Source organism: Streptomyces sp. NPDC029151 (genome assembly GCF_055564315.1).
Map to the genome: position 1 here is coordinate 227377 of NZ_JBVHWQ010000010.1, position 44041 is coordinate 271417.

The following is a 44041-nucleotide window of genomic DNA, read 5'->3' on the forward strand; positions in this document are numbered from 1 at the left end:
AAGCGGGCGGTCAGCTCGGCGTAGTGCTCCGACGGGGTCTTGTCGGTGACGGCGGTGATCTCGGAGGCGAGCAGGGCGAGGAGGATGCCGTCCTTGTCGGTGGTCCACACCGAGCCGTCGCGGCGCAGGAAGGACGCGCCGGCCGACTCCTCGCCGCCGAACCCCAGCTCGCCGCCGGCCAGTCCGTCCACGAACCACTTGAAACCGACCGGCACCTCGACCAGCCGGCGGCCGAGGTCGCCGGCGACCCGGTCGATCATGGTGGAGGAGACGAGGGTCTTGCCGATGCCGGCGTCGGCCGGCCACTGCTCGCGGTGGCGGTAGAGGTAGGAGATGGCGACGGCGAGGTAGTGGTTGGGGTTCATCAGGCCCGCGTCCGGGGTGACGATGCCGTGCCGGTCGGCGTCGGCGTCGTTGCCGGTGGCGATGCGGAAGCGGTCGCGCTGCTCGATGAGGGAGGCCATCGCGTACGGCGAGGAGCAGTCCATGCGGATCTGGCCGTCCCAGTCCAGCGTCATGAACCGCCAGGTGGGGTCGGTGTGCGGGTTGACCACGGTCAGGTCGATGCCGTGCTCTTCGGCGATCCGGCCCCAGTAGGCGACGGAGGCGCCGCCGAGCGGGTCGGCGCCGATCCGCACGCCGGACGCGCGGACGGCGTCCAGGTCCAGCACGGCGGGCAGGTCGCCGACGTACGTGCCGAGGAAGTCGTACCGCCGGGTGGTGTCCGCGGCGAGCGCGCGGGCGAACGGCAGCCGGCGGACGTCCTTCAGGCCGCCCGTGATGATCTGGTTGGCGCGGTCCTGGATCCAGGAGGTGGCGTCGGAGGCCGCCGGGCCGCCGCTCGGCGGGTTGTACTTGAAGCCGCCGTCGGCGGGCGGGTTGTGCGAGGGGGTGACGACCACGCCGTCGGCGAGGCCGGCGGTGCGGCCCCGGTTGTGGGTCAGGATCGCGTGGGAGACGGCGGGGGTGGGGGTGTAGCCGTCCGCGCTGTCGATGAGCACGGTCACCTCGTTGGCCGCGAACACCTCCAGCGCGGTGGCCCTGGCGGGCTCGGAGAGGGCGTGGGTGTCCGCGCCGAGGAAGAGCGGGCCGTCGGTGCCCTGGGCGGCGCGGTACTCGCAGATGGCCTGGCTGGTGGCGGCGATGTGGTCCTCGTTGAAGGCGCTCGCGAGGGACGAACCGCGGTGCCCCGAGGTGCCGAACGCCACCCGCTGCCCCGGGTCGGCGGGGTCGGGGTGCAGCGTGTAGTACGCCGTGACCAGCCGGGCCACGTCGACAAGGTCCTGGGGCCCGGCCGGCCGGCCGGCGCGCTCGTGCGCCATGAGTCCGTTCCTCCGCTTCGGTGGGTCGTATCGCTCACCACCCATCTTTCCCCGTCAGGGGCGCACCGTGCGAGTGCGCCCCCTGCTCAGGTCAGCCGATGTGGTAGCCGTCCCCGTACACCTTCCAGTCGAGCGGTGTGTTCAGGTCGAGGTTGCCCTTGCGCAGGAAGACCCGCTGCGCGGTGTCGACGCGGCTGGTGTCGCTGTGCGCCTCCTCCTGCTTCATGGCCCAGACCCGGGCGTCCAGGAAGGCGTCGAGGTAGGCCGTCTCGTTGCCGCCCTGGGCCGGCGGCTTGGCGGCTCGCAGGGCGCGCGCCCGGATGTTGCGGAAGCTGGTGGGGTCGTCGCCGTCGCCGTGCATGACGAGGGCGTCGTAGTAGGCGAACTGACCCAGAGCGCGCAGCCCGTCGGCCTTGCCCCGGGTGACGGCGGGGTCGAAGTAGACGCGGTCGCGTTCGTCGTTCTGGGCCTGCTGGAAGGCGGTGTCCTGGGCGGCCCTGCGCCAGTCCCCGGGGTAGCGGGGGTCGAGGCCGTCGTGCGAGTCGGTGCCGTTGACCCTGCGCAGGGCGGGCAGGTACGGGGCGAGGACGTTGCCGGGCCTGCGGTCGGTGTAGAGCCGGACGAGGTCGAGCATGTCGCCGGTGCCGGAGCAGAAGCCGATGATGCCGGCGGTGTAGCCGCGGCCGTCGCCTATGTCCTCGATGTACTTGTACTGGGCCTTCCAGTCGAGCGAGGAGTTCTCCGCGCTCGACACCAGCTTCATGGCGATCTCCTTCTTCGCCGGGTCGTCCAGACCGGGCGCGGCGGCCGAGGCCGTGCGGTCCCGGGCGACACCGACCAGGACGGCGGAGGCGGCGGCACCGAGCCCGGCGACGACGGTCCGGCGGGAGAGGCGGTTTCTGTTCGGCACGGGGGCTCCAAGGCGAGGTGGGGGGTGGGGAGTTGCCCATTGGTAGGAAAGTTTCCTGTCAAACACCCGGGCCGGTAACCGGTCGGCAAGAAGTTCGTACGATCGAACAACCCCCACGCGACCGGTCCCCACGCTCCCCCGACGTCTCCCCGAAGCCCCCGGAAGCCGGCGGCTCAGCCCTGCCGCGCCCCCTCCTGCTGCCGCGCGACAGCGTACAGCTCCTGCGAGGTGGTGATGAGGTCGCGCTGCTCCTCGCGCGAACCGACCATCGGCTGCGACCCCTTGAGGGGGACCTGGGCGCTCTCGGGCAGGAAGCGCACGGTGATCAGGCCGATGGCACCGGCCAGCATCAGGTAGTAGGCGGGCATGAGGTCGTCGCCGGTCACGCCGACCAGCGCGGCGGTGACCAGCGGGGTGGTGCCCCCGAAGGCGGCGACGGCGAAGTTGAACCCGATGCCCATGGCCGCGTAGCGGACGGCGGTCGGGAACAGGGCGGGCAGGGTCGCCGCACTGGGCGCGGCGAAGCAGGCCAGCAGCGTGGCCAGGAGCAGCACCCCGAGGATCGGGGGCCAGGTGCCGTCGGCCTTGATCAGCAGGAAGGCGGGCACGGCGAGCACGATCATCGCGGCGGCGGCGACGGCGTAGAGCGGTCGCCGGCCCACCCGGTCGCTGAGCCGGCCGAGGAAGGTGATCAGGACGACGATCCACACCATGCCGACGAGGACCAGCAGGTCCGCCGAGCCGCTGGAGCGGTGCAGGGTCTCGGTCTGATAGGTCGGCAGATAGCCGGTGACCATGTAGTTGGTGACGTTGTAGAGCAGCACCAGGCCCATGCAGAGGAGCAGGGGCCGCCAGTGGTTCCTGACGATGTCCTTGAACTCTCCGCCCGCCGACTCCTGCGCCAGCGCCTTCTCGTGGTCGTCCAGTTGCTGCTGGAAGGCCGGGGACTCCTCCAGCTTCATCCGCATGTACAGGCCGATCACGCCGAGCGGTCCGGCGATCAGGAACGGCACGCGCCAGCCCCAGGACAGCATCTGGTCGTCCGTCAGGGCCAGGTTCAGCGCGGTGACCAGTGCCGAGCCGAGGGCGTAGCCGACGAAGGTGCCGAAGTCGAGCCAGCTGGAGAGGAAGCCGCGCCGGCGGTCCGGGGAGTACTCGGCGACGAAGGTGGTGGCGCCACCGTACTCGCCGCCGGTGGAGAAGCCCTGGACCATGCGGGCCAGCAGGAGCAGCACGGGCGCGGCGATGCCGATGGTGGAGTAACCGGGGATGACACCGATGGCGAAGGTGCCCAGCGCCATCATGATCATGGTGGTGGCGAGCACCTTCTGCCGGCCGACCCGGTCGCCGAGCGGCCCGAAGACCAGTCCGCCCAGCGGCCGTACCACGAAGGCGGCGGCGAAGGTCGCGAACGAGGAGATGACCTGCGCGGCCGGGGAGGCGCCGGGGAAGAACACCTTGCCGATGGTGGCGGCGAGGTAGCTGTAGACGCCGAAGTCGAACCACTCCATGCAGTTGCCGAGCGCGGAGGCGCCGACGGCGCGCCGGAGCAGCGGAGGCTCGACGACCTGGACGTCGTCGGCACGGAAGGCCCGTCGGTTGCGGCGCAGCCTGCGGGTCAGTTCTTCCCGGACCTGGCGCGGCAGCCGGGCCACGGCCGCCGGTACCCGCTGCCTGCCGCGGGTCTGCTCTCCCCCACCGGACGTCACACCACTCACGGACGCCTCCTTACTCTCGCTGCTGATCACCGCCTGCCCCTGTGGCCGATTAAGAAACGGAACCGCTCAATCCCATCCGGGACGGCGGTTGGACTTGCGTCGCTCCAGGAAGCAGGGTGGACGGGCCCGTGCGCACACGCAGGGGCGATCCCTACCGCACCACCCGGAGAAGACCCGATGACGTACGTCGCGGACCCCGCTCGCTACGACGGCACCATGCGCTACCGGCGCACCGGCCGTTCCGGACTGGACCTCCCGCTCCTGTCCCTGGGCTACTGGCACAACTTCGGCGACGACCGCCCGTTCGAGACCCAGCGCGAGATCGCGCTGCGCGCCTTCGACCTCGGGATCACCCACCACGACCTCGCCAACAACTACGGCCCGCCCTACGGCGCGGCGGAGCTGAACTTCGGACGGCTGCTGAAGCGGGACCTCGCGCCCTACCGGGACGAGCTGGTGGTCTCCACCAAGGCCGGCTGGGACATGTGGCCCGGCCCCTACGGCCAGGGCGGCGGCTCCCGCAAGTACCTGCTGGCCTCGCTGGACCAGTCGCTGAGCCGGATGGGCGTGGACTACGTCGACATCTTCTACTCCCACCGGCTGGACGCGAGCACGCCGCTGGAGGAGACCATGGGCGCGCTCGACACCGCCGTCCGCCAGGGCAAGGCGCTGTACGTCGGCATCTCCTCCTACGACGCCGAGCGCACCCGTCAGGCCGCCGCGATCCTGCGCGACCTCGGCACCCCGCTGCTGATCCACCAGCCGTCGTACAGCATGCTCAACCGCTGGATCGAGACGGACGGCCTGCTGGACGCCGCCCAGGAGGAGGGCGTCGGGGTCATCGGCTTCACGGCGCTGGCCCAGGGCCTGCTCACCGGCCGCTACCTGGACGGCGTCCCGCAGGACTCGCGGGCGGCGCGCGGGACGTCCCTGGACGCCTCCTGGCTGACGGACGACCTGCGGGACCGGCTGCGCGCCCTGAACGGCATCGCGGCCCGGCGCGGGCAGACCCTCGCCCAGCTGGCGCTGGCCTGGGCGCTCCGGGACGAGCGGGTGACCTCGCTGGTCATCGGCGCCTCCCGCGTCGAGCAGCTGGAGCAGAACGTCGCCGCGCTGGAGAACCTGGACTTCAGCGAGGAGGAGCTGGCCGAGATCGACCGGTACGCGACCGAGGGCGGCGTCGACCTGTGGCGGGACGCCCGACTCGGGAACCTCTAGAGAGATGTGACCCAGGTCACAGACATCAGGGAAAAATAGGACATAATGGGAGTCACTCGGACACCGTTGTCATCCCTTTCCCTGTGACCCTCCAGCACCTCAAGGAGCCGTTCACCGCATGGCGTACGGAGCCCACGGCAGCCCCCTGCTGCCTCCCCACCCCGACCTGGCCCTCGCCCGCGACTGCGAGCAGTGCCTCGGCTGGGGAACGGTCGTGACCCGCGACGGGAACCACGAACTGTGCGACCTGTGCCAGCCGGACCCCGCCGCCGGCGAGGACACCGCCCCCTCCGGCTCATAGCGCTCCACCCCCCTGTCCGCCCGAACGCCCTGCCTCCGGCGATCGCCACCAAGGTAGGGTTCGGCTAAAGGTTTCACCAAGAAACGTTCAAGCCGGACAGGGGGGCAGCCATGAGCGCCGCACGCACCAGCAGGACGCCGTTGCCGGGAATCGGCGTCCGGTACGACCTCACGACACGCGAGCACCGCCATCTGTCGGTGGTGGCCCACCGGGACGGCTCCCGCACCGTGAGCGCCTACCGGCGCGACGATCCGGACGCCTGCGCGCTCTCGGTCCACCTCACGGGCTCCGAGGCGGAGGCCCTGGTGGACGCCCTGAAGCCGACCCACCACAGCCCCACCCTGCTGTCCACGACGGAGCTGGGCCTGGTGGCGGAGCGGATCGAGCTGTCCGGCGCCTCGCACTGGAACGGACGGCTGCTGGGCGAGACCCGGATGCGCACCGAGACCGGCGTGTCGATCGTGGCGGTCCTGCGTCGCGCGGAGGCGACCCCCTCCCCCGGCCCCGGGTTCCGGCTGGCCGGCGGGGACACGCTGATCGTCATCGGCACCCGGGAGGGCGTCGAGGCGGCCGCCGCGATCCTCGGGCGGGAGTGAGCCGGATGCACTCCTCCGCGGTCTTCCTCATCGAGTTCGGCGCGATCATCCTGTGCCTCGGACTGCTGGGCCGGCTCGCCGCCCGGCTGAGCTTCTCCCCCATACCGCTCTACCTGCTGGCCGGGCTGGCCTTCGGCGAGGGCGGTCTGTTGCCGCTCGGCACCAGCGAGGAGTTCGTGGCGATCGGCGCCGAGATCGGTGTCGTCCTGCTGCTGCTCATGCTGGGTCTCGAATACACGGCCGGCGACCTGGTCTCCAACCTGAAGACGCAGTACCCGGCCGGGATCGTCGACGCCACCCTGAACGCCCTGCCCGGCGCGGCCATGGCCCTGCTGCTCGGCTGGGGCCCGATCGCCGCCGTCGTCCTGGCCGGCATCACCTGGATCTCCTCCTCCGGCGTCATCGCCAAGGTCCTCGGCGACCTGGGCCGGATCGGCAACCGGGAGACACCGGTGATCCTCAGCATCCTGGTGCTGGAGGACCTCTCCATGGCGGTCTACCTGCCCGTCGTCACGGCCCTGCTGGCCGGGACCGGCCTCGCCGCGGGCAGCGCCACGCTGGCCGTCGCGCTGGGGGTGGCGGGCCTGGTCCTGCTGGTGGCGGTGCGCTGGGGCCGGCACATCTCCCGGTTCGTCTCCACCGACGACCCCGAGAAGCTGCTGCTGGTCGTGCTCGGTCTGACCCTGGTGGTCGCCGGGGTCGCCCAGCAGCTCCAGGTGTCGGCGGCGGTCGGCGCGTTCCTGGTGGGCATCGCCCTGTCCGGGGAGGTCGCCGAGGGCGCCCACCACCTCCTGGCACCCCTGCGGGACCTGTTCGCCGCCGTGTTCTTCGTCTTCTTCGGCCTGCACACCGACCCGGCGAGCATCCCCCCGGTCCTGCTGCCCGCGCTGGCCCTGGCCGTCGTCACCGCCCTCACGAAGATCGCCACCGGTTACTGGGCGGCCCGTCGCGCGGGCATCTCGGCCCGCGGCCGGTGGCGGGCCGGCGGCACCCTCGTCGCCCGTGGGGAATTCTCGATCGTCATCGCGGGGCTGGCCGTCACCTCCGGCATCGACTCCGACCTCGGCCCGCTGGCCACCGCGTACGTCCTGCTGCTGGTGGTCCTCGGCCCTCTGACCGCCCGGTACACCGAGCCGCTCGCCCTCCGCCTGACCGGCCGCCGGGACCGGCCCACCGCACCGGAGGCTGCGCCCCGGGACCAGGAGGACGCGGCGGTCACCCGCTCCTGACGGCCGCACGGCCGGGCCGTCGTACCGTGGAGGAATGTCGCCACCCCTGCCCGGACCGCTGGCGGCGCTGGAGCCGCTGCTCGGCCACTACGGCTACTGGGCCGTGGGGGCCGTGGTCTTCGTGGAGGACTTCGGCGTCCCCGCGCCCGGCGAGACGATCCTGCTGGCCGCGGGGGTCTACGCGGGCGCGGGGCGGCTGGACGTGGTGGCCGTGGCCGTCATCGCGTTCGTCGCGGCCGTCGCCGGGGACAACATCGGCTATCTGATCGGCCGGGCCGGCGGGCGGGCCTTCGTGCACCGCTGGGGGCGGTACGTCTTCCTGACGCCGAAGCGGTTCGAGGCCGCCGAGGCGTTCTTCGACCGGCACGGCGGCAAGATCGTCACGGTGGCCCGGTTCGTCGAGGGGCTGCGCCAGGCCAACGGCATCATCGCGGGCACGACCGGCATGCGCTGGCGCCGCTTCCTGGCCTTCAACGCCCTCGGCGCGGCCCTGTGGGTCGGCCTGTGGACCACCCTGGCCTACCTGGCGGGCGACCACATCACCGCGGTCTACGACGAGATCCGGCGCTACCAGCTGTACGTCCTGCTCGCCGCCGCCGCCGTCGTGGCGGGCCTCGTCGTACGGCACGTGGTCCGCCGGCGCCGCGAACGCTGATCTCCGGCACCTGGTGCACGCCTGGGTGTTACCTGTCAGTAATTCCGGGTGGTTTGATGTGCGGCGCCACTCAGCCCCTTCCTCGACAGGGAGATCCAGTGACGCCCTCCACCCCGCGCCGCGCCCTCGCCGCGGCCGTGCTCGCCCTCGCCCTGCCCGCCGCCGCGCTCGCCGCTCCGGCGCCGGCCGCCGCCGCCTCACCGGCACCGGCGCTGCGCGTCCTGACGTACAACGTCTTCCTCATGAGCCGGAACCTGTACCCCAACTGGGGGCAGGACCACCGGGCCGCGGAGATACCGAAGGCGTCCTTCTTCCAGGGCAACGACGTGGTGGTGCTGCAGGAGGCGTTCGACAACACCGCGTCGGACGCCCTCAAGCGCGCGGCGGCGGACCGGTACCCCTACCAGACGCCGGTGGTGGGGCGCGGCCGGGACGGCTGGGACGCGACCGGCGGGGCCTACTCTGCCACCACGCCCGAGGACGGCGGGGTCACCGTCCTCAGCAAGTGGCCGGTCCTGCACAGGGAGCAGTACGTCTACCGGGACGCCTGTGGCTCCGACTGGTGGTCGAACAAGGGGTTCGCGTACGTGGTGCTGGACGTCGACGGCACGAGGGTGCACGTCGTCGGCACCCACACGCAGTCCACGGACCCGGGGTGCGGCGCGGGCGAGGCGGCCCTGACCCGAGCTCGCCAGTTCCGGGCGATCGACTCCTTCCTGGACGCCAAGAACATCCCCGCGGACGAGGAGGTTCTGGTCGCCGGTGACCTGAACGTCGACTCCCGCGGCTCCGAGTACGCGAGCATGCTCGCCGACGCGGACCTGGCGGGGGCCGACGCGCGCACCGGGCACCCTTACTCCTTCGACACCCGGGAGAACTCCATCGCCCACGACCGCTACCCGGACGACCCGCGCGAGGACCTGGACCACGTCCTCGCCCGCGCCGGCCACGCCCGGCCCGCCGGGTGGACCAACGAGGTCGTCAAGGAACGGTCGGCGCCCTGGACGGTGACGAGCTGGGGGACCTCGTACACGTACACGAACCTCTCGGACCACTACCCGCTGCGGGCCTCGGCCCGGTAGGCGGGCCCGGTTCCGGGGTTTGGACACCGGCGGAGCGGCAATCCGGATGGCGACCGAAGACCACCTCGATGTGGGGATGTGACACACGATGGCCGGCAACCAGAAGGCGAAGGCCAAGGCGGAGCAGGCCAAGGGCAAGGCCAAGGAGGCCGCCGCCCGCGCCGTCGGGAACGAGAGCAAAGAGGCCGAGGGCCGCATGGAAGGCGCCCGCGGGGACGCCCGGCAGGCCAAGGAGAAGGTCAAGGACGTCTTCAAGCACTGAACGTGCACCCATCCGGCCGTGACACGGGTCCGGAGATCCGCGCAAGCGGATCTCCGGACCCGTTCTCCATGTGTTCCCGCGGTTGTGTCCGGGGTTCTTGTGTGGGGCTCCCGTGCATCCGGAGGAATCCTCACGCACCGCCCCTTGACCCGCTCGGCATGGGGTAACCGAGCAGGGACGGCAGCGACCCCCTGTGCACAGGAAGGGCCCCCGACCCCAAAGGACAAGGGCGACGAGGTATGGACATCCCGCTCAGGACCCACGCGACGACGCAGGAGCGTCCTAACGCTCTGCGCTACAGCCGCACCTGGGACACCGGCGTCTCCAGCATCGGCGAGGCCAGAGACGCCGTCGCCGCCCTGCTGGCCCGGGCCCGGCCGGAGCCCGGGCGGCGGCCGATACAGGACGCACAGCTGGTCGTCAGCGAACTGATCACCAACGCGACCAAGCACGCGCCCGGCCCGTGCGCGCTCGGCCTGGAGCTGCTTCCCGAGGCCGACGCGCTGCGCATCACCGTCACGGACACCTCCCCGGAGCCGCCGCGGCGGCGTCCTCCTGACCCCCGGCGGGTCGGCGGCCACGGCCTGCACCTCGTGGCGATGCTCGCCCGCAAGCTGGAGGTGACCTGGCTGTCCCACGGCAAGCGGGTCACCGCGACCGTGCCGCTCGTCGCCGCGGTGGCCGGCTGAACCAGCCTTCCGCGGCGGCCGGCCAGGTACTGCGGCCGCCCGCCGGGGAGTGTGCGCGGCGGCACCGCGAGCTGACGTGACCCTGCCGGGGCGGCGAGGACGCGGCGGGGCACGACGAGGCTCGCCACTCCCCCGGTCGGCCCGCGCGGCCCGTACCGCCCGGTGCAGGACGTCGGCCGTCGCACCGGCCCGGACACCTCCTCGCCGCACGCGGAGACCGCCACCGGATGGCACCCGCCCCGGGCGGGGCGACAGCCACCAGTGAGCCGGCGTACGCACAGGCCGGCAGCGCGCCGCTCAGCACCGATCGACGGGTTCACCCCGAGTCCCGGCGTCCCGACACCCACCGTTTCGGCCGCGCGGGGCGAGGGCACCCGTGCCAGGCTCGGGAGGGAGCACCCCGAGTGAGGGTCCCGGCACGGGGCGGAGGGTGAGCACGAGGTGGCGGTCCCGGCGGCGGGGGCGCGTCGAACGCCGGGTGACCGGGCTGGACCGGCACCTTCCTTCCGATGTCCTCCCTCCACCGCGACGCGCCCGGCATGACGGACCGGCCGTACACCGGCTCGTACCCGCCGGGCGGCCTCGCCCGGGGCTGCAGGCGGCCGACGGGAGGCGGATCCTGGACGGTGGGGCCGCGCCGGCGGGGCGACCCGACACGGGGACGCGTGACGAGCGAGGAGGCACCGCATGAGCGACGGCGCTGAGGGCCAGGGACACCTCCTGTACGGTCCGCAGCCGGACGTGGCCGGGGCGGCCGGGTATCCGGACGCCCCGCCACGGATGGGCTTCTTCACCGACACCTCGGTGTGCATCGGCTGCAAGGCCTGCGAGGTCGCGTGCAAGGAGTGGAACGCCGTCCCGGAGGACGGACTCCTGCTGACCGGCATGTCGTACGACAACACCCAGGGTCTCGGCGCCGACACCTGGCGGCATGTGGCCTTCATCGAGCAGCGCAAGCCGCTCGCCGGGCAGGAACCGGGGGTGGCGCACGACGGCCACGACGACGTCGACGTCTTCGCCGCCGCGTCCCGGCTGGGCACCGACGCCGCGTCCCCGGGCCCGGGCGCCACCGCTCCCCCGCCGGACCAGGCCCCCGTGGGCGCGCCCGCCGGGGAGATCTCACCCCTCGCCCCCGACGGGCGCACGGAGTTGCGCTGGCTGATGGCGTCCGACGTGTGCAAGCACTGCACGCACGCCGCCTGCCTCGACGTGTGCCCGACGGGTTCGCTGTTCCGCACCGAGTTCGGCACGGTCGTCGTCCAGGAGGACATCTGCAACGGCTGCGGCTACTGCGTGCCCGCCTGCCCGTACGGCGTGATCGACCAGCGCGAGGACGACGGCCGGGTGTGGAAGTGCACGCTGTGCTACGACCGGCTCGGCGTCGGCATGGAACCGGCGTGCGCGAAGTCCTGTCCCACGGACTCGATCCAGTTCGGTCCGCTGGACGAGCTGCGGGAGCGCGCGCAGGCCCGGGTGGCGCAGCTGCACGCGGCCGGCGTGGCCGACGCGCGCCTGTACGGCGAGAGCCCGGACGACGGGGTAGGCGGCGACGGCGCGTTCTTCCTACTGCTGGACGAGCCGGAGGTGTACGGCCTGCCACCGGACCCGGTGGTCACCACCCGGGACCTGCCCGACATGTGGCGGCACGCGGCACTGGCCGCCGTGTCGCTGGTCGCGCTCGCCGCCGGCAGTTTCGTGCGGAGGCGGCGATGAGCGAGTCCGACGTGACACGGGACGGTGTGCGCGGTGCCCGGCCCGACCGGGAGGCGCCGACGGGGGTGCACGCGGGGCGCCGCCGGCGCCGGCGCGGCCGGGGCGAGCAGCCGGTGGTGCCGGACGCCGCGTTCTCGTCGTACTACGGCAAGCCCGTCCTGAACAAGCCGACCTGGAAGCCGCTGGACATCGCCGGGTACCTGTACCTGGGCGGGCTGGCGGGCGCCTCCTCGCTGCTGGCGGCGGGGGCCGGGGCGACCGGGCTGCCGGACCTGGGCAGGGCGGCCAAGGTGGGCGCGGCCGGCGCCATCACGCTGTCGCTGGCGGCACTGGTGCACGACCTGGGGCGCCCGGCCCGGTTCATGAACATGCTGCGGGTGTTCAAGCCGACCTCACCGATGAGCGTCGGCTCCTGGATCCTGAGCGGGTACGCGCCGCTGACGCTGGCGGCCGCGGCGACCGACGTGGCGGGCCGGTACCGGCTGGTCGGCTCGGCCGCCACGGCGGGCGCCGCCGTTCTCGGGCCGGCCGTGGCGACGTACACCGCGGTGCTGCTGTCGGACACGGCGGTGCCGTCCTGGCACGAGGGCTACCGGCAGCTCCCGTTCGTGTTCGCGGGTTCCGCCGCCGCATCGGCCGCAGGCCTCGCCCTCCTCGCGGTGCCCACCGCCCAGTCGGGACCGGCACGGCGGATGGCGGCGCTGGGAGCCGGGCTGGAGCTGGGCTCCTTCCAGCTGATGAAGCGGCGGATGGGGCTGGCGGCGGAGCCTTTCGAGCAGGGCAGGCCGCACCGGCTGCTGCGCGCGGCGGAGGCCCTGACGGCGGGCGGGGCCGCTCTGGCCCTGCTCTCGGCCCGGATCAGGCCCCGGTGGCCGGCCGCGGCGGCGGGAGCGGCCCTCCTCACCGGTTCGGCGGCGCTGCGCTTCGGCGTCTTCCACGCCGGGGTGGCCTCCGCCGAGGACCCCCGGTACACGGTCGTCCCGCAGCGGGAGAGGCTCCGGGCGGAGGGCCGCTGACGAGGTGCCGGGCGCGCGGCCCGGTCTTCGCCGTCGCGGGCCGGGCCGGGCGTGAGCTTCTGGTCGTCGTCGCACACGAGCACGCCGGGACGTCCGTCACCGGACGGCAGGACAGGCCGCCCACCCGGCAGGCGTCGGGCCTCGCGTTCGTCGCGGTCCGCCCGTGACCGGGTGACCGCCGCGGCCGCGACGCCGACCGGCGGCAGGCCCGCGCTCATGACGGACCCGGCCACGGCGTGGCTGCCTCTCCCGCGCCGTCGCCCCCTGCACCGCCAGGGCCGCCGACGGCGTCGGCAGCGGTACGGCACGACGAACAGCCTGCGGCCGCAGGCCGGGTGGGGTCCGGCCGGCCTGCGGCCGATCGCGGCGGGCAGCACACGCCGTCCGCTCCCCGGCCGGGCCCCCGGCAGCGGACGTGCCGGCCGGTGCCCGCGCGGGAGGGCGCCAGGACGGCACGGGCGGCCCCGTTCCACGACGAGGACGACGCCGCCCCGCGGCCGGTCCGTCGTCGAGTTCTCGCGGTGGACCGCGTGCCACGGGGAGCGGGCCCTTCAGCGCACCCCGGCCGGCGACGCGTACGGCGACGGGTGCCGCCTCACACGGTGGACCGGCGCACCGCCACGGACCGGCACACCGCCACGGCGGAGCCCCGGGACGGCGTCCTCACTCCTGCCGGATCCGTTTGGCCGGGCCCGGCGGGGGTACCTCGACGCGACTGCGGCCGGAGATGCCGCGACCAGCGGGACGCGGGACAATCGTGGCACCGAGCGGGAGGAGGAGTCGTGGGCGTACGCACCTGGATCGACTCCTGGCCTGTCTACCGCCAGCTCACCGGCACCGATCCGCTCGGGCGCGGCGCCGCCGCCAAGAGCGGGCACAGCGAACGGCTCACGCCCCGGGTCGCCACGGCCGACCGGGTGGTGAAGTCCGTCTGCCCGTACTGCGCCGTCGGCTGCGGCCAGAACGTGTACGTGGAGAACGGGAAGGTCACCCAGATCGAGGGCGACCCCGACTCCCCGATCTCGCGCGGCCGGCTGTGCCCCAAGGGCGCGGCGAGCCTGCAGCTGACCACCGGGGACTCCCGGGAGCACCAGGTCCTGTACCGGCGCCCGCACGGCACCGACTGGGAGCTGCTCGACCTGGACACGGCGATGGACATGATCGCCGACCGGGTCGTCGCGGCCCGCCGGGCCGGCTGGCAGTGGGAGGTCGACGAGACCCGCACCCGCCGCACGCTGGGCATCGCGAGCCTGGGCGGAGCCACGCTCGACAACGAGGAGAACTACCTCCTCAAGAAGCTGTTCACCGCGCTCGGCGCCATCCAGATCGAGAACCAGGCGCGCGTTTGACACTCCTCCACGGTTCCCGGTCTGGGAACCTCGTTCGGCCGCGGCGGCGCGACCACCTTCCAGCAGGACCTGCAGAACGCGGACTGCATCGTCATCCAGGGCTCGAACATGGCCGAGTGCCATCCCGTCGGGTTCCAGTGGGTGATGGAGGCCAAGGCCCGCGGCGCGAAGGTGATCCACGTCGACCCCCGGTTCACCCGCACCAGCGCGCTCGCCGACCTGCACGTGCCGCTGCGCGCGGGCACGGACATCGCCTTCCTCGGCGGGATCGTCAACCACGTGCTCCAGCACGAGAAGTACTTCCGCGAGTACATCGTGGCGTACAGCAACGCGCCGGTGATCCTGCTTGAGGACTTCCAGGACACGGAGGACCTGGGCGGCGTCTTCTCCGGCCTGGACGCCGACAGCCGCAGCTACGACAACGCCAGCTGGCAGTACGAGGGTACGGAGGTGCAGGCCGCCTCCGGCGAGCGCGACCAGGAGTACGACGACCGCACCGGCGGCCGATCCTCGGTGACCGAGGCGGCGCGCGGCGAGGCGCACGGCTCCGGCGGCGCGGTGATCGGCGAGGGCGAGCCGGAGCGTGACGAGACGCTCACCCACCCCCGGTGTGTGTTCCAGGTGCTCAAGCGGCACTACGCCCGCTACACGCCCGAACTGGTGGAGCAGGTCTGCGGGGTGCCGCGGGACGTCTTCCGCCAGGTGTGCGAGCTGGTCACGGAGAACTCCGGACGCGACCGGACGACGGCCTTCGCCTACGCCGTGGGCTGGACGCAGCACACGGTCGGAGTGCAGAACATCCGGGCCGCCTCCGTCCTGCAGACCCTGCTCGGCAACATCGGCCGGCCCGGCGGCGGCATCCTCGCGCTGCGCGGGCACGCCTCCATCCAGGGCTCCACGGACATCCCCACCCTGTTCAACCTGCTGCCCGGCTACATCCCGATGCCCCACGCCCACCAGAACCAGGACCTGGAGTCCTTCGTCAGGGCCGAGGCCGCGCACAAGGGCTACTGGGGCAACATGCGCGCGTACCTGGTGAGCCTGCTCAAGGCGTACTGGGGCGAGGCGGCGAGCGCCGAGAACGACTTCTGCTTCGACTACCTGCCCCGGCTGACCGGCTCCCACTCGACGTACGAGACGACGATGGCCCAGCTGGAGGGTACCTGCAAGGGCTACTTCCTCATCGGCGAGAACCCGGCCGTGGGCAACGCCAACTCCAAGCTGATGCGGCTCGGCATGGCCGCCCTCGACTGGCTGGTGGTCCGCGACTTCTCCCTGATCGAGTCCGCGACCTGGTGGAAGGACGGCCCGGAGATCGAGACCGGGGAGCTGCGCACGGAGGACATCGGCACCGAGGTGTTCTTCCTGCCGGCCGCCGCACACACCGAGAAGGACGGCAGCTTCACCAACACCCAGCGGCTGCTCCAGTGGCACCACCAGGCGGTGGAACCGCCCGGCGAGGCGCGCAGCGACCTCTGGTTCGCCTACCACCTGGGCCGGATCGTCCGGGAGAAGCTCGCCGGGTCGGCCGACGAGATGGACCGGCCGCTGCTCGACCTGGTCTGGGACTACCCGGTGAAGGGCCGGTACGCCGAGCCGGACGCGGAGGCGGTCCTCGCCGAGATCAACGGCCGGGACGCCGAGGGCCACCCGCTCTCCTCGTACGAGCAGCTGAAGCCCGACGGTTCGACGGCCTGCGGCTGCTGGATCTACTGCGGGGTGTACGCCGACGGCGTCAACCAGGCGGCCCGCCGCACACCGGGCCGGGAGCAGGACTGGGTGGCGGCCGAGTGGGCGTGGGCCTGGCCGGCCAACCGGCGGATCCTGTACAACCGGGCCTCCGCCGACCCCGAGGGCAGGCCGTGGAGCGAGCGCAAGGCGCTGGTGTGGTGGGACCCGGACCGGGGTGAGCAGGGCGAGTGGACCGGGCACGACGTTCCCGACTTCAAGAAGGACAAGGCGCCGGACCACGAGCCGCCCGAGGACGCGACCGGTCCGGAGGCCCTGTCCGGCACGGATCCGTTCATCATGCAGGCGGACGGCAAGGCCTGGCTGTACGTGCCGTCCGGACTCACCGACGGCCCGCTGCCGACGCACTACGAACCGCAGGACTCCCCCTTCCCGAACCTGCTCCACGACCAGCAGCGCAATCCGGTACGGCAGTTGCTGCCGCCGCACCCGGACAACCGCTACCAGCCGAGCGGCGACGAGCCCGGCTCCCGCGTGTTCCCGTACGTGGCCACCACCTACCGGCTCACCGAGCACCACACGGCGGGCGGCATGTCCCGCTGGCAGCCGTACCTGGCGGAACTCCAGCCGGAGTTCTTCTGCGAGGTCTCCCCTGAGCTGGCCGCCGAGCGGGGCCTGGCGCACACCGGGTGGGCGACGATCGTCAGCGCCCGGGGTGTGGTGGAGGCGCGGGTGCTGGTCACCGACCGGATGACCCCGCTGACCGTGCACGGCCGCCGGCTGCACCAGGTGGGGCTGCCGTACCACTGGGGTCCGAACGGCTACAGCACCGGGGACGCGGCCAACGAGCTGCTGCACCTGTCCCTGGACCCGAACACGCACATCCAGGAGACGAAGGCGTTCGCCGTCGACATCCGTCCGGGCCGGCGCCCCCGGGGCCCGGCGGCCCTGGCGCTGGTGCGGGCGTACCGGATCCGGGCGGGCATCGACGAGCACACGGGCACCGAGCCGTGACCGCTCCTACCTGAGCACGACCGAGTGGGCGCCGCGCGGCACCAGCTCGCCCACCACCGGCGCCCCGGGCACCTCCCCGGCGACGAGCAGCCCGCCGGAGGTCTGCGCGTCGGCGAGCAGCAGCCGGGTGTCCGCGTCGGCGCTCCCGAAGTCGGTGTGCGGGGTGACCCACTCCAGGTTGCGCCGGGTGCCGCCGCTGACGTAGCCGTCCCGTACGGCCTCCCGGGCGCCCTCCAGGTACGGGACGGCGGCGGTGTCGACGACGGCGGTCACCCCGGAGGCGCGGGCCAGCTTGTGCAGGTGGCCGAGGAGACCGAAGCCGGTGACGTCGGTGGCGCATTCGGCGCCGGCGGCCAGCGCGGCCTCGCACGCCTCCCGGTTGAGGGCCGCCATCGTGGCGACGGCGTGCGCGAACCACTCGCCGGTGGCCTTGTGCCGGTTGTTCAGCACGCCGGTGCCCAGCGGTTTGGTGAGGGACAGGGGCAGGCCGGGGCGGCCGGCGTCGTTGCGCAGCAGCCGGGCCGGATCGGCGATGCCGGTGACGGCCATGCCGTACTTCGGCTCGGGGTCGTCCACGCTGTGTCCGCCGCCGACATGGCAGCCCGCCTCGGTGGCGGTGTCCAGCCCGCCGCGCAGCACCTCGCGGGCGAGGTCGAACGGCAGCCGGTCGCGCGGCCAGGCGAGCAGGTTGACGGCGAGCACGGGCCGGCCGCCCATGGCGTACACGTCGGACAGGGCGTTGGCGGCGGCGATCCGTCCCCAGTCGTAGGGGTCGTCCACGACCGGGGTGAAGAAGTCGGCCGTGCACACCACGGCGGTCCCCCGGTGCGTGACCACGGCCGCGTCGTCGCCGGTGGCGAGGCCGACGAGCAGCGGGGTGTCACCGCCGGTGAGCGGCGGCGCGGTCAGTCCGGCGACCACCTCCTCCAGCTCGCCGGGCGGGATCTTGCAGGCGCAGCCGCCGCCGTGGGCGAACTGCGTGAGCCGTACGGGCGTCCGACGGGTCGGTGTCGATGTCATACCGGTGGTCTCCTGGGGCAGTAGCCTGACGAGCGGTGGAGGCGTGTGGGTGCCTGGTGGCCCTCCCGGTCTTCAAAACCGAGGTGTCCGAGGATCTCGGGCAGGCAGGTTCGATTCCTGTCCGCCTCCGTCCCCCGCGTCCGCACGGCAGCGCCGGTGCTGCTCGTCGACGCGCTCCGTGTGCCCCCGGGCGTCCAGGAACTCCAGCAGCGGTACGGCCACCCGCCGGGTGGTGTCGAGCGCGCGCCGGGCCTCGCTGAGGGTGAACGGCTGGGGCAGCGCGCGCAGGACGGCGGCGGCGTCGGCGTCCGCGCCGGGCAGCAGCACGATCCCGTCGGTGATCCGCAGCAGGACCCCGGCGGCCGCGGCCGCCGCCAACGCCTTGCGGTCCAGGCCCAGTTCGGCGAGGCGTCCGGCCTCGGGGGCGCGGAAGGGGGTGCGGTCCAGGTCCCGGCGCAGGGCGTCCACGGCTGCGCGCACGGGGGCCGGCAGGGCGGGCCGGGAGCTGTCGGCGGGGTACAGCCGGCCCTGGCGGGCCCGGACCCGGGGCTGGGCCGCGACCAGCGCGTCGACCAGGGCACGGTCGGGCAGTCCCAGCCGCCGACGGGCCGCCTCCGCGGGCAGACCGGGATCCAGCGGGTGTGTCCGGGCGTGGTCGAGGACCTGGCCGGCCAGCCGTTCCCGGAGGAGGTTCCAGTGCCCGCGGTCGGCCAGCCAGTCCCCGGCGACGGGCTCGCCGTCCGCCGGGACGCCCATCGCCCGCAGGTCGGCGCGCCGGACCAGCCGGCGGCGGCGCAGTTCGGCGGCGCCGTCCGGACGGCCGGTCATGGTGTCCAGCTCGGCCGCGCGGGCCCGCCCGGCGCCGCGCCGGGCCAGCCGGGGCGGCCGTACGTCCAGCACGGTGATCCCGCGGGGCGGGCGGGTCCCGCCGGGTTCCCGGAGCACCGCGCGGTCGCCGGCCCGCAGGGGGAGCGCCCGGCGGAGGGTGAGCCGGGCGGTGTCCGGGCCGAGCGGACGGACGGTCACCGGCACGGCGGCCGTCCCGATGTGCAGGGTGACGCACCGGGGCAGGCCGGCCACCGGCTCCCCGGTGACCCGTACGTCGACGGTCTCGGTGCACCGCCAGCGGCCCGGGGTGAGCAGCACCTGGCCGCGGCTCAGGGCGGCGTCCCCCTGGCCGTGCACGTTGACGGCGACGCGGGCCACCGCGCCGACGGCCGTCCGCTCCTCGTGCAGGCTCTGCAGACCGCGCACCCGCAGCACGGCCGACCCGTCCGCCGTGACCAGCCGGTCGCCGACGCGCAGGGTGCCCGCGCCGAGGGTGCCGGTGACCACCGTGCCGTGGCCGCGGACGGTGAACGCCCGGTCCAGCCACAGCCGGACGTCGGCGTCGGGATCGGGCGCGGGCAGTGTCTCGGCCAGCCGGGCGAGGGCGGTGCGCAGGGCGTCCAGTCCCGCGCCGGTAACCGCGCTGACCGCGACCCGGGGCACCCTGCCGAGGGTGGTCCCGGCCAGGCGCTCGGCGGCGTCGGCGCCCACCGGTTCCGGGTCGGCGAGGTCGCTGCGGGTCACCGCGAGGACTCCGTGCCGGACGCCGAGCGCGTCGAGGACGGCCAGGTGCTCCTCGGACTGGGGCTGCCAGCCCTGGTCGGCGGCGACCACGAACAGCACGGCGGGCACCGGTCCCACGCCGGCCAGCATGGTCGGCACGAACCGCTCGTGCCCGGGTACGTCCACGAAGGCCAGGTGGTCGTCGCCGAGGCGGGTCCACACGAATCCCAGGTCCAGGGTGAGACCCCGGCGGCGCTCCTCCTCGTAGCGGTCGGGCTCCATGCCGGTAAGGGCCCGGACCAGCGCGGACTTGCCGTGGTCGACATGGCCGGCGGTGGCGAGGACCCGCATCACGGCCGCCCTTCCGCGGTGGCCCGGGCCGACCGCACGGCCGTGGCGAGCCGTTCGTCGTCCTCGGCCGGTACCGCTCCGAGGTCCAGCAGGCAGCGCCCCGCCTCCAGTCGCCCGACCACCGGGACCGGGCCGGTGCGCAGGGCCGCCGCGTACGGCTCGGGCAGGGACAGCGCCGCGCTGGGCAGGGTGACACCGGGCGCGCCCCCGCCGCCGACCGTGGCGGCGCTCTCCACGGCGCTCGCGTCGATCCCGTCGGCGGCCAGTGCGGCGGCGAGCCGGTCGGCGCGGGCCCGGAGCCCGGCCGGGTCGGCGGTGAGGGCGAGGGCGGTCGGGGTGGGCGGCCCGGTGAGGGTGGCCTCCAGGGCGGCCAGGGTCAGCTTGTCGACGCGCAGGGCGCGGGCCAGCGGGTGCCGGGCGAGGGCGCGGACGAGGTCCTCGTGACCGAGCAGCAGCCCGCACTGGGGTCCGCCGAGCAGTTTGTCGCCGCTGGCCGTGACGAGCGCGGCGCCGGCGCGCAGCTGGGTGTCGGCGTCGGGTTCGGCGGGCAGCGCCGGGTGGGGGGCGAGCAGCCCGGAGCCGATGTCGACGACGACCGGCACGCCGAGGCCGGTGAGGTCGGCGACCTCGGCGGACCGGGTGAATCCGGTGATCCGGAAGTTGGAGGGGTGGACCTTCAGCACGAACCCCGTGTCCGGCCCGATGACGGCCGCGTAGTCGGCGGGGGTGGTGCGGTTGGTCGTACCGACCTCGCGCAGCCGGGCGCCGGTCGAGACGAGCAGGTCGGGCAGGCGGAAGCCGTCGCCGATCTCCACCATCTCGCCCCGGCTGACGACGATCTCCCGGCCGGCCGCGAGGGCGGTGGCGGCCAGGACCAGCGCGGCGGCGCCGTTGTTGACGACGTGCGCGGCGCCGGCGGCCGGCACGGCGGCGTGCAGCGCGGCGAGGGCGGAGCGTCCCCGGCGGGCCCGTACGCCGGTCGTCAGGTCGAGTTCGACGTCCGTGGGTCCTGCCGCCTCCCGGACCGCCTCACGGGCGGCGGCGGACAGCGGGGCCCGCCCCAGGTTGGTGTGGAGCAGCACCCCGGTGGCGTTGAGCACCGGGCGCAGTCCGCTCGCGGTGCCGGGCAGCAGGTCCAGGGCGTGCTGCGGGACCTGTTCCGGCGGGATGCCGCCCGCGCGGGCCCGCTCCTGCGCCTGCCGGACGGCGGCCTTCACCCGGTGCGCGCCGAGCCGGTCCGCGGCCGCGGCCAGCCGGGGGTCGCGCAGGACGGCGTCGGTACGCGGGATGCGGCGGCGGGCGCCGGCCGGATCCGTTCCGCCCGGCGGGTCGGTGGGCCGGGGCGTGCGCCACGTGGTGGCCTCGTCCGCCCTCGCTGGTGCCGGCCGCTGCTCCATGCCGCCCCTGTCCTTCTCGGTCCGGCCCTGTGCCCGCGCCCGTGCGGGCTGGGCCCATCGTCTCCCAGTGCCCCCGGCGGACGGTCCGACACGCCGGATGAGGCGTGTGCCGGGCACCGCCCGGGTATGCCGGGGCACCGGATGAGCGTGTGCCGGGCGCCGCCCGGGTATCCCGGGGCGCCGCTCCGGTACGACGGGCACAGCCCGGCCGGGTGTCCCGGGCATCGTTCGGGTACGTCGCCCAGCCGCCTCGGCACGGCGGGCAGCGTCCCGGTACGACGGGCCTCGCCTCCAGTAGACACCCGGCCGGCCCGGTACGACGGGGTCCGCCTCCGTACGACGGAGTCCGCCTCGGCGCCACGGGGACCGCCCCCGGCACGACCGGGACCGCCCCGGCACGACAGGGACCGCCCCGGCACGACCGGGACGCGCGACGGGGACCGCCCCGGCACGACCGGGACGCGCGACGGGGACCGCCCCCAGTACGAGAGGGTCCGCCTCGCCACGATGGGGACCGTCCGGCACGACCGGGGACCGCCCCGGCATGACGGTGACCACCACCGGTATGACAGGGACCATCCCCCGGCGCGACAGGGACCACCCGATACGACCGGGGCCCCCCGGCACGACGGGGACCGCCTCGACACGACCTGGACCGCCTCGATGCGACCGGGGCCACCCCCGGCGCGACAGGGACCACCCGGCACGACCGGGACCACCCCCGACACGGGCCACCCCCGACACGACCGAGACCGCCTCGATACCACCTCCGGTGCCCGGGTACTCGGCGGTGCATGAAGGACCACGAACGCAGGCGACAGGACGAGAACGCGACGGAGGCCGCGCGGGCGGCGCACCGGCAGCGCGAGGCGGAGCGGGAGCGCGCCTCCGCCGAGCCGTTCGACTACCCGTACCCGGAACGCCGGGCGGGCGTGCGGGCCCGGCGCCACATCAGCGAGGCGGCGGCCGCCGCGGACACACCGCCGGGGATCCCCGGCGGGTACGGCACGACGGGCGGCGGACAGCCCGGCGCCGTCGGCGCCGCCCACCCGCCGAACCCCGAGCGCCGCGGCACGGGGGCGGGGACGCCGGCCGCGGAGCCGGGCGGTGACGACGAGGGGCCGGTGAACCGGTCGGAGCGCTGACGGCGCGGGGAACACGGCTCACGGGGCCCCGGTCGGCCGGGACCGTCCGTCGGCGTCGTCGGTGTCCCACGGCGGCCGGGGCGGCGGGGCCTCCCCCGCGGTGAGGTGTTCCAGCACCTCGACCAGCTCCTGGCAGGCCTGCTCCACCGAGCGCCGGGTGGTGCGCTGCTCGGTGATCACCGCGGAGAGCAGCAGCGCGGTCAGCGCCATGGCCCCGTTGAACGCCTGGAGCTTCAGCATGACCTCGATACGGCTCAGCTCGGCGAACGCGCCGACGCCGTCCGTGGCGGCGACGGTGGCCAGCACGGAGGTCAGCAGCGCGCAGAGCACACTGCCCACCAGCTGGAAGCGCAGCGCCGCCCAGATGATGAGCGGGTAGACGAGGAAGAGCATGCTGAGCGGGCTGTAGACGGCGAACGGGACGAGCGCGCAGGCGACGACGGCCAGAGCGGTCGCCTCCTTCCAGCGGCCCAGCGGCAGCGGTCTGCGGGCGCCGTGGAGCGACAGCAGCAGCGGGGTGACGATCAGGACGCCCATCACGTCGCCGACCCACCAGGCGAGCCAGACGGGCCAGAAGCCGTGCGCGGGCAGGCTGTGGTTGAGGACGAGCAGGCCGACACCGCAGGTGGCGCTGATCAGCATGGACCCCAGCGCGGCCAGGAACACCAGCGCGAGGCCGTCGCGCAGCCGGTTCAGGCCGGCGCGGAAACCGGCCCGGCGCAGCAGCAGGGCCGCGCACACGGGCGCGGCTGTGTTGCCGAAGAGGATGACGAGGACGTCGGCGCCGGGGGTGGTGAGGGACAGGACGGAGCAGAGGGCCCCCAGCGTGATGCCCGGCCAGCAGCGCGGGCCTCCAGCCCGGCGACGGCGGCGATGCCGGCGAGCCGCACCACCTGGTCCAGACCGTCCTCGGCGGGGAGCGACGGCCCCTCCACGACACCGTCGGTGAGCAGGACGAACACACCGCCGGTGGTCAGCCGGTGCCGGGTCACCGGGAACTCGGCGCCCCGATCGATCCCGAGCGGCGGCCCTCCCTCGTCGTCGACGACGCCGGACTTCCCGTCGGCCGTGGCCCAGACGAACGGGATGTGCCCGGCGCGGGCGCTCTCCAGCACCCCGGTGGCCGGGTCGAGCCGCATGAAGGTGCAGGTGGCGAACAGCTCGCTGCCGAGGGAGAGCAGCAGGTCGTTGGTGCGGGCCAGGAGTTCGCCGGGCTCGCCGGTGACCGAGGCCAGCGCCCGCAGCCCGGCCCTGACCTGGCCCATGAAGGCCGCGGCCTCGATGTTGTGGCCCTGCACGTCCCCGATGGACAGCCCGATCCGGCCGTCCGGCATGGTGAAGGCGTCGTACCAGTCGCCGCCCACGTTGAGACCGAGGTTGGCGGGGGTGTACCGCACCGCCAGATGCAGGCCGGGCGCGGCCGGCAGGTCCCGGGGGAGCATGCCGCGCTGCAGGGCGAGCGCCAGCTCGACCTGGGTGCGCTGCACCTCCGCGCGCTGACGCGCCTGGGCGGTGAGCGAACCGAGTCGGGTCAGCAGCTCGTCGCCTTCGTCCGTGGAACGCTTGCGGGGCATCGATCACCTGCGTTTCTGACGAACGCCTCGATTTTACCCAAACAGGGTGATCGTGCCCCAGGGGCTGATCCGGCCTCCGGTCACCGGACCTCAGAGTCGATACCGGTGATCACCGCGGGTCCGAGCGGTGCCGTGCGCTCGTCCAGTCCCGCGTCCTGGAGCGCGGAGCCCGCGAGCCGGCGTGCCTCGTCCTCGGCGTGCCGGCCGGTGTCCGCCTCGACGGTCAGGCGCAGGGTGAAGGTGTTGTCCTCGTTGACGCTGAGCACGTCCAGGTCCTCTTCGCTGCCCATCCGGGTGCCGTGCGGGTCGGCGGGCCGGAGTGCCCGGGCCAGCCGGGTACGGGTGTCGGCCTCGATCCCGGTGGTGAAGGTGCCGGGAACGCTGATCACATAGGTCGTCATGAGACGGTCCTTTCCTCGGGCGTCCCCTCGACTACCCCGATTCCAAGGCTTCGCACAGCGGGTGTCCGCCAGGGGCACCCCGAGCTCCCGAAGCCGCCCCGTGCCCCCGGTGTCGTCCCCCGGACGGTGGACGTACCCGTGTCGGCGGCGGGGCCGGGCGGGGCGGGAGTGGGACATTACGGGTGGCCTCGTCCACTCCCCTCCCCACTCCGTCCAGGAAGGACACGCCATGCGCCTGTGCCGTCCGCTCGCCGCCGTACTCGGCGGTCTCGCCCTCGCTCTGACCACCACGGGTTCGGCTCTCGCCGCCGACGGCACGTTCGTGTGGGTCGGGCCCCACGGCAAGGCGTACGCCATCGACAGCCCGCCGGAGCACACGTGCTTCGACATGGGCCAGGAGGCACGTGCCGCCCGCAACGGGACGAAGAAGCCGCTCGTCATCTACGCGCAGAAGAAGTGCAAGGGCACCGCGCTGCGGCTCGCGCCGGGCCGGTCCGCGCCCGCCGGCACCAAGTTCGCCAGCGTGATCTTCAACCCGCGCTGAGACGTACGGCGGGACGACGCGGGGGGCGCGAGGGGCGCGAGCCCCCGCGGTTCCCTCAGATCCAGCCGTCGAGCGCGCCCATGAAGCCGTCGAAGTCGTCGCGGAACAGGGTGTGTCCGGCCCCCTCGACGGTCCGCACCTCGAAGCCCCGCCGCGCCAACTCCCCGCCGAGACCGGGCCGTACGAGGTCGCTCCCGCCGGCCAGCAGCACCAGCGAGGGCACCGCCGGGCGCTCCGGCGTCCGGCTGACCGAGTAGACGGCCGGCAGGACACGGGCGGTCGCGGGGTCCCAGTCGGCGAGCGTGGCCAGCTCGATGTCCACGTCGGTGTCGTCCCAGCGCGGGTTGAGACTGCTGATCATGGTGCGGTTCGCGTTCTTGAAGACCGTGAAGTACGCAGATGCCTCGACCGCCCTGCTGCGCAGCTCCCATGCCGGGTCGCAGTAGACGGCCCGCGCGGGCACCAGCCGTTCGACGGCACCGGAGAGCGCCAGGGCCCCGAGCGAGTGCCCGATCGCCAACTCGGGCCGCGCGGGCAGGGTTTCGACGAGGTCGTCCGCCCAGGCCCGGGGACTGTACTCGCCCCGTCCGCTCGCTCCGTGCCCGCGCAGGTCCACGCCGATGACCCGGTACCCCTTGTCCACGAGGACGGGCGCCAGCCGGTGCCAGGTGCGGTGGTCGGACATCAGGCCATGGACGAGGACGGCGATCCGGTCGCCGCTCCCCCACTCGTGCGTGTGCAGCCTCATCGGCGGCCTCTCCCCCGTTCCGGTCGACTGGTCGACTGCCGCGGCCGGTGCCCGTTCCACGCGTGCCGGCCGGCCTGTGTCCATCGTCGCGCGCCGGGCGCGGAAAACCGAGTGGCACGCGCCCGTGTCCGCGCGTCAGCGTGCCGGGCGTGTCCGGCCCCCGGGCTTCCAGCGGCCGGCCGTCCGGGTTCAGGCCGGCCGGCCTGCTGCCGGACATCTCCCGTGGCCTCATGGTCCCCCGTCCCGACGGCCGGGACGCTCACGTCCGCCTTCGCCGTCGGGGTGATCGTGAGCCGCGCGGCACCGACCGCGCGACGGGGACCCGGCCCCCGGGTCCCGCACGGAGCCGCGGGCCCCGCGCCACCCCCGGCTGCTCGCCGCGCTCGTCAGCGGCGCCGCCTTCTGCACCTTCACATGTCTGGCGCCGCTGGTCACGGAGGTGTACGGACTCGAGGCGGGGTGGTGCCGGCCATGCCGGCGCTGCGGGTACGTTCGCAGGGTGACGGCGGCCGGTGCTGCCGGCCGCCGGGGCCGTGCTCCTCGCCCGCTGGGCCGTCCTGGCCGTGACCGCCGGCCCGCCCGCGGCGACCCTCGCCCTTCTGCCGCTGCCGGTTCGACGCTGGTGACCCGGGTGCCGTACGAGGCGGTGGACGCGCCGTCCCTCGACGGCGCATTCGCGATCTCGGCGCTGAACATGCGGGCCGCGCTCGGTCCGGTCCTCGGCGGTGCCGTGCTCGACGGCGGCCTCGGCCCCACCTCTCTCCCGTAGAAGGTGAGACGGTGGCGGCTCACAGCGGGGAGTGGGCCACCGCCGTCACATACGCGCCGTACAGCAGGGACACCAGGGCGAGGGCGGCGTACACGACGACCGCCGGGGACCGGCGCAGCCACCAGGTCCGGGCCAGTGCCCGTGCCACCGGGACGAGCAGCGGGAAGGCCGGCAGCAGGAAGCGCGGCTTGGAGGAGAAGGAGCCGGAGCCGCCGATGACGAGCAGCACCAGCACGCCGGAGAAGACCACCAGGGCCAGCGGTGCGCGCTCCAGGCACAGCAGTGCGAACAGCAGCAGGCTCGCCGTCACGATGAGGAGGGCGGCCGGGTAGACGACGCCTCCGCCGTGCAGGAACAGGGCCTTGAGGAAGCGGACCGAGCCGGCGCCGAAGTCGAAGCGGGAGTCCCACGCGCTCTGCACCGTGAAGTACCCGCCGAGGACGTCCCCGGTACGGCTGCCCACCCACAGCACGTAACCCAGCCAGCCGAGCGGGGCCACCAGCGCGCCGGCCCACAGCCGTGCCGGGGCCCGGCCGCGCTGCCGCAGCGCCTCGTGGCCGGCGGCGAGGGAGACGGCCACCGCCACCGCGAAGCCGCTGGGCCGGGAGAGGCCCGCGAGCGCGGCCAGGGTTCCGGCCCACACCCAGCGGCCCCTGAGCACGCAGTACAGGGCCCAGGCGGCGAGCGCCGCGAACAGCGACTCGGTGTAGGCGATGGTGAGTTCGACCGCGCGGGGCAGCGCGGCCCACAGGGCGACCAGGGCGGTGGCGACGCCCCGCCCGTAGAGGTGGTGGCCGACGAGGTAGACGCCGTACGCGGCCACGCACGCGGCCGTCCAGGCGATCAGCAGGGCGGACTGGCCGGGGGTGAGCGGCAGCGGGACGGTCAGTGCCCGGATGAGGGCGGGATAGAGGGGGAAGAACGCCCAGTCGGTCTGGACGGCGCCCCGGGGGGTGATCCAGATCAGGTGGCCGTAGCCGTGCGTGGCGATGTGCAGGTACCAGCGGGAGTCCCAGGCATGGGCCAGGTTGCCGGCCGGCGGGCGCCCCCGGAGTGCGTTGGCGAGGATCACCGCGAGGATCCCGGCGAGCCGGAGCCCGGCGAACAGGGCGAGGGCCGGCAGGAAGTCCCGCGGCGAGCGGGACCCGCCCGGCCGGCGCCGCCGGAGGCGGCCGAGGGGCCCGGAGGGGGCCGCCGGCTCGGGCCGGGGCACGGAGGAGGTACTCACGGTCCTGACCTTGGGCGGGCCCCTGCACCGGTGCAACGCGCGACCCGGGTTTCTCACGCGGTTCCACCCTGATTCAGGAACCCGTCGCACGTGTCTCACCCAGGCCGGGGGCCCGGGTGCCGCGCGGAAGGGGCCGCCTGCCGGACCCCTGCGAGGGTGTGGTTATCATATGAGCGCTGCCTAGCTCGAAAGATGGATCCGTGACTGTCAACGACGACTCGTTCACCAACTGGAAGATCCGCGAGGAGATCGCGGAGTCGATGATCCCGCTCATCGGGAAGCTGCACCGCGAGCGGGACGTGACCGTCCTGCTGCACAGCCGCTCCCTGGTGAACAAGTCGGTGGTCAGCATCCTGAAGACGCACCGCTTCGCCCGGCAGATCGCCGGTGCCGAGCTGTCGGTCACCGAGACCATGCCCTTCCTGGAGGCCCTCACCGCGCTGGACCTCGGACCGTCCCAGATCGACCTCGGCATGCTGGCCACCATGTACAAGGCCGACGAGCGGGGCCTGAGCGTGGCCGAGTTCACCGCCGAGGCGGTCGCCGGTGCCACCGGCGCCGACAGGATCGAGCGCCGCGAACCGCGCGACGTCGTGCTCTACGGCTTCGGCCGCATCGGCCGGCTCGTCGCCCGCCTGCTGATCGAGAAGGCCGGCTCCGGCAACGGCCTCCGGCTGCGCGCGATCGTGGTGCGCGGCGGCGGCGCGCAGGACATCGTGAAGCGCGCCTCGCTGCTGCGCCGGGACTCCATCCACGGCCAGTTCCAGGGCACGATCACCGTCGACGAGGACACCAGCACGATCGTCGCCAACGGCAACGAGATCAAGGTGATCTACGCCGACGACCCGTCGCACGTGGACTACACCGAGTACGGCATCCGGGACGCCATCCTCATCGACAACACCGGCAAGTGGCGCGACCGCGAAGGCCTGTCCAAGCACCTGCGCCCCGGCATCGAGAAGGTCGTCCTCACCGCGCCGGGCAAGGGCGACGTCCCGAACATCGTGCACGGCGTCAACCACGACACCATCAAGCCGGACGAGCAGATCCTGTCCTGCGCCTCCTGCACCACCAACGCGATCGTGCCGCCGCTGAAGGCCATGGACGACGAGTACGGCGTGCTGCGCGGCCATGTGGAGACCGTCCACTCGTTCACCAACGACCAGAACCTGCTGGACAACTACCACAAGTCCGAGCGCCGCGGCCGTTCCGCGCCGCTGAACATGGTCATCACCGAGACCGGTGCCGCCTCCGCCGTCGCCAAGGCGCTGCCCGACCTCAAGGCGAAGATCAGCGGCAGCTCGATCCGCGTCCCGGTGCCGGACGTCTCGATCGCGATCCTCAACCTCCAGCTGGCCCGCGAGGCCACCCGCGAGGAGGTCCACGACTACCTGCGCGAGGTCTCGCTGACCTCCCCGCTGAAGCGCCAGATCGACTTCATCACGGCGCCCGACGCGGTCTCCAGCGACTTCATCGGCTCGCGCCACGCCTCGATCGTGGACGCCGGCGCGCTCAAGGTCGACGGGGACAACGCGATCCTCTACCTCTGGTACGACAACGAGTTCGGCTACTCCTGCCAGGTCGTCCGGGTCGTCCAGCACGTCTCGGGCGTGGAGTACCCGACGTACCCGGCGACGGCGGTCTGATCGCCCCTGCCGTCCGCACGGGTGCGGCCGCCGACCGGGGTTCCCGGTCGGCGGCCGTTCCCATGGGCGCGGGTGCGGGTCAGGCCGAGGCCGGCCTGCCGCACGCGCCCGCGGCGCACGCCGTGAGCCACTGGTCGAAGTCGGCGTCGTAGCGGGTGCCGATGCCGTCGTGGTAGACGGCGTATCCGCCGGCGTAGTCACCGACGCGGAAGCGGGCGAGCATGCGCTGGACGTCGTCGGGATGACGCTCGACCATGTAGCGCGCGGCGAGGTAGCCCCACGGGTAGGTGCGGGTCACGTCGCTGTTGTCGTAGGTGTTCTCGAACAGGGTGCTCAAGCGGTACGTGTGCTTGCCGGCCTCCTGGACCGCCTGGTCGTCGGCGAGGCCGCGGTAGCTGTAGGAGACGTACTCGGCGATGCCCTCGATCCACCACACGTCCGGCACGGAGATCTGCCGTGCGAAGTCGCCCTTCATGTCGTCGCGGGCGTCCAGGAAGTGCGTGTACTCGTGGTTGAGGTTCCAGATCCGGGCCGGGAAGCCGTCGTCGTAGCCCTTCTGGTACATGATCGACATCGGCTGGTTGGCGGGGTCCGACGGGTCGCCGGCCAGTGTCATGCCGCCGTTGTCGGTGCTGATGCCGTACATCGCGCCGGCGTACGTCTGGTAGTCGGCCCGGCTGGTGAACACCACCAGGCGGAGCGTGGCGGCGTACTGGCCGGGTATCGCGCCGTCGGCCTTCACGACCGAGCGGAAGTAGGCGTCCTGGCGGAGCACGCTGGCGCAGGCCGCGTCGAGGTCGGCGGCGGTGAGCGACTGGGCGCGGACGGTGATGTTCGCGTCGCAGTGCCGGGTGACGGGCAGGACGGCCCGGTCGAGCTTGCCCGGGAGGTCGCAGACGTCGTAGTAGGCGCAGTCGGCCGTGTCGTAGGCGGCGGCCTGCGTGGCCACCGCCACCCACAGCGCGGCCGTCGGGCCGGTGATGCCGGTGCGGTCCAGCAGGTCCTTGGTCAACGGCTTGACGTCGTCCCGCAGTTCGGCGTGCTCGGTGTAACGGGCGAGGTTCATCCCGGCGTTGGAGTCCAGGAAGGCCAGGTCGGTGCCGAGCTGGTCGGTGTTGGCCAGGGCGAAGTCGTAGAGCGTGTCGACGATGCGCGGGTCGGCCTCCACCGCCTGTACGTACCGCGGGTTCCAGTTGCCGCGCCACAGGGGGGTGTAGACGTCGTTGACGGCCCGGATCATGCTGTCGATCGCGTCGTACGAGCTGTCGTAGTCGTTCAGCAGCCGTCGGTAGACGTACAGGTAGCGGCCCTGCTGGTCGGCGCTGTCGGTGAGGATGACGGTCTCGCCGAGGATCTGGCCGTTGGCCGCCGTGACGTCACGGGAGTGGGAGCGGGCGAAGAAGGCGTCCATGCCGCTGGTGACGGCGGTCGTCAGGCGGGAGGTGTACGGGCCCACGTCGCCGGGGTGGTTGAACTGCACGTAGTAGCCGGCGCGCAGGAAGAGCACCAGTTGCAGCAGGCTGCCGGAGTTGTCGCCGCGGTACTTCCCGGCGGTGCCGGTGAAGGCGTTGGCGACGGTCAGCATCTGGGTCTCGCGGAAGACGGCGCGCGCGTCCGTGCCGGTGACCGAGAAGAGGGTGTTGACGCAGTCCGGGGTCGCGGCCTTCACGTAGGAGACGAGGGCGGAGCCGGTACGGCTGCCGAAGTCGGCCGGGGCGCAGGAGGCCGCTCTCGTCGCGCGCGGGCCGGACTGGCGGGTGAAGGACGGCGGAGTGGGCGGGAGTTGGGCCGGGCTGAGCCGCCTGGCCTGTGCCGCGGGGCGCTCGGTGGCGGCGGTGGACGCCGCGGCGGGCGACGGCACGGCCGGGTGCGGGCGGGGCGCGGTGGCCGTGACGGGGTGCGGCCGGGGTGCGGCCAGCGCCGGTGTGGACAGCAGGCCGGCCAGGGTGGCGCAGACGGCGGCGGTGCCGGCGATGCGGCCGGCCGTGCCTCTCGGCACGCGTCCGGGCACCGCGAAGCGATAGCGCATCGGGATTCCTCCACGAAGGGATGCGCCTCTGTGGGGTGTTGAGGCGTGTGAGGCACTGTCTCAGCGCGCCACCCGGGCCAACAATGGCGTGTGACATAGCACATGACACTGACCGCTCATAACATCGCGGCGCTCCCGTGACCCGCTTCTACGCCCCGGCGGCGCTCCAGGTGCGCGAGGCCCAGGTGCGCAGGTGCGGTGCCTGGGCGACGAGGTCGCGGTACGCGTCCATCGCGGACTGCAGCACCGTCTCCACGACGTCCTCGGCGACGGCGTCCGGCCGCCAGGCCAGCACATAGCGGCACCACAGCGGGGAGCCCGCCAGCGGTTTGACCAGGACGTGCGGGATCGGCCGCAGCGTCGGCTGCACCAGGGACACCCCGACACCGTCGGCGATCATGCTCTGCAGCTGGGTCTGGTCGCCGAGCCACTCGTGGACGGTGACCGGCGTGAACCCGGCCGCCGCGCAGGCGTCGTAGAACACCCCCGGCCAGCCGGCTCCGTCGTCCGGGGTCACGAACCAGGCGTCCTCGGCGAGGTCGGCGAGCTGCACCTGGGTGCTCTGCCGGAGCCGGTGCCGGGCGGGGAGGGCGACGAAGGTGGGCTCGGTGACGATGCCGCGGTGCCGTACGGCGGTCGAGTGCCGCAGCTCCATGCCCGGGTAGTCGGCGGCGATGGCGGCGTCCACGGCGCCCTCCTCCAGCAGCTCCACGATCCGTGAGGAGGCGTAGACGCTGGTGACCGAGAGGGCCAGCTCGGGCAGCCGGGTACGAACGCGGGACACCGTGCCGGACAGCATGGGCGAGTTGGTGGCGGCCACGCGCAGGGACCGGCGGGGGCGGGCGGGTGCCGTCCGGTGCCCGATCGCGGCGGCCCGCACCAGGACGTCCCGGGCCTGCTCGACGACCTCGGCGCCGTACCGGGTCGGCCGGACCCCGGTCGGCCCGCGTTCGAAGAGCGGCTCGCCCAGGTGGCGCTCGATGCGGCGGAGCTGGGTGCTCACGGCGGGCTGCGAGTAGCCCAGCTGCGCGGCGGCGCGGCCCACGCTGCCCGCGTCGGCGATCGCGCACAGCACCCGCAGGTGCCGCAGCTCCAGCTCCATCGGTCCACTCCCGGCTCGTTCCCACGACCGGCCGGCGCCCTGCCCCGCACCCCGTACGTGACCGCGCCCGCCGCCCGCGCCGGCCGTGGCGGGGCCGGCGGACCGAAGCGTTCCATGGCCTCCCCCACGGCACAAGTCGCAGGTCCGCCAGGGTGCGGGCGGTCACATCAGCTGGGCGCGTGGCCCCGGTCGGCGCCCCTGGGGCTCCGGGTCTCAGCGGCGCGCCAGCACCTCGGCGACCCGGATGAACCCGTCCGTGCCGTGCCCGAGTCCGATCACCCGGCGGGCCATGCCCTCGACGGCCCGCATCACGCCCGCGTCGATGCCGTGCGACTCGGCGACCTCGACGACATGGGCCATGGTGGAGGCGGCCGAGGTGATCGGGTTGATCTTCCCGGAGTAGGTGCCGCTGTCGGCGTCCTCGGCGAACTCCTCGAAGAGCGGCGGCAGGATCGCGCCGATGCCCTGGGCGAAGGGAGCGAGTTCACGGGCGGTGACGCCCTCCGCGCGGGCGATCGCCACGGCGTGCGCGTAACCGGCCATCGCGGTCCAGAAGAGGTCCAGCAGCGCGATGTCGAAGGTGGCGGCGCGCCCGGCGTCCTCCCCCAGGTGGGTGTGCGTCCCGCCGAGCGCCTCCAGCACCGGGCGGTGCTCCGCGAAGAGGTCGCGCGGGCCGCTGTGCAGGAAGACGGCCTCCGGTGTGCCGATGCTGGGAGCCGGGGTCATGATCGCGCCGTCCAGGTAGCCGATGCCGTGCGCCGCCGCCCAGTCCGCGGTGTCCCGGGCGCGCCGCGGGGTGTCGGCGGTGAGGTTGACGACGGTACGGCCCTTCAGCGCGCGGGTGACGTCGTCGCGGCGCAGGATCGCGTCGGAGGCGTCGTAGTTCACCACGCAGACGACGACCAACTCCCCTGCGGCGGCCGCTTCTTCGGCCGTGGCGACGCTGGTCGCGCCCTGCTCGGCCAGTTCCCGGTCCCTGCCGGGCGTGCGGTTCCAGACCGTGGTGCGCACGCCGGCGGCGAGGAACGCGCCCGCCAGCGCGCGGCCCATCGGGCCGAGTCCGAGCACGGTGACGGCAGGAAGATCCGTGGACGTGGACATGTTGCAACTCCCGTAGGTGGTGGACGAGTCGGCCGGACGGCCGGTGGAGAACAGAAGAGGGACGACGATGACGCGCAGCCGCGCCCAGGACCCGAACGTCTGCGGGGTGACCGCCGCGATCGCCGTGATCGACGGCAAGTGGAAGACGTCGCTGCTGTGGCTGCTGGAGTCCGGGCCGCACCGGCCCGGCGAACTGCGGCGCAGACTGCCCGGGCTGAGCGAGAAGGTGCTCACCCAGGCGCTGCGCGAGATGACGGACGACGGCCTGGTGCACCGGGAGGCGCACGACGTGCTGCCGCCGAAGACCGTGTACTCGCTGACCGGGTTCGGCCGCGACCTGGCCGCGGCGCTGGACCCGCTGGCGGAGTGGGGCCACCGCCGTCTGGAGCGGCTCCGCGAGCGCGAAGCGGCGTCCTGACCGCTGCCGCCGACACCTCCCGTCCGTTCCCCGGCAGCCCCTGACCTCGAAGAACAGCCTCTCCCGGGCGGACAGGAGCTGCCAAGTACCCACAAAAAAGTGGGTGTCCGCCGCCTGACGGCCGAGCGGGCGGTGCCCCTGTCGGCCGCCCGGACGGCGGCCGTGCCGCGCCCTGGCCGACGAGCCCTCCCCTAGTCGATGATCCCGGTTGCCTAATACTTTTAGGCAAGCACATAATGGCTTTCGGCACAGAGGAGGAGCGAGGATGGCGCGTGCGGGTCTGACCACCGAACGTCTGGTCCACGCCGGTGCGGAACTGGCCGACGAGGTCGGGTTCGAACAGGTGACGGTGTCCGCGCTGGCCCGGCGGTTCGACGTCAAGGTGGCGAGCCTGTACTCGCACCTGAGGAACTCCCAGGACCTGAAGACGCGGATCGCGCTGCTCGCCCTGGAGGAGCTGGCCGACCGTGCCGCCGAGGCGCTGGCCGGCCGGGCCGGGAAGGACGCCCTCGACGCCTTCGCGCACGTCTACCGGGACTACGCCCGCGCGCACCCCGGCCGCTACACGGCGGCCCGGCACCCGCTGGACCCGGCGACGGCGGCCGGCAGCGCGGGAGTGCGGATCGCCCAGCTGACCCGGGCCGTCCTGCGCGGCTACGACCTCGCCGAACCGGACCAGACCCACGCGGTCCGCCTCCTCGGCAGCGTCTTCCACGGCTACGTCAGCCTGGAGGCGGCCGGCGGCTTCAGCCACAGCGCCCCCGACTCCCAGGAGTCGTGGAGCCGCATCCTGGACGCACTCGACTCCCTCCTCCGTACCTGGCCCCCCAGTCCCGACCCCCTCTGAAGACGCAGGCAGACACGATGCACACCATCCCCCTGACCGCCGGCCTCGTCCACGGCGCCCTCGATCTGGAGCACACCGCGCACGGCCTGCTGCCGCACCGGCTGCCCGCCCGGGCGCGCGCCCAGTGCGCCGACCCGCAGCTGGCCCTGGCGGAGTCCCAGCCCTCCGGCGTACGACTGGTCCTCCGCACCCGGGCCACCGCCGTCGAGCTGGACGCCCTGCCGACCAAGCGGGTCTACCCCGGCGTACCGCCCCGCCCGGACGGCGTCTACGACCTGCTCGTGGACGGACGCCCGGCCGGCAGCGCCACCCTCACCGAGGGCAACACCCTCGTCATCGACCTCGGCACGGGTACCGCCGAACACCGGCCCGGCCCGGTCGGCACCGTCCGCTTCACCGGACTGCCGGACACGGTGAAGGACGTGGAGATCTGGCTGCCGCACAACGAGACGACCGAACTCGTCGCGCTGCGCGCGGACGCGCCCGTGGAGCCCGTGCCGGACCGGGGCCGGCGGGTGTGGCTGCACCACGGCAGCTCGATCAGCCACGGCTCCGACGCGGCGAGTCCCACCACCACCTGGCCGGCGCTCGCCGCGGCGCTGGGGTCGGTGGAGCTGGTCAACCTCGGGCTCGCCGGCAGCGCGCTGCTCGACCCCTTCACCGCCCGCACGCTGCGCGACACACCCGCCGACCTGATCAGCGTCAAGCTCGGCATCAACGTGGTCAACACCGACCTGATGCGGCTGCGTGCCTTCGGTCCCGCGGTGCACGGGTTCCTCGACACCGTCCGTGAGGGCCACCCCGGCATCCCGCTGCTCGTCGTCTCGCCGGTGCTGTGTCCGATGCACGAGGAGACGCCCGGCCCGACCGCCATGGACCTGGAGGCCCTGCGCGAGGGCCGGGTGGGGTACCGGGCCACCGGGGATCCGGCGGAGCGGGCGGCCGGGAAGCTCACCCTGGGGGTCGTCCGGGAGGAACTGGCCCGGATCGTGCGGGAACGGGCGGCCGAGGACCCGTGGCTGCACTTCATGGACGGCCGGGAGCTGTACGGCGAGGCCGACGCCGCCGAGCTGCCGCTGCCCGACGGGCTCCACCCGGACGCCGCCGGCCACCGCCGGATCGGCGAACGGTTCGCGGCGCTGGCGTTCGCCGCGGACGGCCCGTTCGCCGACCGCGCCGACCGGCCGGACGCCCCGGCGGCTCACACCAGGTGGGCGAAGACGACCAGGTTGTCGGTGTAGTCCCGCACCGTGCGGTCGTAGTCCCCGGCGCAGGTGATCAGCCGGACCTCGGGACGGGAGGCGTCCGCGTACACCCGGGTGCTGGGGAAGTCGTCCTTCGCGAAGGTCTCGGTGTCGTCCACGACGAAGTCCGCCGTGCGCCCGTCGGCCCGTTCCACGGAGAACCGGTCGCCGGGCTGCAGGTCGTCGAGGTTCGCGAAGACGGCCGCGGAGGTCACCGTGTCGACGTGACCGGCGATGACCGCGGTGCCCTTCTCACCGGGCGAGACACCGTCGGCGTACCAGCCGACGAGATTGGTGTCGCCGGCCGGCGGCGGCTGCAGCTGGCCCGAGGCGCCGATGGCGAGGGTGGTGAAGGGGGCGTCCACGGAGATCTTGGGGATGTGCAGGCGGGTCGGCTCCGACCGGGGCAGCGGGTCGCCGGGCTGCTGCGGGTCGGCCGGTGCGGCGGTGCCGCCGCCCGAGGCCCGGGGCGCCCGCGGCGTGTCCTCCGGCGTGTGATGACCGCCGAACAGACTGACGGCGAGGAAGACGGCCGCCACGCCCCACAGCGTCAGCCGCCCGCCACGGCCGGCGCGCGGGGCGTCCGCCGCCGGTCCTGAGGGGGTCGGGGAGGAGGGATCTGCTGCCATCGGACACCACCTCACTCGGGCACGGCAGCACGGGGATCAGGGCGGAAGGGGAACGGCGCCGCCACCGGCGTCCTGAGCGGTGTGGCGCGCGGGGAGCGCGGGCCGCCGACACGATGCGCGCGCCGACGGCGTCCGCAGCCCCTGTGGGACGCACCGGCCGTCAGGACGCCGGCCCGGCGGCCTTCCTGCGGCGCAGCGCGTACGCGCCGGCGGCGCCTACACCCAGCACGGCCAGTCCGCTCGCGGTGACACCGGGCGTGGCGAGCGCTCCGCCACCGGTGTGCATGCCACCGCGCGGCTTCTCGTGGTCCTCACCCCATTCGCTCTTGTCACCCTTGCCGCCCTTGTCGCCCTTGCCGCCTCTCTCGCTCTTGTCCTCGCCCTCGTCCTCGTCCTCGCCGCCGTCACGGCCCTTGTCCCGGTAGCTCTCGGGGTCGAACCGGCTGTCGCCGCCCGAACCCCAGTCGCCGGCACGCACCGCGGCGAGCGCTCCGCCACCCGTGTGCATTCCGCCGCGCGGCCCGTCGTGTTCCTCTCCGCCGCCGCGTTTGTTGCCGTAGTCCTTGTCGTGGTCGTCTCCGGATCCCCTGTCCTCGCGGTCGGAGTCGCTGTCCTGCTCCTTGCTGTAGGAGGAGTCGTCATGGCCGCTGTCGTGCCCGGCCGGCGCGGCGAACGCGGCGCCGGGCGTGGCGAAGGCCAGAGCGGCGGCGGCAGCCGCCGTCGCCAGGAGCATGCGGGCAGAGCGCATAGTGATGTCCTTCCGCCGGGACCGGGCAGCGGATACCTCATCAGCTCGGTGGACCCGGCCTCGACATGAACCACCGTCAGTGAGGCGTCCGTCCCCCACCATCCGAGCCGTCCAGCCGGGGCACCACGCCACCCGTCTGCCCCAGCGCTACGGGCCCGGGGCCCCTCGTCCGGCTCAATCCGCGCGGCGGCCGTACACCTGCCGGAATGATCGGCGCCGAGCGGTGTGACGTCCGCCACCCACCCGTGGTGACCGTCGTCCCCTTGTTATGACCGCTGTCATAACGCAGGCTGGTCCCGACAGCACGGCAGGCCGACGTGGCGGGAGGACGCAGTGGCGGACGGGATGGCTCGGGCGCTGTGGGAGCGGTACGAACCGGTGCACGGGCTCGTGTACTTCGCGCCGGAGGCGCACCGGGCGGCGGGCGGGCTCGGGATGCGGGGGTTCTGGATGGGGTACTTCGCGCTGCGGGCCGCCCCGCTCGGCACGGTGGCCCCGTCCGTGGTGACGAGCTGCTTCTACGTCTTCCACCCCGCGCGGGTGACGCGGGCCCTGCCGGACGCCTGGACATACGCCGCTCCGGCGGACGTGCTGGCGGCGCGCGCGGAGGCGATGGACGAGGCGATGACCCGGCTGTTCGGGGCGGACACCGTGGGCTCCGCCGCCTTCGCGGAGGCCGCGGACCTCGCCTGGGAGGCCGCCGCGGCCGCGGACACCACGGGCAGGGTGCTGGCCGCCGCGAACCAGGCGATCGAGCGCCCCGAGCGGCCCGCCGTGCGTCTGTGGCAGGCCCTGACGACCCTGCGGGAGCACCGGGGCGACTCCCATGTGGCGGTGCTGGTCGGACTGGGGATCGGGCCGGTCGAGGCGATGGTGCTCAAGGCGGCGGCCGGCGAGTCCGACGAAGCCTTTCTGCGCGAGACACGGAAGTGGCCGGAGGAGAACTGGGCGGCGGCCGTGGCGCGGCTGCGCGCGGACGGCCGGCTCGCGGTGGACGGCTCGCTCACCCCCGCGGGTGCGGCGCTGCGCGCGGAGGCCGAGGCGCGCACCGACGCGGCGGCCGAAGGACCGTGGACCGCGCTGGGCGCCGAGCGCGGCGAGCGGCTGGCCGCGCTGCTGGAGCCGCTGGCCCGCACGGTCGAGGAGTCGGGGCTGCTGCCGGCCGGGAATCCGGTGGGGCTGACCCGTGGGACGTACCCCGGGGGCCGCTGAGGCAGGAGCAGCGTCCGGCGGCCCCGGCCCGGCGCACCGGTGTGACCCGGCCCCCGTTCGGAGTGCCGACCCGGCGCCCACGACCCCGCGCGCGCTCGGGGTGCCGGCCTGGCGCATCCGCCCAGGAGGCCGACCCGGCACCGGCCCGCCCCGGCCCGGAGCCCCCGCCCGGTGCATCCGGACGGCACCCGCGCCCGGCGTACCCGGACCGCATCCGCGCCCGGAGTAAGGCCCGGCGTCCCCCGCCCGGGAGGCCGGGCCGGGGACGCCGCACGGAGGGCGGCGTCGCCGGGGCTACCAGGTGACCGGCAACCGCTCGGGGATCCGCTTCATGAACCCGGTGCGCCAGACCAGTTGGCCCGGCGGGACGGCGAGGGTGAGGTCCGGCAGCCGGTCGAGCAGGACCTCCAGGGCGACGCGGGCGTGTGCGCGGCCGAGGGCGGTCGCGGGGCAGTAGTGGGCGCCGCCGCCGAAGGAGAGGTGGTCGGCGGCGTTGTCACGGTCGACGTCGAAGCGGTGCGGGTCGGGGAACTTCTCCGGGTCGAGGTTGGCACCCTCCACCAGGACGAGGACGAGCTCGCCCGCGCGGACCCGGACGTCGCCGAGCGTCACGTCCTCCAGGGCGAGGCGGGGCAGGGCGTCGCCGATGGAGAGGTTCACCCGCAGCAGTTCCTCCACGCCCGGACCGATCAGGTCGGGTCGGGCGCGCAGCAGGTCGCGGGCGATGGGGTGGGTGAGCAGGTAGACCAGGGCCATGGTGAGGAAGCCGGAGGTGGAGATGACACCGGCGCCGAACAGGGTGACGCCGACGGTGGCCAGCATCTCGTCGGTGAGGTGCGCGTAGTCGGGGTCCTCGCGCAGGGCGGCGAGTTCGCCCATCAGGCCGTGCGTCGCCGGGTCGTCGAGCAGGGCCGCCATCCGGGCGATGTCCCGGTCCCAGTTGAGGCGCGCCCCGGTGATCGGGCACGGGGAGTTCATGAAGGCGATGTCCAGGCTGCGCAGGAAGGCCGGGGCCTCGGTCTGCGGGATGCCGAGGATGCGGCAGTGCATCCCGGCGGAGTACGGCTCGCAGAACGCGCCGCGCAGATCGGCCGTCGGCCCTTCGGCGGCGATCAGGTCCACCAGGCGGTGGGCCTCGGCGCGCAGCCACTCGGTCAGGCCCGGCGCCTTGGGGCTCAGCGCCTTCATCACCGCGCGGCGCAGTCCCGCCCCGGTGATGTTGCCCATGTTGTTGACGACCTCGGGCGGGATGGTGAGGGCGTACTGCCGGGGCACGCCGGGCGCGGAGGTGTCCTTGAGGGAGAAGCGGTCGTCCTTGAGCACCTGCGCGCACAGTTCGTAGGAGGAGACCAGCCAGGCCTCGTCGCCGGCGATGGTCCGCACGCGGCGCACGGGAGTGGCGGTGCGCAGTTCCGCGACCTCGGGGGGCACCCGGGTGCCGTCCCAGGAGAACGGGAAATCGGGCAGGGGAGAGTGGCCGGTGCGGGTGTCGGCGGCGGTGGTCATGCCGCGGCTCCTTCCAGGGCGGTGGGGGTGACGATGGCGTGGCCCTGGTTGCGGGAGGCGCGCAGGCCGGCGCCCCGGGAGTACAACAGCTCGGCCATCGGCAGGAGTTGGTGGTAGCAGTTGAGGGAGGAGGGCACCCGGAGGATGGCCGGGGTGTCCAGGAACAGCGGGGCCTCGGCGCACACGTACTCCAGGCACACGGCACGCTGCCGCTCGGTCGGTGTCTCGCCACGCGCGGTGAGGAAACGATTCACCAAGGCCTCGCACACGGCCCGGAAGGCACCGTCCGAGACCAGTCGCGCCTTCAGCTGCCGGTGGATCTCCTGGTAGTCGGGGTTGGTGCGGAACTCCGACATCGGGTGCCAGTCGAGGCGGGTGCCGTCGGGATCGGCGGCCGACACCGCGTCACGGACCTTGGCCCGTACCCCGCGGAGGTTCTTCACGGCCTTGCGGCGGGCCTCGTCGGGCGGGTACCCGGAGGCTTCGTACATCTCGGCGACGTACAGGTCGGTGTAGACGAAGTCGACCCGGTCGAAGTGGTCCAGCCCCCAGCGGGCGAGGTCGTGCAGGCGACGGGCGGAGAAGTAGCTGTTGCCCGGGGACACGCCGATCACGGCGTGCGCGCCCTCACGGAGGATGACCTCGCAGTGGGAGGTGTACGGCTGGACTTCGAAGACGTCGGCCATCAGCACGGATGCTGTGGTCACGGGGGAGATCCTCCGCCGCGCGCTAGTCCCTGCGGGGCCCTGTGCCCCCGGTGTGGCGACGCGGCGGGATCACGCTAGCGGTACGAGATCACCACGGGTAGTGACCGCCGGGGTTTGGCTGGAAACAGTCGTATCAACGGTTGAAATACCCGGCGAGCGGCCTTGATTACCGGTCGTAGTCTGGGGCCGTGGTCAAACGGGACGAGGAACCAGGGCAGGTGGCGGCCCGGCTCACCGGGCGCCCGGTGAGCCGGGCCGGGCGGGTGTCGGGGTCGCCCGCCGAGGTACTGCTGGACGGCGGGACACCGGTGATGGTCAAGCGTGGCGACGGTCCGGGGGCGGTGCGCGCCGAGGTGGCCGGGCTGCGCTGGCTGGCCGCAGCGGGCGCGGTGCGGGTGCCGGCGGTGCTCGGGCACGACGAGCGCTGGATGGTGACCGAACGAGTGCCGACCGGCTCCCCCGACCCTGCGGCGGCGACGCTTTTCGGCCAGGCGCTGGCCGCCCTGCACGCGGCCGGCGCACCCCACTTCGGAGCGCCGCCGCCCGACGGACCGCGCGACGCCTACATCGGCCGCGCCCCCATGCGGAACGCGCCGGGCACCGACTGGCCCGGCTGGTACGCCGAACACCGCGTCCTGCCGTACGTGCGCCGCGCGGTCGACCGCGGCACCCTGCTGCCGGGCGAGGCGGCCGTGTTCGAGCGGGTCTGCGCCCGGCTGCCGGACCTCGCGGGCCCGGCCGAGCCGCCCGCCCGGCTGCACGGCGACCTGTGGAACGGAAACGTGCTGTGGGGTGCCGACGGAGAGGTCCGGCTCATCGACCCGGCCGCGCACGGCGGCCACCGGGAGACCGATCTGGCGATGCTCCGGCTGTTCGGCTGCCCCCACCTGGACCGGGTGCTCGCCGGCTACGAGGAGGCGGCGCCGCTGGCCGACGGCTGGCGGGACCGGGTCGCCGTGCACCAGCTCTTCCCGCTGCTGGTGCACGCCGTGCTGTTCGGCCGGGGATACGGGGAACAGGCACTGACGGCAGCGCGAACGGCGCTCGCCCGATGACCGCGGAAGGAACGGCTCCGGCGGTGCTCACTCAGTGTGAGGAAACCAATCACCCGTTCGGCTCGTATAAGGACGTGAAAGCCTAATCAGGGAGAGACCATGCAACCGTTCACCCTCAACTACGCGCGGCCCGCAGTGCAGTTGGAGGTCAGCGCTCCGTACGCGTACGACTCCGGACTGCAGTTGAACGTCCTCCCGGACGGGCGGATCGCCGCCACCGACCACGCGATCCTGAGAGTCCTCGGAACCACGACGTCGACCGCCGGTTCCAAGACGCACTTCGACGACTGAACCGCGGGCTTCGAGAGATGACCGTGCTCATCCTGACCAGTGAAGAGGACGTGACGGCGGACATGGTGGTCCTCCGGCTGGGCGAGGCCGGGGTGCCCGTCGTCCGGCTCGACCCCGCCGATCTGACCAACGGGGTGGCGCTGTCGGGCGAGTACGTACACGGCGCCCGCCACGGACACCTGTCCGTCGGCGGGCGCCTGGTGAGCATGAACGGCCTGCGCTCCGTGTGGGTGCGCAGGCCGGGAGCCCCGGCCGCCCGCGCCGCCCAGCCGTCCGCCTGGCTGACGGAGGAGTCGTCGCAGGCGCTGTACGGCATGCTGCGGTGCAGCGACGCCCGCTGGATGAACCATCCGGACGCCGCCGGGCGGGCCCGGCACAAGCCCTGGCAGCTGCATCTGGCCCAGCGCAGCGGCCTGCCGGTGCCGGCCACCCTGATCACGACGTTCCCTCAGGCGGCGCGGGAGTTCGCGGACCGCTTCCCGGACCTGGTGGTCAAACCGGTCTCCGGGGCGCATCCGCAGGAACCGCCCCGGGCGGTGCCGACCAGCCGGGTGCCACCGGACGCCGACTTCACCGCGGTCGCCTTCGGCCCGACCCTGCTGCAACGGCGGATCGCCAAACGTGCCGACATCCGGCTCACCGTCGTCGGCGACACGCTGCTGGCCGCGCGCAAGCCCGCGGACCCGGACGCCGATCCGGACGACGTCGACGTCCGGTTCGCCCCGTCGGTCTCACCCTGGCTGCCCGTGGACGTGCCGCCGCGCGTCGCCGAGGGCGTGCTGCGCTACATGGCCGGCGCGGAACTGGCGTACGGTGCCTTCGACTTCGCGGAGGACGCCGACGGGATCTGGTGGTTCCTCGAGTGCAACCAGTCCGGCCAGTTCGGCTTCGTGGAGATGGACACCGGCCAGCCGATCGCCGCCGCCATCGCCGGCTGGCTCGCCCGGCCGGGCGATCCGGGGCGCAGGTGTGCGGAGGGCGACCGGAGCACGGCATCGTGAGGCTGCGGGGATCGGCTCGGAGAAGGGAACGCGACATGCGCATCGGACTGCTGGGAACGGGCCCCTGGGCACGGGCGGCGTACGCTCCCGCCCTCGCCGGGCACACCGGCCTCGAGTTCGCCGGGGTGTGGGGGCGCCGGCCGGAGGCGGCCACCGGACTGGCGGAGCAGTACGGCGTCACCGCTTACGCCGACGTGGACGCGCTGCTGGCCGACGTGGACGCGGTGGCGGTGGCCCTGCCCCCGTCGGTGCAGGCCGAGGTGGCGGTGCGGGCGGCCCGGGCGGGCCGGCACCTGCTGCTGGACAAGCCGCTGGCGGTGTCGGTCGAGGACGGGCGGGCCGTAGCGGAGGCGGTGGAACGGGCCGGGGTGGCGTCGGTGGTGTTCTTCACCGCGCGGTTCCAGAAGGAGCCGGAGGCCTGGATCGAGGAGCAGGCGGCCGTGTCGGGCTGGTTCACGGCGCGGGCCCAGTGGCTGGGCGCGGTGTTCACGAGCGACAGCCCGTTCGCGGCCTCGCCGTGGCGCCGGGAGAAGGGCGCGCTGTGGGACGTCGGCCCGCACGCCCTGTCGGTGCTGCTCCCGGTGCTCGGCGACGTCCGGCACGTGGTGGCGGCGGCGCACGGTCCGGCGGACACCGTGCACCTGGTGCTCGACCACGCCACCGGTGCGTCGAGCACCCTCACGCTCAGCCTGACGGCCCCGCCGGCGGCGGCCGGGGCCGACGTGGAACTGCGCGGCGAGGCGGGCGTGACGGTTCTGCCGGGCAGCTCCGAGGGAGCGGTCCCCGCGCTCACCCGCGCCGCGGACGCGCTGACACGCGCCGCGCGCACGGGCCGCCCGCACCCCTGCGACGCCGCGTTCGGCCTCCGGGTCACCGAGATCCTGGCCACGGCGGAGTCCCGCCTGGCGGAGGGGACGGACTAGTAGTGCTTCGTTAGGTTCTGGGTCTGGTCCTGCTGGTGGTGAGGGGTCGGCCGCAGGTGTGGCAGGTGCCGGTCCAGCACCTCAGCAGGTC

The 44041-nt window shown here is 73.8% G+C and carries 40 protein-coding genes, 1 tRNA gene and 1 pseudogene (1 of these 42 cut by a window edge); 24 read left to right on the plus strand and 18 right to left on the minus strand.

The window, feature by feature from the left end; all coding sequences use genetic code 11:
- The 3 genes from pgm to ACZ4VF_RS31690 form a co-directional block, all read right to left on the minus strand.
- Positions 1–1322: the 5' portion of a phosphoglucomutase (alpha-D-glucose-1,6-bisphosphate-dependent) gene (pgm, locus tag ACZ4VF_RS31680; RefSeq protein WP_467930292.1), read on the minus strand. It extends 319 nt beyond the left edge of the window; 1322 of the gene's 1641 nt are visible here — the first part of the coding sequence; its start codon is at positions 1320–1322; its stop codon lies off the left edge, out of view.
- A gap of 91 nt (positions 1323–1413) precedes the next feature.
- Positions 1414–2232 (minus strand): chitosanase, encoded by an 819-nt coding sequence (locus ACZ4VF_RS31685; protein WP_467930294.1) that lies wholly within the window; start codon positions 2230–2232, stop codon positions 1414–1416.
- 173 nt (positions 2233–2405) lie between these two features.
- The gene (locus ACZ4VF_RS31690; RefSeq protein WP_467930354.1) at positions 2406–3941 is read right to left on the minus strand and encodes an MFS transporter; all 1536 of its coding nucleotides are present in this window, start codon (positions 3939–3941) and stop codon (positions 2406–2408) included.
- 186 nt (positions 3942–4127) lie between these two features.
- On the opposite strand from ACZ4VF_RS31690, the gene mgrA reads away from it, so the two are divergent.
- From mgrA to fdh, 11 genes are all read left to right on the plus strand, one after another.
- On the plus strand, positions 4128–5168 hold the full coding sequence (mgrA, locus tag ACZ4VF_RS31695) for an L-glyceraldehyde 3-phosphate reductase (protein WP_467930295.1): 1041 nt from the start codon (positions 4128–4130) through the stop codon (positions 5166–5168).
- Between the two features lie 118 nt (positions 5169–5286).
- Entirely contained in the window at positions 5287–5469 is a 183-nt protein-coding gene (locus tag ACZ4VF_RS31700; RefSeq protein ID WP_467930296.1) for a hypothetical protein, read from the plus strand.
- A 110-nt stretch (positions 5470–5579) separates the two neighbouring features.
- Positions 5580–6065, plus strand: coding sequence for a cation:proton antiporter regulatory subunit (locus ACZ4VF_RS31705; protein ID WP_467930297.1), 486 nt, complete (start codon positions 5580–5582; stop codon positions 6063–6065).
- Positions 6066–6070: 5 nt separating this feature from the next.
- Complete coding sequence (locus ACZ4VF_RS31710; RefSeq protein WP_467930299.1) at positions 6071–7294, plus strand: cation:proton antiporter; 1224 nt, start codon at positions 6071–6073, stop codon at positions 7292–7294.
- A 34-nt stretch (positions 7295–7328) separates the two neighbouring features.
- Positions 7329–7949 (plus strand): DedA family protein, encoded by a 621-nt coding sequence (locus tag ACZ4VF_RS31715; protein WP_467930300.1) that lies wholly within the window; start codon positions 7329–7331, stop codon positions 7947–7949.
- A 56-nt stretch (positions 7950–8005) separates the two neighbouring features.
- Complete coding sequence (gene sph / locus ACZ4VF_RS31720; RefSeq protein WP_467930301.1) at positions 8006–9031, plus strand: sphingomyelin phosphodiesterase; 1026 nt, start codon at positions 8006–8008, stop codon at positions 9029–9031.
- Between the two features lie 88 nt (positions 9032–9119).
- Positions 9120–9293: a CsbD family protein gene (locus ACZ4VF_RS31725; RefSeq protein ID WP_467930303.1), complete on the plus strand. Its 174-nt coding sequence runs from the start codon at positions 9120–9122 to the stop codon at positions 9291–9293.
- A 239-nt stretch (positions 9294–9532) separates the two neighbouring features.
- On the plus strand, positions 9533–9982 hold the full coding sequence (locus tag ACZ4VF_RS31730; protein WP_467930304.1) for an ATP-binding protein: 450 nt from the start codon (positions 9533–9535) through the stop codon (positions 9980–9982).
- A gap of 687 nt (positions 9983–10669) precedes the next feature.
- Positions 10670–11695 carry a 4Fe-4S dicluster domain-containing protein gene (locus ACZ4VF_RS31735; RefSeq protein ID WP_467930305.1) on the plus strand — a complete coding sequence of 342 codons (1026 nt, stop codon included), beginning with the start codon at positions 10670–10672 and terminating at the stop codon, positions 11693–11695.
- Positions 11692–12711: an NrfD/PsrC family molybdoenzyme membrane anchor subunit gene (nrfD, locus tag ACZ4VF_RS31740; protein WP_467930306.1), complete on the plus strand. Its 1020-nt coding sequence runs from the start codon at positions 11692–11694 to the stop codon at positions 12709–12711. The genes ACZ4VF_RS31735 and nrfD overlap by 4 nt, the downstream gene beginning before the upstream one ends.
- A 782-nt stretch (positions 12712–13493) precedes the next feature.
- Entirely contained in the window at positions 13494–16763 is a 3270-nt protein-coding gene (fdh, locus tag ACZ4VF_RS31745) for a formate dehydrogenase (protein ID WP_467930308.1), read from the plus strand.
- Between the two features lie 6 nt (positions 16764–16769).
- Here fdh and selD read toward each other — a convergent pair whose 3' ends face one another.
- The gene (selD, locus tag ACZ4VF_RS31750; protein ID WP_467930309.1) at positions 16770–17783 is read right to left on the minus strand and encodes a selenide, water dikinase SelD; all 1014 of its coding nucleotides are present in this window, start codon (positions 17781–17783) and stop codon (positions 16770–16772) included.
- Between the two features lie 37 nt (positions 17784–17820).
- Between selD and ACZ4VF_RS31755 the strand changes: the two genes are divergently transcribed.
- Positions 17821–17913, plus strand: a tRNA-Sec gene (locus tag ACZ4VF_RS31755).
- A 35-nt stretch (positions 17914–17948) separates the two neighbouring features.
- Here ACZ4VF_RS31755 and ACZ4VF_RS31760 read toward each other — a convergent pair.
- Positions 17949–19685: pseudogene (locus ACZ4VF_RS31760) on the minus strand (SelB domain-containing protein); the annotation flags it as partial.
- Positions 19685–21082 (minus strand): L-seryl-tRNA(Sec) selenium transferase, encoded by a 1398-nt coding sequence (gene selA / locus ACZ4VF_RS31765; RefSeq protein WP_467930310.1) that lies wholly within the window; start codon positions 21080–21082, stop codon positions 19685–19687. The pseudogene ACZ4VF_RS31760 and the gene selA, both read right to left, overlap by 1 nt.
- A gap of 794 nt (positions 21083–21876) precedes the next feature.
- Here selA and ACZ4VF_RS31770 point away from each other — a divergent pair.
- Entirely contained in the window at positions 21877–22227 is a 351-nt protein-coding gene (locus ACZ4VF_RS31770; RefSeq protein WP_467930312.1) for a hypothetical protein, read from the plus strand.
- An 18-nt stretch (positions 22228–22245) separates the two neighbouring features.
- Here the strand turns inward: ACZ4VF_RS31770 and ACZ4VF_RS31775 are convergent, their stop codons facing one another.
- The 3 genes from ACZ4VF_RS31775 to ACZ4VF_RS31785 form a co-directional block, all read right to left on the minus strand.
- Complete coding sequence (locus ACZ4VF_RS31775; RefSeq protein WP_467930355.1) at positions 22246–23031, minus strand: MASE1 domain-containing protein; 786 nt, start codon at positions 23029–23031, stop codon at positions 22246–22248.
- On the minus strand, positions 22920–23801 hold the full coding sequence (locus ACZ4VF_RS31780) for a PP2C family protein-serine/threonine phosphatase (protein ID WP_467930313.1): 882 nt from the start codon (positions 23799–23801) through the stop codon (positions 22920–22922). The genes ACZ4VF_RS31775 and ACZ4VF_RS31780 overlap by 112 nt, the downstream gene beginning before the upstream one ends.
- Positions 23802–23881: 80 nt before the next feature.
- Positions 23882–24202: a hypothetical protein gene (locus tag ACZ4VF_RS31785; protein ID WP_467930314.1), complete on the minus strand. Its 321-nt coding sequence runs from the start codon at positions 24200–24202 to the stop codon at positions 23882–23884.
- A gap of 229 nt (positions 24203–24431) precedes the next feature.
- On the opposite strand from ACZ4VF_RS31785, the gene ACZ4VF_RS31790 reads away from it, so the two are divergent.
- Entirely contained in the window at positions 24432–24746 is a 315-nt protein-coding gene (locus ACZ4VF_RS31790; RefSeq protein ID WP_467930315.1) for a hypothetical protein, read from the plus strand.
- A gap of 55 nt (positions 24747–24801) precedes the next feature.
- Here the strand turns inward: ACZ4VF_RS31790 and ACZ4VF_RS31795 are convergent, their stop codons facing one another.
- Positions 24802–25494, minus strand: coding sequence for an alpha/beta fold hydrolase (locus tag ACZ4VF_RS31795; RefSeq protein ID WP_467930316.1), 693 nt, complete (start codon positions 25492–25494; stop codon positions 24802–24804).
- Between the two features lie 622 nt (positions 25495–26116).
- Between ACZ4VF_RS31795 and ACZ4VF_RS31800 the strand changes: the two genes are divergently transcribed.
- Positions 26117–26263, plus strand: a complete 147-nt coding sequence (locus tag ACZ4VF_RS31800) for a hypothetical protein (RefSeq protein WP_467930318.1) — start codon at positions 26117–26119, stop codon at positions 26261–26263.
- 19 nt (positions 26264–26282) lie between these two features.
- Here ACZ4VF_RS31800 and ACZ4VF_RS31805 read toward each other — a convergent pair whose 3' ends face one another.
- The gene (locus tag ACZ4VF_RS31805) at positions 26283–27491 is read right to left on the minus strand and encodes a hypothetical protein (RefSeq protein ID WP_467930319.1); all 1209 of its coding nucleotides are present in this window, start codon (positions 27489–27491) and stop codon (positions 26283–26285) included.
- Between the two features lie 200 nt (positions 27492–27691).
- Between ACZ4VF_RS31805 and ACZ4VF_RS31810 the strand changes: the two genes are divergently transcribed.
- Positions 27692–29137 (plus strand): glyceraldehyde-3-phosphate dehydrogenase, encoded by a 1446-nt coding sequence (locus ACZ4VF_RS31810; protein ID WP_467930321.1) that lies wholly within the window; start codon positions 27692–27694, stop codon positions 29135–29137.
- Positions 29138–29216: 79 nt separating this feature from the next.
- Here the strand turns inward: ACZ4VF_RS31810 and ACZ4VF_RS31815 are convergent, their stop codons facing one another.
- From ACZ4VF_RS31815 to ACZ4VF_RS31825, 3 genes are all read right to left on the minus strand, one after another.
- A complete protein-coding gene (locus tag ACZ4VF_RS31815; protein WP_467930322.1) occupies positions 29217–31166 on the minus strand; it encodes a collagenase in 1950 nt (649 codons plus the stop codon).
- Positions 31167–31314: 148 nt separating this feature from the next.
- Positions 31315–32268, minus strand: a complete 954-nt coding sequence (locus ACZ4VF_RS31820) for a LysR family transcriptional regulator (protein ID WP_467930323.1) — start codon at positions 32266–32268, stop codon at positions 31315–31317.
- Between the two features lie 213 nt (positions 32269–32481).
- Positions 32482–33369 (minus strand): NAD(P)-dependent oxidoreductase, encoded by an 888-nt coding sequence (locus tag ACZ4VF_RS31825; RefSeq protein ID WP_467930324.1) that lies wholly within the window; start codon positions 33367–33369, stop codon positions 32482–32484.
- A 67-nt stretch (positions 33370–33436) separates the two neighbouring features.
- On the opposite strand from ACZ4VF_RS31825, the gene ACZ4VF_RS31830 reads away from it, so the two are divergent.
- From ACZ4VF_RS31830 to ACZ4VF_RS31840, 3 genes are all read left to right on the plus strand, one after another.
- Complete coding sequence (locus ACZ4VF_RS31830) at positions 33437–33787, plus strand: winged helix-turn-helix transcriptional regulator (protein ID WP_467930326.1); 351 nt, start codon at positions 33437–33439, stop codon at positions 33785–33787.
- A gap of 265 nt (positions 33788–34052) precedes the next feature.
- Complete coding sequence (locus tag ACZ4VF_RS31835; RefSeq protein ID WP_467930327.1) at positions 34053–34634, plus strand: TetR/AcrR family transcriptional regulator; 582 nt, start codon at positions 34053–34055, stop codon at positions 34632–34634.
- A 17-nt stretch (positions 34635–34651) separates the two neighbouring features.
- On the plus strand, positions 34652–35875 hold the full coding sequence (locus ACZ4VF_RS31840) for a GDSL-type esterase/lipase family protein (RefSeq protein WP_467930328.1): 1224 nt from the start codon (positions 34652–34654) through the stop codon (positions 35873–35875).
- Here the strand turns inward: ACZ4VF_RS31840 and ACZ4VF_RS31845 are convergent.
- Positions 35836–36507, minus strand: a complete 672-nt coding sequence (locus ACZ4VF_RS31845) for a class F sortase (protein WP_467930330.1) — start codon at positions 36505–36507, stop codon at positions 35836–35838. The genes ACZ4VF_RS31840 and ACZ4VF_RS31845 overlap by 40 nt on opposite strands.
- Positions 36508–36667: 160 nt before the next feature.
- Positions 36668–37255 (minus strand): hypothetical protein, encoded by a 588-nt coding sequence (locus ACZ4VF_RS31850; RefSeq protein WP_467930331.1) that lies wholly within the window; start codon positions 37253–37255, stop codon positions 36668–36670.
- A gap of 333 nt (positions 37256–37588) precedes the next feature.
- On the opposite strand from ACZ4VF_RS31850, the gene ACZ4VF_RS31855 reads away from it, so the two are divergent.
- Positions 37589–38467, plus strand: a complete 879-nt coding sequence (locus tag ACZ4VF_RS31855; RefSeq protein WP_467930332.1) for an SCO6745 family protein — start codon at positions 37589–37591, stop codon at positions 38465–38467.
- Positions 38468–38761: 294 nt separating this feature from the next.
- Here the strand turns inward: ACZ4VF_RS31855 and ACZ4VF_RS31860 are convergent, their stop codons facing one another.
- Complete coding sequence (locus ACZ4VF_RS31860) at positions 38762–39973, minus strand: cytochrome P450 (RefSeq protein WP_467930334.1); 1212 nt, start codon at positions 39971–39973, stop codon at positions 38762–38764.
- Positions 39970–40680 (minus strand): cyclodityrosine synthase, encoded by a 711-nt coding sequence (locus tag ACZ4VF_RS31865; RefSeq protein WP_467930335.1) that lies wholly within the window; start codon positions 40678–40680, stop codon positions 39970–39972. The genes ACZ4VF_RS31860 and ACZ4VF_RS31865 overlap by 4 nt, the downstream gene beginning before the upstream one ends.
- A 218-nt stretch (positions 40681–40898) precedes the next feature.
- Here ACZ4VF_RS31865 and ACZ4VF_RS31870 point away from each other — a divergent pair, with 218 nt between their 5' ends.
- The 4 genes from ACZ4VF_RS31870 (at position 40899) to ACZ4VF_RS31885 (ending at position 43950) form a co-directional block, all read left to right on the plus strand.
- Complete coding sequence (locus ACZ4VF_RS31870; RefSeq protein ID WP_467930356.1) at positions 40899–41735, plus strand: fructosamine kinase family protein; 837 nt, start codon at positions 40899–40901, stop codon at positions 41733–41735.
- 99 nt (positions 41736–41834) lie between these two features.
- Complete coding sequence (gene tgmA / locus ACZ4VF_RS31875; protein WP_467930336.1) at positions 41835–42026, plus strand: putative ATP-grasp-modified RiPP; 192 nt, start codon at positions 41835–41837, stop codon at positions 42024–42026.
- A 17-nt stretch (positions 42027–42043) separates the two neighbouring features.
- Positions 42044–43027 carry an ATP-grasp ribosomal peptide maturase gene (tgmB, locus tag ACZ4VF_RS31880; RefSeq protein ID WP_467930338.1) on the plus strand — a complete coding sequence of 328 codons (984 nt, stop codon included), beginning with the start codon at positions 42044–42046 and terminating at the stop codon, positions 43025–43027.
- A gap of 35 nt (positions 43028–43062) precedes the next feature.
- Positions 43063–43950 carry a Gfo/Idh/MocA family protein gene (locus ACZ4VF_RS31885; RefSeq protein ID WP_467930339.1) on the plus strand — a complete coding sequence of 296 codons (888 nt, stop codon included), beginning with the start codon at positions 43063–43065 and terminating at the stop codon, positions 43948–43950.
- The last annotated feature ends 91 nt before the right edge of the window (positions 43951–44041 follow it).

Bases quoted from the DNA above. Each gene is read 5' to 3' on its own strand.
- mgrA (WP_467930295.1), top strand. From the start codon at position 4,128: ATGACGTACGTCGCGGACCCCGCTCGCTACGACGGCACCATGCGCTAC.
- ACZ4VF_RS31700 (WP_467930296.1), top strand. From the start codon at position 5,287: ATGGCGTACGGAGCCCACGGCAGCCCCCTGCTGCCTCCCCACCCCGAC.
- ACZ4VF_RS31705 (WP_467930297.1), top strand. From the start codon at position 5,580: ATGAGCGCCGCACGCACCAGCAGGACGCCGTTGCCGGGAATCGGCGTC.
- ACZ4VF_RS31710 (WP_467930299.1), top strand. From the start codon at position 6,071: ATGCACTCCTCCGCGGTCTTCCTCATCGAGTTCGGCGCGATCATCCTG.
- ACZ4VF_RS31715 (WP_467930300.1), top strand. From the start codon at position 7,329: ATGTCGCCACCCCTGCCCGGACCGCTGGCGGCGCTGGAGCCGCTGCTC.
- sph (WP_467930301.1), top strand. From the start codon at position 8,006: ATGTGCGGCGCCACTCAGCCCCTTCCTCGACAGGGAGATCCAGTGACG.
- ACZ4VF_RS31725 (WP_467930303.1), top strand. From the start codon at position 9,120: ATGGCCGGCAACCAGAAGGCGAAGGCCAAGGCGGAGCAGGCCAAGGGC.
- ACZ4VF_RS31730 (WP_467930304.1), top strand. From the start codon at position 9,533: ATGGACATCCCGCTCAGGACCCACGCGACGACGCAGGAGCGTCCTAAC.
- ACZ4VF_RS31735 (WP_467930305.1), top strand. From the start codon at position 10,670: ATGAGCGACGGCGCTGAGGGCCAGGGACACCTCCTGTACGGTCCGCAG.
- nrfD (WP_467930306.1), top strand. From the start codon at position 11,692: ATGAGCGAGTCCGACGTGACACGGGACGGTGTGCGCGGTGCCCGGCCC.
- selD (WP_467930309.1), bottom strand. From the start codon at position 17,783: ATGACATCGACACCGACCCGTCGGACGCCCGTACGGCTCACGCAGTTC.
- selA (WP_467930310.1), bottom strand. From the start codon at position 21,082: ATGGAGCAGCGGCCGGCACCAGCGAGGGCGGACGAGGCCACCACGTGG.
- ACZ4VF_RS31770 (WP_467930312.1), top strand. From the start codon at position 21,877: ATGAAGGACCACGAACGCAGGCGACAGGACGAGAACGCGACGGAGGCC.
- ACZ4VF_RS31780 (WP_467930313.1), bottom strand. From the start codon at position 23,801: ATGCCCCGCAAGCGTTCCACGGACGAAGGCGACGAGCTGCTGACCCGA.
- ACZ4VF_RS31785 (WP_467930314.1), bottom strand. From the start codon at position 24,202: ATGACGACCTATGTGATCAGCGTTCCCGGCACCTTCACCACCGGGATC.
- ACZ4VF_RS31790 (WP_467930315.1), top strand. From the start codon at position 24,432: ATGCGCCTGTGCCGTCCGCTCGCCGCCGTACTCGGCGGTCTCGCCCTC.
- ACZ4VF_RS31795 (WP_467930316.1), bottom strand. From the start codon at position 25,494: ATGAGGCTGCACACGCACGAGTGGGGGAGCGGCGACCGGATCGCCGTC.
- ACZ4VF_RS31815 (WP_467930322.1), bottom strand. From the start codon at position 31,166: ATGCGCTATCGCTTCGCGGTGCCCGGACGCGTGCCGAGAGGCACGGCC.
- ACZ4VF_RS31820 (WP_467930323.1), bottom strand. From the start codon at position 32,268: ATGGAGCTGGAGCTGCGGCACCTGCGGGTGCTGTGCGCGATCGCCGAC.
- ACZ4VF_RS31825 (WP_467930324.1), bottom strand. From the start codon at position 33,369: ATGTCCACGTCCACGGATCTTCCTGCCGTCACCGTGCTCGGACTCGGC.
- ACZ4VF_RS31830 (WP_467930326.1), top strand. From the start codon at position 33,437: ATGACGCGCAGCCGCGCCCAGGACCCGAACGTCTGCGGGGTGACCGCC.
- ACZ4VF_RS31835 (WP_467930327.1), top strand. From the start codon at position 34,053: ATGGCGCGTGCGGGTCTGACCACCGAACGTCTGGTCCACGCCGGTGCG.
- ACZ4VF_RS31840 (WP_467930328.1), top strand. From the start codon at position 34,652: ATGCACACCATCCCCCTGACCGCCGGCCTCGTCCACGGCGCCCTCGAT.
- ACZ4VF_RS31845 (WP_467930330.1), bottom strand. From the start codon at position 36,507: ATGGCAGCAGATCCCTCCTCCCCGACCCCCTCAGGACCGGCGGCGGAC.
- ACZ4VF_RS31850 (WP_467930331.1), bottom strand. From the start codon at position 37,255: ATGCGCTCTGCCCGCATGCTCCTGGCGACGGCGGCTGCCGCCGCCGCT.
- ACZ4VF_RS31860 (WP_467930334.1), bottom strand. From the start codon at position 39,973: ATGACCACCGCCGCCGACACCCGCACCGGCCACTCTCCCCTGCCCGAT.
- tgmA (WP_467930336.1), top strand. From the start codon at position 41,835: ATGCAACCGTTCACCCTCAACTACGCGCGGCCCGCAGTGCAGTTGGAG.
- tgmB (WP_467930338.1), top strand. From the start codon at position 42,044: ATGACCGTGCTCATCCTGACCAGTGAAGAGGACGTGACGGCGGACATG.
- ACZ4VF_RS31885 (WP_467930339.1), top strand. From the start codon at position 43,063: ATGCGCATCGGACTGCTGGGAACGGGCCCCTGGGCACGGGCGGCGTAC.